Here is a 56,461-nt window from a genome sequence, read left to right on the forward strand (position 1 = left end):
GCGGGCGTCGGCGTGCCGGACGACCCGATGTCGACCCCGGCGGCGCCGGCGGCGTGGGCGGGGCCCGCTGTCGCGGCGGCGGCGAGGACGGCGGTGAGCGCGGCGGCGCGGAGGGTGAGGGCGATGGACATGGTGATCGGGGCTCCGGGGTTCGGGGTGCTGGACGACCACGACGGTGCCGGAGCATCCATGAAGCCCACGTGAAGCACCGAGCCCGGTCACGCCCCGGTCCCTCCGTCGACCGGTCGATCCGCCATCCTCGTGGCGTGCCCGGACCATCCGCCCTCTCGCTGCGCGGCGTGCGCAAGGCGTTCGGCGCCGTACAGGCCGTCGACGGCCTCGACCTCGAGGTGCCCGAGGGCACGTGCGTCGGGCTGCTCGGCCCCAACGGCGCCGGCAAGTCGACGACGATGCGGCTGCTGACCGCGCAATCGATCGCCGACGACGGGACGATCGACGTCCTCGGCCACGCGCTGCCCGGCGAGTCGAAGCAGGCGCGTGCCGCGATGGGGGTCGTGCCGCAGCAGGACAACCTCGACACGACGCTCACCGTCCGCGACAACCTCCGCGTGTTCGTGCGGCTCTACCGCGTACCGCGGGACCAGCGTGCCGCGGCGATCGACCGGGCGCTGCAGATCGCGACCCTCACCGAGCGGGCGGACACCAAGGTCGACGCCCTCAGCGGCGGCATGCGGCGCCGGCTGCTGATCGCCCGCGCCCTGGTGCACCGGCCGCGGCTGCTGCTGCTCGACGAGCCGACCGTCGGCCTGGACCCGCAGGTCCGCCAGGAGCTCTGGGCGCTGATCGACCGGCTGCGCTCCGAGGGCGTCTCGATCCTCATGAGCACGCACTACATCGAGGAGGCCGAGCGACTCGCCGACACCGTCACGGTGATGGCCGCCGGGAAGGCCGTCGCGACCGGGCCGCCGAAGGACCTGATCCTCGAGCACGCCGGCAGGACGGTCCTCGAGGTCTACGGGCCGCCGGACCACCTGGCCGTCGTCGAGGAGGCCGCGCGGGTCGCCGGCCACGACCACCGCCGGACCGGCACGAGCGTCGCCGTCCTGCGCGCCGAGGGGCTCGGCGGGAGCATCGGCGGCCACGACGGCCACGAGCGGGTCGCGAACCTCGAGGACGTCTTCGTGATGCTGACCGGGCAGGAGGTGGCGTGATGGCCACGAGCGAGACCGCACCGCCGACCACGCCCGCCGCCGGGCCCCGCCGGCGCCTGGGCCGCCTGGAGCGCCTGGCGATCGAGGGCGTGATGACCCGCGAGGTCATCAACTGGCTGTCGTTCTGGAAGAGCTCGACGTTCTCGTCGACCGTCGAGCCGACGATCTACCTCGTCGCGTTCGGCTTCGGCTTCGGGTCGATCGTCTCCGAGGTCGGCGGGTACGACTACGTGGACTTCGTCGGCACCGGCACCGTCGCGACGTCGGTCCTCTTCGGCAGCGCGTTCTCCGCGATGTTCGGCTCGTACGTCAAGCGCGAGTTCCAGCGCACCTACGACGCGATCCTCGCCGCACCCGTCGACGTCGAGGAGCTCGTGACCGCCGAGGCGCTCTGGATGGCGACGCGCGCCTCGATCTACGGCTGCTTCCCGCTGCTCGTCGCCATGATCTTCGGGCTCGACCCGTCGTGGGGGATGCTGCTCGTGCCGTTCCTCTGCTTCCCGTGCGCGTTCGGGTTCGCGTCGTTCGGCCTGCTGATCAGCGCCCTGGTGAAGTCGATCGACTCGTTCTCGTACTACCAGTCGCTGATCCTCACGCCGCTGTTCCTCGTCGCCGGGACGTTCTTCCCGCTCGACCGGCTGCCCGAGGGCGTGCAGATCCTCGGCGAGTTCAACCCGCTGCACCACCTCGTCGAGCTCGTCCGCGGCGCCGCGTTCGGCTTCGACGGCTGGGAGGCGCTCGCCCGGGTCGCCGCGCTCGTGGTCTTCGCCGTCGTCATGTGGCGCCTGGCGATCTGGCGCAGCACGAAGCGCCTGATCACCTGAGCGGGGCCGCACGAAGCCGTGCAGCGCTCGGCTTCGCGTGCGTGCGGGGCTAGCTTCGGAGATCGCGTCCGGCTGCCGCCCCGACGCGACCGCACCCATGTTCGTACCCTCCGCCCTCCGGGGCCGCACCGGCGTGATCGCCGGCGGCCTGCTCATCGCCCTGCTGCTGTTCGCGGTCGTGCCGCGCGTGGCGCCCGGCGCCCAGAGCAGCTCCCAGCTGCAGGGCACGATCGACGCGCAGAAGGGCCGCGAGCGCTCGCTGCGCTCCACCGCCCAGCGGCTCGGAGCCCTCGAGGCGTCGGCGTCGAAGGCCGTCGCCGCGGCGCAGAACCGGCTCGCACAGGTGCAGCAGGAGTACGACGTGGCGCAGGGGAAGCTCGCGACCACGTCGTCGAACCTCCGCGCCACCCGCGCGAAGCTCGTCCAGCTGCGCCGCAAGCTCGAGCAGGGCCGCGACCAGCTCGCCGCCGTGCTGCGCTCGCACTACACCGCGGACCGCCCCGGCCTCGTCGACGTCGTCGTCAGCTCGAAGGGCTTCGCCGAGGTCCTCGAGCGGATCAACTTCCTCAAGCGCGTGCAGGCCAGCGACACGAAGATCGTCGACCTCGTCCGCGACTCCCGCGACGCGGCGAAGACCGACGAGGGTCGCTACGCGAAGCTCCGCGTCGAGCAGGCGAAGGAGGCCCAGGAGGCCACCAGCCGCCGCAACGCCATGGCCTCGATGACCGCCGGGCTCGAGCAGCGCCGTGCGTCACTCGCCCAGGCCCGCGCCGCGAAGGTCGCCGCCCTGTCGTCCGCGCGCTCCAAGCGCAAGGGCGCGGAGAAGACGCTCGCGAAGCTCGAGGCCGCCCAGGCGAAGGCCGCGCGCCAGTACACCGCCCCGTCGTCGAGCCCCCGCGCGGCCGGCGGCAGCCAGGGCGCCGGGTCGAACTGGGCCATCCCGTGGGCGATCGTCCAGTGCGAGTCCGGCGGCCAGAACTTCACGCCGAACTCCCTCGGCGCCTCCGGCTACTACCAGTTCATGCCGCAGACCTGGAAGGCCCTCGGCGGCAGCACGCCCAACGCCTACCAGGCGTCCAAGGCCGAGCAGGACCGCCTCGCCGCGAAGCTCTGGAACGGCGGCGCCGGCGCCCGGAACTGGGACTGCGCCGCGATCGTGGGCATCACCGGGTAGCGCCGACCCGCTCGAGGTACGCCTCCAGCGCGCCCGCGAAGACGTCGTTGTCGTCTCCCGCGACCATGTGCCCGGCCTCCGCGACGTCGACGACCTCGGCGCCGGCGATGCGCTCCCGGAGGTCCGCCACGCCCTCGTCGTCGACGACGTCGGACTGCACGCCGCGCACGAGGAGCGTCGGGACGGCGATGCGGCGGGCGGCGTCGTCGAGGCGCCCCTCGTCGTCGATCCGGCCGGGCACCTCGGTCAGCCGGATGAAGGCCGGGTCCCAGTGCCACCGCCACCGGCCGTCGGGACCCTGCCGCACGTTCTTGCGCAGGCCGTCGACGTTGCGCGGCCGCTCGCGCGTGGGGTTGTGGGCGGCGACCGCGTCGGCGACCTCGTCGAGCGTGGCGAAGCCGTCCGGGTGCGCGGCCATGAAGTCGATGATGCGGTCGACGCCGTCCTGCCGCAGCCGGATGACGACGTCGACGAGGACGAGCCCGGCGACGAGCTCCGGATGCTCGCCGGCGACCACAAGCGACGTGAGGCCGCCCATCGACGCGCCGACGAGCACCGCCGGGCCGGGCAGCTCCTCGAGCACGGCGATCAGGTCGCCCGCGAAGCCGTCCATCGAGTAGTCCCCGTCGGCGTCCCACTCGCTGTCGCCGTGGCCCCGGGCGTCGAGGGCGACCGTCGCCCAGCCGTCCGCGGCGAGGCGCTCCGTCGTCCGCGACCAGGAGTGCCGGGTCTGCCCGCCGCCGTGGAGGAACACGACCGTCGGCCGGTCCGCGGACGGTGCGCCGCGGCGCTCGCCCGAGACCCGCAGCTTCCCGGTGTCGAAGGTGACCGGGTGGGACGGGGCGGGCATCGCCTTCCACGCTATCGCCCGGGGTGCCGGGCTCGACGGCGCGGCGCGTCGGCGCTCCCGGTCCGGCGCGTCAGGTGCCCCCGCCGCTCACGACCGGGCGAAGCGGCTCATCGTCTTGTCCGGCCGCACACCGCCGAGGTGCTTCGCGTAGATCCGGTGGTACGCGAGCTCCTCGCGGGTGCGCAGCGGCGGGTCGACGATCGTGCGCTCGCGCTCGAACTCCTCCTGGGTGATCGTCGTCTCCAGCGTCTCCTGCAGGACCTCGGCGGCGCCGGAGCCGTCGCCGAACTGCTCCTTCGGACGCCAGAGGATGTCCTCCGGGATCCACCCGTCGAACGCGTGACGCAGGACGCGCTTCTCGAGCTGCTGCGGCTTCGTGGTGTCCGACGCCTTCCAGCCCGGTGCGAGCGACAGCGCCTGGGCGATGACCTCGCGGTCGAGGAACGGCACGCGGGCCTCGAGGCCGTGGGCCATCGTCACGCGGTCGGCGCGCTGGAGGTTGAGGTCGTGCAGGCCGCGGACGGTGCGGACGAGCTCGCCGTGCAGGGCGGCGGGCTCCGCGAAGTCGTCGTGGTAGTAGTCGTAGCCGGCGTAGAGCTCGTCGGCGCCCTCGCCGGTCAGGACGACCTTCACGTGCTCCGCGGCCAGGCGGGCGAGGAACCAGTTCGGCACCGACGAGCGCACGAGCGACGGGTCGAACGACTCGATCGAGCGGATCACGGCGTCCAGTGCGGCCGCGGCGTCCTCCGCGGTGTAGAGCGCCTCGTGGTGCTCGGTCCCGAGGAACTCCGCGACGACCCGTGCGGCGAGGATGTCGGACGACCCCTCGGTCCCGACGGCGAACGTCTTCAGCGTGCGGCCGCGGGCCTTCAGGAAGTCCTGCGCGAGCGCGGCGATCAGGCTCGAGTCCAGGCCGCCGGAGAGGAAGACGCCGACGTCGACGTCGGCCATCATGTGCCGGTCGACGGAGTCCGCGAGGACCTCGCGGGTCGAGCGCAGGATGTCCTCGGGGATCGGGGCACCGGGCTCCTTCGGCCCGGGCAGCTTCGGCACGTCGATCGCCTCGGGCGGCACGGCGTCGGCGAAGCGGACGAGCCCGTGCTCCGGGGTCCAGGCGCAGCCCGGGGGGAACGTCTCGACGGCCCAGCGCCAGTCCTCGTCGAACGCCCGGATCTCCGACGCGAAGCGGACCTGCCCGTCGCGGCGGGCCCAGTAGAGCGGCTTGATGCCGATCGGGTCGCGCGCGGCGAGGAACGTGATCCAGTCCGGCTTGCCCTCCGGATCCGGGTTCTCGGGGCCGGCGAGGCAGATCGCCCACATGCCGCGGAGCTCGGCGAGCGCCTCGATGCCGCGGTCGACGACGAGGTGGAGCGCGACCTCGTTGTCCGACGCCGTGTCGAACAGCGCGCCGTCGAGGGTCTGGCGGACGTCGTCGTGGTTGTAGACCTCGCCGTTGCCGACGAGCCACAGGGTGCGGTCGCCGAGCGGCTGCCGGCCCCCGGCGAGGTCGACGATCGAGAGGCGGGTGTGGCCGAGCCAGCTCGTCTCGCCGACGGCCACTTGGCCGATGTCGTCGGGCCCGCGGTGCGTCAGCCGGGAGAGCATCCGGATGCCGGCCTCTGCGTCGACCCGGGAGTCCGTCGGGGCGTAGACGGCGGCGATTCCACACATACGACGACGCTAGAGCACCGGGACCGTGTGCCGTTTGGACACGCGGCGAACGCCGGACGCGACGCAGGGTCCCGGAACGACCGAGGCCCGCGTGGAACGCGGGCCTCGGGGCGGCAGGGGGACGGCGGTGCGGGCTGGGGCCCGCGGACGTCAGTCGGCCGCGACCGCGGAGCGCGTGTCGGCCTTCACGGCGCCCGGGAGCATCGTCGCCTGCTTCTCGCGGCTGATGTAGACCGGCTTGCTCATCAGGCCCGCCTTGACGAAGCCGCGGATGACGAGCGCGGAGAGGTCGACCTCGTACCAGCGGAAGCCGTGCGACGCGGCGCGCGGGAAGGCGTGGTGGTTGTGGTGCCAGGACTCGCCGAGCGAGAGGACCGCGAGCACCGGGTTGTTGCGCGAGTGGTCGTCGATGTCGAAGCGGCGGTAGCCCGAGAAGTGGCAGATCGAGTTGATCGACCACGTCACGTGGTGGATGAAGAAGACCTTCACGAGCCCGGCCCAGACGAACGTCTGCAGGCCGCCGGCGAGATCGCCGTGGTAGGCCCACCCGGCGAAGAACGGGATCGCCAGGGCGCCGAGGGCGATGTACGGGAACCAGTTCGAGATGCGGACGAGGCCCTTGTCGCGGAGCAGGTCCGGCGTGTGCTTCTTGGGCCACCCGCGCTCGATCTCGGTGGACCAGAGCCAGCCGATGTGCGCGTGCCAGAGGCCGCGGAGCCCCTCGCCGCCGCCGATGTGCGGGGAGTGCGGATCGCCCTCGACGTCGGTGTGCGCGTGGTGCTTGCGGTGGTCGGCGGCCCAGATCAGCGCCGGGCCCTCGATCGCCGTCGAGCCCGCGACGACGAACATGTAGCGGACCCACGGCTTGGCCTGGACCGCGCCGTGCGTGAGGAGCCGGTGGTAGCCGATCGTGATGCCGAACGCGGAGATCAGGTAGAGCCCGACCGTCATCGCGATGTCGAACCCGGTCACCGCCGAGTTCCACAGCAGCACGATCGCGATCAGGACCCCGATGAACGGGATCGTGACGGCCACGATGTTGATCCACCGCGTGGTGCGGGACATCGTCTTGTGCTCGCGCACCACGTTGTTGTTCGCATCGCGGACTTCTGCCATGGAGTCAGCGTATGCGTACGTGCGCCGGGATTCTGTCCCCTGCGGCGAGAACGGGCGGGCCGGTTTTCATCACTTCGTGCGCAAAGCGAGCGTCGGCGTGCCGGGCGGCCCGCGCCCCGCGCCCGCGAAAACGCGCACCGCGCGTCGCCGGTCGGGGGGTCGGCCGGCCTGCGCAGCGCGTCGCCCGGCCCGGGCGGCCCGGACCCGACCGTCTCCCCGCGCCCGGGGCCTAGCCCTTCGTCGCCCACGACGCGCCCGGGCGCGTCGCGACGCGGTGCGCGGTCACCGCGACCGCCACGCCGACCGCGAGCGCGAGGGCCAGCGCGGCGGCGGGCGCGACGTGCACGACGAGGAGGCCCCCTGCGAGCGCGCCCGCGCCCATCGCCGCGACGGCGGCGACGCGCCGCAGGCCGGAGCCCTGCGGCCCGCCGAAGCCGCCCGGTCCACCGAGCAGGCGCGAGTCGGCCGCGAGTCCGGTCAGCGTCATCGTCAGCACCGCGGTCGTCAGGTCCGGCACGCCGATCCGCCGGGCCACCGCGGCCTGGGCGCCCATCGGGACGGCGAGGACGGCGATCAGCACGTACCGCGGACCGTCGGCGACGGGATCGCCCGCGACGAGGGCGACGACGAGCGCGACGACCAGGACGGCCGCGACGAACGCGGTGCTCGTCCGCAGCAGGACGCCGCGGTGATCGCCGAACCGTCGCGCGAGCACGCCGCCGAGCGCCGCGCCGACGAGGAACAGCCCGATCGCCGTCAGGGACGCCGGGATCGACAGCGACGGCGCCCCGGCGAGGGCGAACCCGAGCAGCACCACGTTGCCGGTCATGTTCGCGACGAAGACGTGCCCGAGCGCGATGTAGCTGACCGCGTCGACGATCCCCGTGAGGACGGTCAGCCCGAGCAGGAGGTGGGGGAGCGGGCCGTGGACGTCCCACGAGGCGAGTCGTCCCCGTCGGGGCCCGTGGGTCGTCGGCGGTGCGGCGGTCACCGACGCAGTGTCGCGCGACACGGTCGCGGGCCCCGTGGCGGGGTATGAATGAGGGGTGTCCGCTCCCGCGCTCCTCTTCTACGACCGCGAGTGCCGGTTCTGCGTGTGGGGCGTCGTGCACCTCGCGCGCCTCGGCCGGCCGGGCGCGTTCCGCCTCGCCGCGATCCAAGGCCCGCTCGGCGAGGAGCACCTGGGCCACATCGAGCACACGGCGCGCCTGTCGTCGTGGCACCTCTGGGACGGCACGCGGCTGCGGAGCCAGGCCGACGTCCTCGACGGGCTCGGGCCGATGCTGGCGTCGCCCGTCGCCCGTGCCGCGATCCTGGCCGTCCGGTCGGTCCCCCGGCCGCTGACGACCGCCGCCTACCGCCTGATGGCCGGCAACCGCGTCGCGATCTCGAAGCTGATCCCGCCGGGCGCGAAGCAGCGGTCGGCCGACGCGCTCCCCGGGTTCGCGGCGGACACCGGGGCGCCGGGGTCGGGCGTGCGGGACGCCTGAGGCGGCGGGCGACGGTCGCTCAGAACAGGACGAACTCGCGCGCGAGCGGGCTGAGGCCCGTCTCGAACAGCAGGGCGATCAGGCCGCGCTCGAACTCCTGGGCGAGCCGGCGGACGTCGCGGAAGACGGCGTCGTCGGCCGCCGCCTCGCGCGTCAGGCCCGTCAGGTGCGCGCGCGACTCCGGATCGTCGAGCATGCCGAGCCAGCGGTCGTAGGCGCCGAGCGCACGGACGCCCTCGTCGATCGCGTCGTGGCGCAGGAACGCATGGGCGAGCCGGTCGGTCGGCGGCGCCTGCAGCGCATCGAGGAGGAACGCCCGCTGCTCGTCGCGGAGGTGGAGGTGGCAGTGCAGCACCGGGATCAGGCCGCCGGCGAACAGGAGCTTGCGGTTCAGGCGGAGCTTCGCGTTGCGCATGCCCCATTTCTGGTCGTCGGCGCGCGCCTTGCCGGCGAAGTCGACGCAGATCGTCCGCCAATAGCGGATCAGGTCGTTCAGGAGGAACCGCGGCGGGCGGTAGTCCTTCGCCTCGCCCGCGAGGTACCCGTCGACGACCTGCTCGAGCGACCGCCGGTAGGCCTCGCGGCCGACGACGGGCACCGACTCGAGCAGCAGGAGCATCCGCTGGGTGAGGTTCGCGTTGCCGTCCTCCTCCAGCCCGATGTGGCGGACCATCGGTCCGACGAACACCTGCTGGCCGAAGATGCCCTGCGTCCCCGGCTTGGCCTCACCGCGGCCGAGCAGGGTCTCGAGGCGGGGGACCTGCGGCTCGACCGGGGGCGCGCCCTCGCCGGGCCGCTCGCCGTCGACGAGCACGAGGTAGTCGTCGTCGGAGCCGTTCGTGCGCTCCCGGCGGCCCCACGAGCCCATCATCACGACCGAGGACCCCGGGTCGCATGGCCCGTCGCGCAGCCGGCGGCGGAGGTCGTCGAGGTCGCGCTCCGTCCGGTCGCGGGCGGCGAGCAGCTGCGGGAAGCCGCGGCGCGCATGCGTCGCGAGCTCGTCCAGCGCGCCCTGCGGGGTGTCCGTCACGCCGGGGACGCTACCGGCGGGCGCGGGACGGGCCCCGTGCTGCAACGGGGGCGTCGCCCGGACGGCGGCGCCCTCAGCGCCGCGGCAGGTCCGCCTCGAGGATCCACGGCACGTCGCGACAGCGCGAGAGCACCGGCCCGAAGGCCTCCTCGTCGCCGGGCGTCAGCGGCACGTGGTGGCAGTCGCCGTCGACGGAGGAGAGGTGGACGTGGCGCAGGCGGTCGCCGAACGCGTCGAGCAGGTCGTGCGCGACCCCCATCGTCGGGTCGATCGATCCGGCGTGCGGGACGTCGAGGCAGAAGCCGGCGTCGGGCAGGGCGTCGAAGTACGGCTCGAGCTCCGCCGCCGTGCGGCCGTCGCCCTTGCGGAAATCCATGTTCTCGAGCACGACCAAGCGGCCCAGCGGCCGGAACCGCGCCGGGTCCTGCAGGACGTCGGGGTGGACGACGACGGCGTCGATCGCGGCGGGGAGTGCCGCGAGCCGGCCGACGAGCTCGTCCTCGGGCATCGCCAGCTGCTTCGTCGGCGCGTGCACCGAGACGAAGCGGAAGGGCAGCCCGCGGCCGGCGTCGCCGAGCCAGTCGCAGAGCGTCACGAACTCGGGCTCCGACAGCGCGGCGATCTCGACGGCGAGCGTCGAGACGTCCAGCGCGCGCCGCACCAGGAGGTCCCACTGGCCGCGCAGCTCGACGAGGTGCCCGGTCGACGTGCCCAGCGGGTGGTGGGCGGTGAACGGCACGCCCGTGCGGGCGTCCCTGGTCGCGGCGGAGACCATGGGAGCCACGCTAGGGGCCCCGCCGGACGCGACGGGCGGGCGCCCGGCAACCCCCTGCAAACGGACGGGTCGGGTCCGGGATCCGGGCCTGCGGGCGGTCGTTTCGTGGGCGTCGGTGCTCGTCACGGGGCGCGTCGGCGCGGTCGTCCGTCGACCGCGGGTCGCTGAGGGTGCCACACCGCGGAGCCGCGCGGGGGAGGGTGTCCCGCACGTTGCGGGAAACGGTGCGGTCCGTCGCGCGCGTCGCCGCCCCGGCCGCGCTCACTAGGATCGGCCCCGTGCCGACGTCCTCCCAGCAGGTCGCGGACGCGGTCGCCCGCCCGGCCTCCGCGCCCGACCGCTCCGCCGGTCCCGCCGCGTGCCCGTGGTGCGGTGCCTCGACGGTCGACGCCGTCCCGACCGGGACCCGCCGCGTGCGCTGCACCTCGTGCGGGGTGCAGCTGACCTGGCCGTGGCCGGACGCCGCCGAGCTCGACCACGCCTACGCCGACTGGTACCGGCCCGAGGGCGGTCGGTTCTCGGGGCCCGGCGACGCGATCCTGCGGATCACCCGCGGCAGCACGGCGTGGACGGTCGACCGCATCGCCCCGGACGGCGTCGTGATCGATGTCGGCGCCGGCGACGGGCACCTGCTCGACGCCCTGCACCGCCGCGGGCGCGACGCGATCGGCCTGGAGCGCGACGCCGACACGACCGCCCGGCCCGACCTCCGCGACGACGCGCTCGACGAGCTCGAGCGGCCCGACGGCGGCGCGGCGGCCGTGGTCCTCTGGCACGTGATCGAGCACCTGCCCGAGCCGCGGATCGCGATCCGCGAGGCCGTGCGCCTGCTGAAGCCGGGCGGCGTCCTCGTCCTCGCGTGCCCGAACGCCGACAGCCGCCAGGCCCGGTCCTTCGGCGACCGCTGGCTCGCGTGGGACCAGCCCCGCCACCTCGTGCACTTCACGCCCGCCGCGCTCGAGGAGGGCCTGCGCGCCGAGGGCTTCGCGGTCCGCACCCGCGGGCACCTCCGCGCCGGGCAGTCGGTCTTCTGCGCGCTGCACGGCCTGGTGGGCCGCGTCCCCGGCGCGGGCGACCTCTACGATGCGATCCGTCAGCCGGACGCGCGGCAGGCGCCGCTCTCGGGCGCCCGGCGCGCGTGGACGGCGGCGGTCGCCGCGGCGGTCCTGCCGGTCGCCGCGCTGGCGGCCGCGGGCGAGGCCCTGGAGGGCCGCGGCGCGAGCATCTACCTCGAGGCCGTCCGCACCGACACCCCGACCAGCGAGCCGCACGGACGATGAGCAAGGCCCACCCGAACCACCGGACGATCGTCGTCATGCCGGCGCACAACGCGGCGCTGACGCTCGAGGCGACCGTCGGCGGGATCGCCCGGGACTACGTCGACGAGCTGCTGCTGGTCGACGACTCCTCGACCGACGACACGCTCGCCGTCGCCGAGCGCCTGAACATCACGACCGTCTGGCACCCGCACAACGCGGGGTACGGTGCGAACCAGAAGACGTGCTACCTCCACGCCCTGCAGCGCGGCGCGGACATCGTCGTGATGCTCCACCCCGACGGCCAGTACACGCCGGACCTGATCCCCGACATGGTCGCGCCGATCGTCGCCGGTGAGGCGGATCTGGTCCTCGGCTCGCGGATGCTGCCCAACCGGCGGAGCGCGTTGCAGGGCGGGATGCCCTGGTACAAGTGGGTCGCCAACATCGGCCTGACGCGGATCCAGAACACCCTGATGGGCGCGTCGATCACCGACGGCCACACCGGCTACCGCGCCTACAGCCGCCGGCTGCTGCTCGAGCTGCCGTGGCTGCGCAACTCGCTGGGCTTCAGCTTCGACAGCGAGGTCCTGTACCAGGCGGCGCACCTCGACTTCCGGATCGCCGAGGCCGCCTGCACGACGAAGTACTTCGACGACGCGTCGTCGATCCGGCTGAAGCCCGCGACGATCTACGCCCTCTGGACCCTCTGGACCGGCGTGCGCCTCGTGCTGCACCGCGCCGGGATCAAGAAGGACCGCCGGTTCCTGCCCGCCCCGCGCGTGGTCGACCCGCCCGACGGCTGGTAGCGGGGGCCACCGGTGTGGGTGCTCCACAGCGTCGCCGGCCTGGCGGTCGTGGCGCTGGTCGCCGTCGCCGGGTGGCGGCTCGCGACGCGGCTGCGCACGGACGACGTCGTCGTCCGGCTGCTGGCGACCGTCGTCTGGGGCTGGCTCGGGGTGCAGCTCTCGGGCCTGGCGACGAGCGTGCCGATCGGCCTGGGGCCTGCCCCGGTAGGCGCCGCCGTCGCCGTCGTCCTGGCCGGCCTGGTCCTCTGGCGCGTGCCCGCCGGCACGCCGACCGCCGCCCCCGACGGTCCGACGCGGACGCTCCTGGTCGGCGTGGGGGTGGGGGTGCTCGCACTCGCGGTGATCTCGCTGAACAGCCCGGTGATCGGCTTCGACGGGCTGCTCTACCACCTCGCGATCCCCGCGGCGTGGATCGGCGACGGCCACCTGGCGAGCCTGCCGCGGGTCGTCGACGGCCTGCCGGTCGAGGCGTACCCCGTCGGGACGGAGCTGACGATCGGGTGGCTGATGAGCGTCACCGGGTCCACCGCGGCGGCGCTGCTCGTGACGCCCGCGGCGCTCGGGATCGCGGCCCTGGCGGTCTGGACGATGGTCCGGCGACTCGGCGGGACGCCCGCCGCCGGCTGGGGCGCGATCGCCTCCACGGCGCTGGCGCTCCCGTTCCTCGCGCAGGCCAGCCAGGTCTCGACCGACCTCGCCGGCGCGGCGGTCATGGCCTGCGGCGCGGCGATCGTCCTGGACGCCGCGTGGGGACCGGACGGTCGGCTCCCCGGTCCCGAGCGCGACGTCGCCGGCCTCCTGACCGGGCTCGTCGGCCTGCTCCTCGCGCTCGGGGTCAAGACGACCGCGGCGTGCGGCGGGCTCCTGTTCCTCCTGCTCGCCTGGCCGGCCCGGCGCGAGATCCTCCGTCGCCTCCGGGCGGTGCCGTGGTGGGGCGTCGGCGTGGTCGTCGCGGGCGGCTGCGGCGTCCTGTGGCTGACGCGGAACCAGATCCTCCACGGCAACCCCGCGTGGCCGCTGTTGTCGAGCCCCGGCGGCGATCCCGTCCCCGCGATCCTGCAGCCCACCGTCACGAAGTTCGTCGACCACCCCGGCGACGTCCTGCGCGTCGGGGGCACGACGTACCTCGACCTGGCCTGGGTGATCCTGCCGCTGTTCGCGCTGGGGCTCGTCGCGATCGTCCGCGGCGGCCTCGTCCGGCTGGTCGCGATCTGCGGCGTGCTCGGGATGCTCGCGTGGTTCGTGGCTCCGGGGACGGGGACGACGGCCGCACCGGAGCTCGCCGCCGGCGCGACCCGCTACCTGATGCCCTGCTGGATCCTGCTGGCGGCCGCCGGGTGGACGGTGCTGTCGGACCTCGCGGCCGGGCGACGCGGCGCGGACGGTGCGGCACCGCGCGCGTGGCGGTCCGCCGCCGTCCCGGTGCTCGCCGGGATCGTTCTCGTCGTCCAGCTCGTCGTGGCGTGGCGGTACGGGGAGGACCTCCCCGAGAGCCCGAACGTGGACCTCGACCGGATCCCGATCGAGCACGGCGTCCTCGCCACGCTGATCGGCGCGGCCGTCCTCGTGGTGCTCCTCGCGCGCCCGGCGATCCCGGCGGCGCTGTCCCGGGTGCGGATCGCTGCGGGCGCGGCGGTCGTCGCGGCGGTCCTGCTGCTCGTCGCGACCCCCGGGCTGTGGTCGCGCCACGCCTCGACGGTCGACACGGGCGTCCCGCCCGATCCGGACGACGTCGTCCTCGCGCTCGGCGCCACCCCCGCTTGGGCGCTCGGGGCGCATGGCGGGCCGGGGAGCCGGCTCGTCGCGGATTGCGCCGAGCTGCGCGGGGGCCTCGCGGCCGGCCGGACCGTCACGATCGGTCCGGGCTTCGGGGACGCGACCCGCTGCGGTCTGCCACCGAACCCGTCGGACGTCGACGCGTTCCTCGTCTGGACCCCGCCCGGGCGCTGAGGGACGCGCCGGCGCGACCCGGCAGCGCGAGCCCGTGGCCGACACGGTCGCGCGTGCTCGCCGTGGGGCCGGCCGTCGCCGGCGTCGACCGGTGGGCGATGAGTCCGGGCCGCGGCGACGGTCCCTGTCCCCATGAGCACCCTCAGCGACCAGCCCGCGGCGGAGGCCGCCCCGGGACCCAGCACCGACGGGACGCCCGTCCTCTACGTCTGCCACGGCGACGACGGCGGACCGGGGATCCACCCGTGCAAGCGCGTGCACGAGGCGCTCCGGGCGGCCGGGATCCCCTACACCTCCGTGGTCGCCGCGCACGGCAGCCCGATTCCGTTCCTGCGCAAGGGTTCCCGCGACGACCTCGAGGCGGCGACCGGGACCCGCAAGCTCCCGACGCTGGTGCTCGCCGACGGCACCGTCCTCGTCCACCAGAAGGCGATCCTCGCCTGGGTGGCGGCGCAGGGCTGAGCGGGGCCCGCGGCGGTCAGTCCTCGCGGGTCGTCCCGTCCTCGTCGTCCGCATCCTCGAGCAGCCCGAGCTCGGCGAACGCGTCGGCGAAGGCCCCGTCGACGCGGATGCTGCGCTCGTCGCCCTCGCCCGTGGTGATCTGCTCGCGCCGCCCGTCGGGGGCGAGGAAGAAGACCTCCGGGCTGAGCGGCCCGGGCACGTCCTGCGACTCGGCGTCGTCGGCCTGGAGCACCTGGTGGTGCGGGAGCGGCATGCGGCGGAGGTTCTCCCGCGCGGCCGGCTCCACGATCTCCCAGCCGCCGTAGGGCTCCAGGTGCTCGTCCTCCAAGAACTGGTGCACCTTCGTGGGCAGGTCCAGCGCCGCGATCGCCGTGATGCCCGGCAGGACCTCGGGGGCTCCGGGCGGCGGCCCGTCGGGGATGGCCTCGGTCGGCCAGAGCTGGACGACGAGCGCCTCGAACGCGGCGCTCCCGGTGGGGAGCGGCGAGTCGTCGAGGAGCGCGGAGACGTGGTCGCGGACCACGACGTCGCGCTCGGCCGCCCCGAGGCCGGCGACGAGCAGCGACAGGTTGTGGAGTCCGTAGCGGGCACCGTCCTCGGCGTGGACGATTCCCGCGGCGTAGGTCGCGGGGACCCCCTCCTCGGCGAAGACCGCGACGACCCGGTCGCCCAGCGCGGCGGCCTCGGCCCGGTTGAGGACCGGGAGGTCGGGGTCGGGATCGGTCGGCGGCAGGCGTTCGCCGGCGTCAGCCGCCGCCCGGCCTGCGTCCTTCGTCTTCTTGCGTCGTCCGAACATCCTGGGCCTCCGGTGGAGGATCCACCGTAGCCGGGGTCGGGTCGTCGGCACCACCGCCGGTCGGCCCGGCGCGGTCGGCCGCCAGCTCGCCGCGCCACGCCTGCGTGACCTCCGGCGTCGGTGCCACGGACAGCGGACCCGGTGGCCTGCGGCCGGTGAGCCTGGAGGCCAGCAGCATGCCCGGCATCTCGACGAACTTGAACGACACGACGGTCAGCGCGAGCGAGAGCGCGAATGCGCAGACGCCCAGGGCGAGCAGGCCGGGGTAGCCCGTGTTGCCCGGCGCGACGTGGGGGAGGAGCAGCCCGAGGACCGCGAAGTGGACGAGGTAGAAGCTGTAGGACCGCTCCCCGAACCAGCGCGGGATCTTCCGGTCCAGGCCGAGCGGCGGCCGGCCGCCCTGCCACTCCAGGGCGATGAAGCAGAGCAGCATCCCGGTCGCCCCGACGAACTGCATCGGGATCGCGAGCACGGCGCCCCACCGCAGCGGGCCGATGACCTCCTGCCCGCGGGCCGCGATCTCCGCCGGCGTGGCGTTGGCGGCCAGCGGCACGAGGCCCTTGGCGTCGACGAGGTGCGTGATCAGGCTGGCCGACGCCGGCTCCGAGCCGCAGAGCAGCAGGAACGAGGCGAGCAGCGCCCAGAGCGTCGCCCCCCGGCCCCGTTCGGAGATCCAGCGCCGCAGGGGGTCGTAGGACTCGACGACCGCGACGGTCAGGCCCGGCAGGAACAACCACTGCAGGAGACCCGGACCAGCGTGCCCGGGGTTGCTGTAGAGGCGGATCCCGAGCGTGATCACGAGCAGGAGCCCGACCCCGCCGACGAGCCCGCGGAACCCCCACCGTCGCGTCGCGGCGAACCAGCCCCAGGCGACGAGCGGCAGCATCAGGTAGCCGAGGACCTCGACGCGGACGGTCCAGGCCGTCTCGATCGGGATCGCCCAGCTGTCGTGGAAGCCGGCGTCGGTGAACCCGCCGTCGAGCAGCAGCAGCGTCTTGCCGATGTCCCGGAGCCGCGCGGGGTGGTCGTCGCTCAGGACGACGAGCCAGAGGACGACGAGCCCGACGACCACGACGTACAGCGGCATGATCCGGAGCACCCGGCGGACGTAGAACTTCGCGGTCCCCGGGCGTTTGGCGCGCCCGAGCGCCCACGCGATGAACGGGCGGGCCAGCAGGTACGCGGAGAACGCGAAGAAGAGGTTGACGAGGCGCGCGGGCGCGAAGAACGTCCGCCAGCCGACCTCGCCGCCGAAGAGGTCGTAGAGATCGCGGCCCGGGAGGTGTTGGAAGCCGGCGGTCTTGTACGTCATCTCCGCGGTGGCGATGTGCGAGACGAACACCAGGAGCGCGCCGAGCCCGCGGGCGCCGTCGCCACCGAGCCACGGCCGGCGCCACGCGGGACGCTCGGGCGTCGAGCGGAAGCGCTCGGGCTTCGGACCCGGGCGATCACGAGTCGCCGGCGGGTCCGCGACCGCGCGACTCGTGGACGGCCCCGGGTCAGCCGCACCGCCGTCCTCGGAGGTGGTGCCTCCGGTCGTCGGGGGTGGAGCGTCGCCGGCCGTGGCGGTGGCGCCTCCTCCGCCCGGCGGTGACGCGGCCACGCCGGGGCTCGGGGCGGGTGGCGCAGCACCCATCCCGGTGAGCGGCACCGCCGTCGCCATCGCCGCGGTCGGCGTCGTGCCGACGGTCGGGGCGGCCTTGTCGAGCCTTCGGACCGGGCCGTCACCGAACAGCGGGCGCTCGCCGCGGGCCAGGCGCGTCGCGGGCTGCTCGACGAGGGCGTAGAGGATCGCGCCGAAGAAGATGCAGCACGGGATCGCCGCGGCGACGAGCAGCAGGAAGTACCGGCCGACGGTCGGCTGGGTCTCGCCGACCGAGTGGAGCTCGAAGAGGACGAGCCCGTGCATCAGGTAGATCGAGAACGAGCGCTCGCCGACCCAGCGCGGGAACTTCCACATCATGAACGGCCAGGTCTTCCTGCCCGTCAGCTGCCAGAGGACGAATCCGCCGAGCATCGCGCCGGCGGCGAGCGTGATGATGTTGCGCTCGCCGACGCTGCCGCCCGCGACGAGGCTCGACTGCTTGATCGCGAGGCCGATGCCGACCAGGACGAGCAGGATCGCGGCGGGCGGCGCCCACTTCCACCGACCGATCCGCTCACCCCAGCGCACCTCGGCCACGGCGATCAGGACGCCCGGGACGAACGTGAGCAGGCCGCCGATCGGCGACTGCGACGGCACCGTCCCGCCGGGGCCGGTGGGCAGCCACGTGTTGGAGAACACCCAGGCGAAGATGCCGACGGCGACCATCGGGAGGAGCGCCCTCCACCCCGCGAACCGCCCGCCGCGCAGGTAGATCCACGCCGACGCCGCCGCCACGATCGGCAGCGCGATGTAGAACAGCATCTCGACGTTCATCGTCCACGCCTGGCTGATGTGCTCCCGGAACGGCGCGTTCGTCCACGACTGCCCGAACGCGAACATCGCGAGCATGTCGGAGAGCTTCTCCCTGCTCGCGTCCTCGTGGAAGTAGACGACGTAGATCAGGAGCGCGGCCCAGAACAGCGGGATCACGCGACCGGCGCGGTGCTTGACGTACGTCTTCAGTCGCGGTGGGCGCTTCGCCTCGCCGAACATCGCGGCGATGAACGGGCGGGCCAGCAGGTAGGCCGACAGCGCGAAGAAGAGGAAGACGACCAGCTGCGTCGCGAGGATCGCCGCGCCGACCTGCCGGCTGTCGAAGAGGCGCTGGAAGCCGAGGTCCTGGGTGTCCTTCGCGGCCTGGATGGTCGCTGGGTCCATCTTCAGGAGCGTGTACAGCAGGACGGTCGTCCCGCTGTGCCCGATCACGACCAGGAGCACGCCCCAGCCGCGAATGGCGTCCCCCGCCTCCAGATACCGCATGCGCCGCATCGGCGAAGCATGCCCGTTCGGGTGCCTGCGGCGTGCCGTCGCCCGTTCGGGGGGTGTGGCCCGGGCGGCCCCCTCCGGGTGCCCCGGGCCTCGTCGCGGTGCGGTCGGGCCCGCGACGCTCGGGTCGCGGCCCGGCGTCTCGCTCAGCCCACCGCCACGAGCCGCCAGGGGTCTTCGGCGTCGTCGGTCAGGGCGAACGTCCACGCGTCGGTGCGGACGCGCTCGTCGTCCTTCGAGCCCTCGAGCACGGCGGCGGTGTCGCGGTCCTCGCGGTACCAGCGGGCGCGGTAGCGGAGGTCGACCGACATCGTGCCGCGCTCGCCCTCGTCGGTCACGCGGGTGATCGTCGCCTGCTCGAGGCGCGGCCCGCGGACGACCGTGCGGGTCTTCCCGCTCGTGTCGGATCCGTGGAGGAGGCGCTGCACGGCCGCGGGCTCGGCGAGGCGCTCGAGGTCCTCGTCGGGACCGTCGACGGCGGTCGCCCACGCGGCGATCGCACGGTCGACCGCGATCTCGAGGACGTCGGGGCTCCAGCGGTCGTCGACGAGCGAGAGGTCCAGGGCGGCCGCGCGGGCGTCGTCGGCGAAGCCCGTCGCGACGAGGCCGGCCACGGAACCCGCGGCGGCGTCGCCGGTCGCGAGCTCGGTGCGGGTCGCCGCCGCCAGGTCGGGGTCGTCGGAGGGTTCGAGGATCATCTTCGACGTCAGGTGGTGGCCGCCCTCCTCCTCGCCCTCGATCGAGATCAGCTGCCAGGTGCCGTCGTGCTTGGCGAGCGTCCAGTACTCGGACAGCGTGATGCGGGGGCCGTCCTTCCCGTCCGGGTACTTCTTGCCCTGCGGGGTGTTCACCCAGCTGTCCATCGGGACCTCCAGGTGGACGACGACGCGGTCGTCGGCGTCGTCGCGGCGGTTCTCGATCGTGATCAGCCGGACCTCCGGATCCCCCTTGACCTGCACGCGGTTGTGCCACTTCTTCTCGTCGAAGTCGTCGAGCCGGCGGATCCACTCGGTCAGGAGGTCGCCGCCGATGAACGTGCGCAGGGCGGTGCGATCACGGCGGTCCCACGCGCGCTGGACCTCACGGACGAGCTGCTTGGCGTGGACGACGAGGGCGTCGGCGTCGAAGGCCGCGTCGTCCTCGACGGCCTGGGCGGCGCCCGTCCGGACCTCGGCGTCGCGGCGGTCGCGGGCCTCGCGGCGCTGCTTCGCCTTCCACGCGCCCCAGGCCGCGCCACCGCCGATGACGAGCACGACGAGCACGATGACCAGCACGCCACCGAACCCGAGGCTGCCGGAGCCCGATCCGGACGAGCCGCCGCCCGAGAAGCCGCCTCCGCCGCCGCCCCCGCCACCCCCGGAGAAGCCGGACGAGCCGGACCCGGCCTGGGCGAGGACCGGATGGGTGAGCACGGCGGCGAGGACGGACACGCCGGGCATTCTGCTCGGTCGGGCGGCGGCCGTGGGTGCCGGGCGGACGACGGTTCCACCGGCGTCGTACGCTGGGTGCATGGTCGACTTGGGACACGCGGCGCTCGGCGCCTGGAGCGGTGGCCGGTTCATGCACTACGGGCAGGAGCTCTCCGAGGACGAGCTCGTCGAGCTGCTGCGCCCGGAGGGCCGGCTGCGCACGATCGTGACGGCCGACGTCTACGGGACGGGAGAGGGCGACCGGCTCGTCGCCCGCGCGATCGAGGGCGAGCGGCGCTCCGACGTCCGGATCGTCGGCGCCGTCGGGCACGACTTCGTCGACGGCGAGCGTCGCGGGGCCAAGGGCTTTCCCCGGTTCACCGACCCGGCGCTCCGCGGCGAGGACGGCTACGCCGACTACCTGCGCCGCGCGACCGAGGCCAGCCTGGAGCGCTGCGGCACCGACCGCTTCGACCTCCTGATGCTCCACAACCCCGACCGCATCGGCTACACGTCGGAGGTCGTCTGGGACGCGATGCAGGTCCTGAAGGACGACGGTCTCGCGGACGCGATCGGCATCGCGCCCGGCCCCGCCAACGGCTTCACGCTGGACATCCTGAACTGCCTCGAGCGCTTCGGCGACCGCATCGACTGGGCGATGGTGATCCTCGGGCCGCTCGAGCCGTGGCCCGGCCGGCTGGTGCTCGAGGCGTGCGAGCAGCACGAGGTGCAGGTGCTCACGCGCGTCGTCGACTACGGCGGCATCTTCTGGGGCGACCTGCGCGCCGACACCCCGATGGGCGACCAGGACCACCGGCGCTACCGGCCCGACGGCTGGGTGCAGCGCGGCCTGAAGATCGTCGACCAGGTCGCGGCGATCGGCAAGGCCCGAGGCCTCACGCCGATGCAGACCGCCGCCCAGTGGGCGCTCGCGCAGCCGGCCGTCTCGTGCGTCGTGCCGACGCTGATCCAGGAGCTGCCGGGCAGCCTCGACGTCGCGCCGAAGCCGATCGGCGGCAAGAAGCTCGAGCTCGCCGCGCTGCCCGCCGAGATCCGCCTGGCCCCGACCGAGATCGAGCGGATCACGCACCTGGGGGACAACTCCGGGTCGATGGCGCTGAAGGGCGCCTCGCCGGTCTTCGAGGGCGACGAGCAGCCCGACGCCTGGGCGATCGGGACGCCGGAGCTGCAGGCCGCGCGGCGCTGGGGCATCGACCCCGACCAGCAGCTCGTCAAGACGACGGCCTGAGCCGATGGACGACGCGCCGGTCGCCCCCGGCCGCTACCGCCACTACAAGGGCCCCGAGTACGAGGTCCTGTTCGAGGCGCGCCACAGCGAGACCGAGGAGGTCCTCGTCGTCTACCGCCAGCTCTACGGCGAGCACGGCCTCTGGGTCCGCCCGAAGGCCATGTTCGTGGAGACGGTGACGGTCGACGGCGAGGTGCTGCCGCGGTTCGCGCGGGTCGGGGACGCCTGACCCGGCGGTCGAGCCGGCGGCCCGGCGGTCGACGCTCGCGGTGGCCGTCGATTGAGTGGTGCAACTTCCGGGCGTGCCGCCGGTTCCTATCGGCATGTCCCCCACCAGCAGCACCCCGTCACCTCGTCCCACGCGTCGCCGCGTCATCCCGGCCGCCGTCGCGAGCACCACCCTCCTCGCGCTCGCCGGCGCCGCGTCGGCCGGCGCCGCGGCCGCGCCGCCCACGGTGCAGCAGCCGCTGCAGACCATCATCGGCACCACGAACGTCCTGGCGTCCGTCGGCAACCGCCAGACCGTCTGGGTCACCCAGCAGCCCGGCGCCACCGACGGCTCGGTCGTGCTGTCGACGCTCAGGGTGGGCGCCGCGGTCCCCGTCGCGACGCTCCCCGGCCCGCCCGAGTCCGGCGTGGTCCAGCTCGAGGTCGGCACCGCGAAGGACGGGACGCCCGTCGCCGCCGTCGTCGCGGTCCCGCGCGAAGGGAGCCCCACGATCCGCCTCGTGCGGCTCGACACCGGCGCGGTCCGCACGATCTCGAGCACCCGCCAGGGCCTGCCGGTCGGCGGCGTCGCCCTCGACAACGGCCGCTGGTACTACACCGTGCACCCGAAGAGGACGACGTCGCGGAGCACCGCGAGCCTCTGGAGCGCCACGCTCACGGGCACCTCGATCGGGCCCGCGAAGAAGGTCCGCACGTCGCGCCGCGGCGAGTCGTGGGAGGCCGTGGTGGCCGACCGCAACCGCGTCGCGGTGCAGACGGTGCGTCCGGTGCACGACGGCTCCGGCGTGTTCGCGCGCGACGAGTGGGCGTTCGGCACCCCGCGCGGCACCTGGAAGCGCGCCGGTCTGACGTACGCGTCGGACGGCGGCTACTCGCCGACCTACGGCGCCGGTTTCACGCAGGACCGCAGCGCGTTCGTCACCTACCAGGGCGGCTTCCCGACCGGCCCGCGCGCGACCCGCACGCCGATCGCGGGCGGCAAGGCGCGGGTCGTCACCGCAGGCGCGGACGCCGACGACGACGGCTTCCTCCTCGCACCGGCCTACGACCCGGCGACCGGGCGCCTCCTGACCCGCGGCAAGGACGCCACCGGCGCCAACACCCTGGGCTGGACCGCGCCGCTCTACCCGTAGGACCGCGCGGTCGGCCGTCCGTCCGCCCGCCGGCGCCCGGCCGTGGGCGGTCAGCGCGGCCCGGTGCCGTGCGCCAGCCGATCGGCGATCTCCGAGATCTCCTCCAGCTCGCCCGTGGCCACCGCGACGATCAGGTCGTAGGCCTCGTCGTTGCTCAGCGTCAGGCGCCGGCCGTTGACGCCGAGGAACGCGAAGGTGCCGGCGAGCGCCAGCCGCTCGTTCCCGTCGACGAGCGCGCGCGGATCGCCTGACGCGCGACCTCCTGCATCGAACGCGACTCGCGCTCGGCGCGCCGGCGCAGGGCCTCCGTCTCGTCGTCCGTGAGGCGCAGGGTCACGGCCATGAGGACGATGGTATCGCCGGTGGTGTCACCGGGCCAGTCGCCCGTCAGTCGAGGTCCCAGCCGAAGTAGACCTCGATGCGGTCGACCTGCTCGCCGACCACGTGGTGGATCTCGGTGTTGCGGAACCGGGTGCCGTCGGCGCGGGTGGCCTCGTAGGTCGTGACGACCTCGCCGCCGCCGATCTCGGCCTGCCGGACGTACGAGAACGTCGACACCCCGCCGGCGCCCGGCCAGCAACGCTCGAAGTACCCGGCGCGGTCGATGCCGACGTCCGGCGGGGCGGAGAAGACGAGGTCGTCGGCGAGGCGGCGCTCGACGAGGTCGCGGTCGGCGGTCGAGAACGCGGTGAAGCAGTCGCGGACGACCTGGAGGGGATCGGGCGTGGTCATGGTGCTCCCGGGTCGGGGGTCTGTGGTCTCCGACCCCGCGGGGCGCCCGGACTCATCGGTCCGGCCCGGCGCGGCCTTCGCGGACGCTCGTCCGCGGGCGTTCCACCGGGCCTCGCGCCGCGCCGTTCAGCGCCGCACGGCCCACCGCGGCCCGGCGACGAGCCGGACCTCGACGCGCGCCGGACGGACCGGGGCGGCCATCGAGAGGAAGTCGCGGATGCGCCCGGCGTGGTCGCACACGGGGCACGCCAGCGCGTCGGAGGGCGAGCGTGGGCCGGGACCGGGGGAGACCGGGGCGTCGCAGGAGGGGCACGCGAGCGTCCCGTACCCCATCGCCCCGACGTGGCTGTCCCGCCGGTCCGCGCGCGCCCGGGCCTGGCGGCCGACAGGCTCGGAATCGGAGAATCCGCGCTTAATGCTCACGTGGCGAGTGTAGGCAGACGCCCGCCCCGGCCCGCCAGGGAGGGGCTCCGGGGCCGCGTCGCGGCTCAGTCCTCGGCCAGCACCACGACGCGGTCGGCCTGGTCCGGGGTCAGGACGGTCGCCTTCGGCGGGTTGACCCGGACGCCATAGGCCGCGACGGGGTTGCGGACCTCGCTCGCGTCGCGGTAGCCGATCGCGGTCTCGCCGCGCCTGCGGGCCGCGTCGACGACGGTCGCGTAGGTCACCTCGCGACCGATCGCCACGTACTCGGCGGCGGGGCGCAGGTAGATCTCGGAGCCGTCGGCGTCCAGGAGGTCGGTGAAGACCGCGTCGAGGCGGACCTCCTCGGAGATCTGGGCGAGGATCAGGCTGAGGATCTCGTCCGACACGATGACGTCGTCGACCTCCGCCACCTGCGCGAGCGCGCGGTTGCGGTCGTCGAGCATCTCGCTGACGATCGCCGGCTTGCGCCCCTGCGGGTCCAGCGCCGCGATCTCCCGCAGGTGGAGCAGCGTCACCAGGGTGCGCGAGTCCGCGCGCTGGATCTCGAGGTCGTCGGAGTAGCAGAGCACGATCACCTGGTCGTGCTCCTGGACCTCGAGGCCGTCGAGCGTCGCGCGGTCGGTCGTGCGGCCGTGCGCCACGTCGACCGCGAGGTTCCTGACGGCGGGGATCGCGGGCTCGCCGAACTCGGACACGACCGACAGCCGCGAACCGGGGGAGGCGTACTCGTCGAGCTCGGTGATGACGCTCGCCGCGCGCTCGTTCCACCCGAGCACGAGGATGCGCGACGGCGGCTCGGGCCGCGGCGGGATGGCGACGACCGCCTGCTCGTCGACGACGCCGACGGCTCCGCGGGCCCCGACCAGCGCCGAGTCGTCCTCCGCGATGACGACGAGCTCGCGGCCGTCCAGCGGCGTGTCCATCGGCGGATTCAGGCGCACCGCACCGTCGGCGTCGGCGTACCCGATCACCGAGCAGTCCTCGTACCCCATGAGCGCGTCGCCGTAGGTGCCCTGCGACAGCCGTGGCTCGTCGTGGAAGTAGATCTCGTCGCCGTCGAAGTCGAAGAGCTCGGTGTAGACCATCGCGGCGCCGGACTGGCGGGACGTCTGCACGATCAGGCGCGCGACCGTCTCGCGCTTGTTGACGATGACGACGCCCTGGCCGGCCACCATCCGCGCGGCCTCGAGGTAGGCCGGGTCCTCGATCTCGACGACGACGTGCAGCGGGCGGTCGCCGGTGCGCGGGACGTGCGTGAGCGCCAGCAGGGTCTTGATCGCCTCGCTGTCGGGCTCGTCGCCGTCGGGGGCCAGGACGATGATCGAGCGCGCCTGCTCGTGGCTGCCGATCTTCAGGTCGGTGACGTCGATCGGCGAGCCGGTGCGGCAGATCACGCGGGTGCCGCGCAGGTCGCCCGCGCGCTCGCGGATCTCCTCCTCCATCTCGACCTTGTCGCGGGGGGCGAGGATCACGACGCACGGCTTCTTCCGGCTCTCGTTCGCGATCGACAGCTCGCGCAGGATCGTCATCACCGCGTCGGACCAGCCGAGGATCAGCGTGTGGTCCTCCTCGAGCACCCGTGAGCGGCCGCGGCGCAGCTCCATCAGGCGGGTGTCGATGGCGGTCGCGATGACGCCGATCAGGGCCGACACGACGAACAGCCCGGCGATCGTCAGCGCGAGCATCGTCAGGAGGAACCGCCACGAGCCCGAGTCGCCGGCGACCGTGCCGGGATCGAGCGCGTGCATCAGGCTGTTGAAGAGCTGCTGCCGGACGCCGGGGCGCTCGCCGTCGTCGGTCGACGGCGCGACCTGCGTCAGCAGGACGAGCAGGCTGAAGACGACGATCAGGACGAGCGTCGCGACCGCCAGCCAGCCGACGAGCGCCGACGGCCCCCGGGACATGCTGTTGTCGAACCGGTACCGCAGGCGCTCCTTCAGGGACGCGGCGCCCTGTGGTTGTGGTCGGCGCCGCGCCGCTGAGCGGGCGTCCGCCGCAGGCGGTCCCGGGTCCTTGGCGGAGCGCGTCGTGAGGCGCTCCCGTGTCTGACGGCCGGTGCGCGACATCGGCGCACCCTACTCGCGGTCGGGGACGGTGGTCGGCCGGAGGCGCCCGCGATGGACGGAGGGTCGATCGGGCCGGTTCGGGGCGGACGCGGGGCGTGGCGGGCGGGGCGGACGCGGTGTGGCGGCGGGGCGCGGGCACGTCGCGCCGGAGGTCTTGCACGTGTGCCACCTCTGCGGTGGCAGACGTGCCGGACCGCGGTCGGGACGGCGCCTCGGACGTGCATCCCGGCCGTCCGATCTGCGACCGTCCCGAGGATGGAGGTCCGGCGCACCACGGTCGGGGCGTTCCCGGCGCTTCGCACGGGGGCGGGGCGACCGCTGGTCGTCCTCGCCGGCCTGTCCCCGGACGTCGGCGTCGACGGCCGCGCCATGCGCTCGACCCACCGGGCCGCGATGCGACCGTTCGCGGCGGGGGCCGACGTCCACTACGTCAACCGCCGCCGCGGTCTCCCGCGCGGCAGCACCATGGCCGACCTCGCCGCCGAGCACGCCGACGCGATCCGGTCCGCGTTCGAGGAGCCGGTCGACCTCGCGGGCCTGTCGACCGGCGGGAGCCTCGCGCAGCAGCTCGCCGCGGACCACCCCGACGTGGTGCGGCGCCTCGTCCTCCTGTGCACCGCGTGCCGGCTCAGCCCGCGGGCCCGCGCCGAACAGGCCCGCGCCGCCGCGGCCGTCCGGGCGGGCCGGCCCCGGCGGGCGTTCGCCGAGCTGGGACGCGACCTCGCCCCGGGACCGGTCGGTCGGCTGACCGCCGCGGCGGCCTGGCTCGCCGGCCCGCGGCTCTTCCCGGACCCGTCGGACCTCGCCGACATGGCGACGACGATCGAGGCGGAGGACGCGTTCGACCTGGCGCCGCTCGCGACGATCACCGCGCCGACCCTGCTGGTCGCCGGCGGCCGCGACGTCTTCTACCCGCGTCCCCTGGTCGACGAGACGCTGGCGTTGATCCCGGACAGCCGGCTGGACCTCCACCCGCGCCGGGGACACGTGGGCGTCCTCTCGGCGCCGTCGCTGCCGGCGACGGTCGCGACCTTCCTCGCCTGAGGGCGCGCCGCCGCTGCCGCCGCCTGGTCCGCCCCGTGCGGCCCGGTGCCGGTCGCGTCGTGCGTCCCCGGTGTCGTCCGCGCCGCGTCCGCGTGTGCGAGGGTCCCGCGGATGCGGGTGCAGCGCACGACCCTCGGAGCGTTCCCGGCCCTGACCGCGGGGGACGGCCCGCCGCTGGTGCTGCTCGGCGGGCTCTCCACGCAGGTCGGCGTCGACGGCCCGACCCGGCGTGGGCACCTGCCGCCGATCGCGCGGTTCGCCACGGTCGGCACCGTCCACTTCGTCAACCGCAGGCCGGGCCTGCCGCGCGGGATGACGATGGCCGACCTCGCCGCCGAGCTGGCCGCCGCAATGGACGACGCGTTCGGCGGCCCCGTCGACCTCGCGGGGTTCTCGACCGGCGGCACCATCGCGCAGCAGGTCGCCGCCGAGCACCCCGACGTCGTGCGGCGGCTGGTGCTCGTCTCCACGGGCTGTCGACTCAGCCCGTACACGCGGGAGACCCAGGCGCGGACCGCCCGCGTGGTGCGGGCCGGCGGGCCGGCGCGGTCCTACGGCGACGTCGCCGCCGGCCTCGTCCCGCGGGGCGGTCGCCGGCTCACGGCCGCCGCCGCCGCGCTGCTCGGGCCCGGGCGCTTCCCCCGCCACGCGGCCCTCGAGGACCTCGCGACCACGATCGAGGCCGAGGACGCGTTCGACCTGGCCGCGCTGCCGACGATCACCGCGCCGACGCTCCTGGTCGCCGGGGGCCGGGACGAGCACTACCCGGTGCCCCTCCTCGAGGAGACCGCGGCGCTGATCCCGAACTGCCGGTTCGTGCTGCTCCCCGAGAACGACCACGGCTCGGTGGCCGTGGCCCCCGCGCTCGGCGAGGCCCTGCGTTCGTTCCTGGACTGACCTGAGGTCCGCGCGACCCCGGGGCTCGAACCGGACGCCCGATCCGCAGGGCCGCTCGACCCGCGAACCGGCGGCAGGGCGCGCGGTAGCCTCGGCCGCGCGTGCTGCTGACCCTGACGACCACCCACCGCCCGGCGACCGACCTCGGGTTCCTCCTCCACAAGCACCCCGACCGCCATCAGCGGTTCTCGGTGCCGTTCGGCGAGGTCCACGTCGCCTACCCCGAGGCGACCGAGGAGCGCTGCACCGCCGCGCTGGTCCTCGACGTCGACCCCGTCGGTCTGGTCCGGCGCGGACAGGGCGGGTTCGCGCTGGCGGAGTACGTCAACGACCGGCCGTACGTCGCGTCGTCGTTCCTCGCGGTCGCGCTCGTGACCGTGTTCAAGAGCGCGATGGCGGGGACCTGCCGCGGCCACGAGGAGCTCGCCGCCACCGCGATCCCGCTCGTCGCGGAGCTGCCCGCCGTGCCCGCCCGCGGCGGCGAGCGCCTGGTCCGCCGGCTCTTCGAGCCCCTTGGCTACGCGGTCGAGGTGACGCCGGTCCCGCTCGACGACGCGCACCCGGAGTGGGGTGCAGCGCCGCACGTCGGCCTGCGGCTGACTGCGACGACGCGGCTGTCGCAGCTCCTCACGCACCTCTACGTCCTGCTGCCGGTGCTCGACGGCGAGAAGCACTACTGGGTCGACGACACCGAGATCGAGAAGCTCCTGCGCCGCGGCGAGGGCTGGCTGGGCGACCACCCCGAGCGCGACCTGATCGTCCGCCGCTCGCTGAAGCACCAGGCGCGGCTCGTCCACCCGGCGCTGGCCACGCTGGCGGAGGACGACCCGGACCCGGAGGCTGGCGCGACTGGTGACGAGGCCATCCCAACGCAGGCGCGCAGGACGGCGCTGCGCGAGCACCGCCTCGAGGCCGTCCAGGGGGCGCTGAAGGCGTCGGGTGCCCGACGCGTCCTGGACCTCGGCTGCGGGCCCGGCGCGCTGCTCCGACGCCTGCTGAAGGACGACTACGACCTCGTGGTCGGCGCCGATGTCTCGCACCGCACGCTGGAGATCGCGCACCGCAGGCTCCGCCTCGACGAGCTCCACGAGGCCCAGCGGGCGCGGATCGCGCTCTGGCAGACCGCGCTGACCTACCGCGACCGGCGCCTGCAGGGCTTCGACGCCGCCGCGCTCGTCGAGGTGATCGAGCACCTCGACGCCGACCGCCTGGGCGCGCTGACGGCGAACGTCTTCGGCGTCGCGCGGCCGGGCACGGTCGTCGTAACGACGCCGAACGCCGAGTACAACGTCCGGTGGGAGTCCCTGCCCGCCGGCGCGATGCGGCACCCCGACCACCGCTTCGAGTGGACCCGCGCCGAGTTCGCGACGTGGACGACGGCCGTCTGCGCCGAGCACGGATACGCCGTCGTCCACCACCCCGTGGGAGAGGTCGACGACGAGGTCGGCGCGCCGACGCAGATGGCGGTGTTCACGCGGGCCGGCCGCTCCGGCGCCGCGGGCGTCGGCGGGGCGACGGGGGCGACCCGATGAGGATCGAGCTGCCCGACCCCTCCCTCGTCGTCCTGATCGGCGCCTCCGGCTCCGGCAAGAGCACGTTCGCGCGCCGCCACTTCCTGCCGACGGAGACGGTCTCCTCCGACGTCTGCCGCGGGCTCGTCGCCGACGACGAGAACGACCAGGCCGCGTCGGAGGACGCGTTCGCCGTCCTGCGGTACATCGCCGAACGACGCCTCGCGCAGCCGCGCCTGACCGTCGTCGACGCCACGAACGTCCAACGGGAGTCGCGGAAGCCGCTGCTCGAGCTGGCCCGCCGGCACGACCTGTTCGCCGTCGCGGTCGTCCTGGACCCGCCCGCGTCGGTCTGCCACGAGCGCAACGCCCTGCGGCCCGATCGCGACTTCGGGCGCCACGTCGTCGGCCGACAGCGCGCGCAGCTCGAGCGGTCGATGAAGCGCCTGCGCAAGGAGGGCTTCCACCGGGTCTTCACGCTGCGGACGCCGGAGGAGGTCGACGCCTGCGAGATCGTCCGCACGCCGCTGTGGACGGACCGCCGCACCGAGACCGGGCCGTTCGACGTCGTCGGCGACGTGCACGGCTGCTTCGACGAGCTCGTCCTGCTGCTGCGCGAGCTCGGCTACGCCGTCGATCCCGGGGCGCGGACCGCGGTGCCGCCGGAGGGGCGCCGCGCGATCTTCGTCGGCGACCTCGTCGATCGCGGCCCCGCGTCGCCGGCGGTGCTCGCCCTCGCGATGTCGATGACGGAGGCCGGGCACGCGCTGTGCGTGCCGGGCAACCACGACGAGAAGCTCGCCCGCAAGCTCGGGGGCCGCAACGTCCGGATCGCCCACGGCCTGGCGGAGACGCTGGAGCAGCTCGCGGGGGAGTCCGCGGCGTTCCGCGAGCGCGCCCGGGAGTTCCTCGCCGGGCTCGTCAGCCACGTCGTCCTCGACGGCGGCGAGCTCGTCGTCGCCCACGCCGGGATGAAGCAGGCGTACCAGGGCCGCTCGTCCTCCCGCGTCCGCGACTTCGCGCTCTACGGCGAGACGACGGGCGGCACCGACGAGCTCGGGCTGCCGATCCGCCTGGACTGGGCCGCCGACTACCGCGGATCCGCCACGGTGGTCTACGGCCACACCCCGGTGGCCGACCCGGTCTGGGTCAACCGCACGATCAACATCGACACCGGCTGCGTCTTCGGCGGCCGGCTGACCGCGCTGCGCTGGCCGGAGCGCGAGCTCGTGAGCGTCCCTGCGGCACGGACGTGGGCGGAGCCGGCGCGGCCGCTGGGGGAGACGTACGCGCCGTCCGGCCACGGCACGGACGGCGAAGCCGCGTCCGCCGGCGCGGCGGCGACCGGGACCACGCAGGACGGCGCGGCGCCGTCCCCGGCCTCGGCCTCGGCCGGCGCCTTCGCCACGGCCGCCGTGCCCCGGTCGGCGTTCGCGCTCGACATGGCCGACGTCGCCGGGCGGCGGATCGTCGAGACCCGCCTGGCGCGGAACGTCACGGTCCGCGAGGAGCAGGCCGCGGCCGCGCTCGAGGTCATGGGCCGTTTCGCGATCGATCCGCGGTGGCTGATCCACCTGCCGCCGACGATGGCCCCGCCCGCGACCTCGCGGCGCCCGGACCTGCTCGAGCACCCCGACCAGGCGTTCGACGAGTACCGGGCCGCCGGCGTCGCCGAGGTCGTCTGCGAGGAGAAGCACATGGGCTCCCGCGCGATCGTGGTCGTCTGCCGCGACGCCGACGTCGCGCGCGAGCGGTTCGGGATCACGGACGGCAGCACGGGCACGATCCACACCCGCACCGGCCGGGCGTTCCTCGAGGACGCCGCGGCCACCGAGGAGGCCCTCGCGCGCGTCCGGGCCGCCGTCGGCGCGGCGGGTCTGTGGGACGAGCTCGACACCGGCTGGCTGCTGCTGGACGCCGAGATCCTCCCGTGGTCGGCGAAGGCCGGGGACCTGATCCGCCGCCAGTACGCGGCGGTCGGGTCGGCCGGGCGCGCCGGGCTCGGCGCAACGATCGCGACCCTGGAGCGGGTCGCCGCCCGCGGGATCGACGTGGGCGACCTCCTGGCCGCCGAGCGGACGCGCCTCGACCACGTCGAGCGGTACGTCGCCGCCTACTCGCGTTACGTCGGCGACGTGGCGGGCGTCGAGGACCTGCGGCTCGCGCCGTTCCACCTGCTCGCCGCCGAGTCGGGCGTCTTCGTCGACCGGCCGCACGACTGGCACCTCGAGCGCTGCGACCGGCTCGCCGCGGCCGATCCGGACTGGATCGCGCCGACGGGTCGGCGGATCGTGGACGTCGCCGACGACGAGAGCCGCGGGGTCGCGATCGCCTGGTGGGAGGAGCTGACCGCGTCCGGGGGCGAGGGGATGGTCGTCAAACCGCGTGGCTTCCTGTCCCCGACGGCGAAGGGCTTCGCCCAGGTCGGCATCAAGTGTCGCGGCCGCGAGTACCTGCGGATCGTCTACGGGCCCGAGTACGCCGACCCAGGCCAGATCGACCGGCTGCGCTCGCGCGGCCTGGGACGCAAACGGTCGCTGGCCTCCCGCGAGTTCGCCCTGGGCGTCGAGGCTCTGGAGCGGTTCGTCCGCCGCGAGCCGCTGCACCGCGTCCACGAGTGCGTGTTCGCGGTCCTCGCCCTCGAGAGCGACCCGGTCGACCCGCGGCTGTAGGGGACCTTGCTCGAGGCGACGGGTTCTCGCTGAACGAACGCCTCCCGACCCGTCGGTGAGCCACCCGACCCGCCGGTGAGCGTCGGCGCCCGTCCCCGTGACGTGACCGCAGGAACGCACGCCACCAGGTCCGGACGTGAGGGCCGGCGTCCGTTCCTGCGCTGGGAGCGCAGGAATGCACGCCACCCCGGCCGCCGGTCGGTGTGCGCCGGCGCCCGTTCCTGCGCTGTGACCGCAGGAATGCACGCCACCCGCGCCGCCGCGGTGAGCCCGGCGCGCATTTCAGCACCCCGCGCGCCGGCCCCTACGCGCGTCCCGGCAGAACGACGAACCCCCGGAACGACGAACCCCGGAACGACGAACGCCCGGCACGAGGTGCCGGGCGTCGGGTCCTGCGTGGCCGCCGGAGCGGCCGAAGGGCGTCGGACTAGCGGTCGTCGCGACGGCCGCGGCCGCCACGCTCGGGCTTGTCCTCGCCGCGGTCCTCGCGGCCCGGCATGGAGATCATGCGGGGGTGCGGGTAGGGCAGCAGCGCGAGCTCGCGGGCCTGCTTGACGGCGCGAGCGGCGTGGGCCTGGTCGCGGGCATTCAGACCGGTCGCGCGACGCGAGCGGATCTTGCCCTTCTCCGTGACGAGCGCGCGGAGCGCGTCGACGTGCAGGTGATCGATCTGCGCGACCTGCTCCTTGGTGAGCTTGGGGGTCCGACGGGGACCGCCCTTCGGGGAGCGCCGGCCACGGGCCGGCTTCGTGGAGGGTCGAGCCATAGACGCGGCATTGTGGCACAGGCCCCGCGGGCGGTGCCCTGCGGTCCGGCGGGTGCCTCGCGCGCCCGCGGGCGCCCCGGACCGGCGAGGGCCTAGGCCAGGGTGGGCACGTCCGGCCAGCCGGCGGGCATCGGGAAGACCTCGTCGCCGATCCCGAGGACGATCGGCTCGCCGGCGTCCTTGGCGCGCGCGGTCACGGAGAACTGGACCCCCGGGCGGGTCGTGTCCCACGCGAGCTGCAGGACGGTGCCGTCCGGGAGCTGGGCGGCGGTCTCGGCGACACCGATCGCGCGGTGCTCGACCCCGCCGAGCGGCGCGGCGATGTCCCCGGTCTCGGGGTCGGCGTCGAACATCGGCAGGTCCTTGAACGCGAACAGCGGCGGGACCTCCGCGTCCATCGGGCCGGAGTGCGGCAGGTGGACGACGTGCTCGCCCCGCGCGACCTCGATCGGCGAGAGGCGCGCGACGTCGACGACGGCCGGCTCCTCGTCGCCCTCCGGCGGGACGACGGCGGTCGCGCGCACGGCGGACGCGACGTGCAGCAGCTCGCGGAGGATCACCACGACCGCGTCGAGCGGGCCGACGGTGGTGACGAGCGCGATGCGGTCGTCGGTCTCGGGGTCGTCGGGCGGCGTGCTCATGCGCGGGGTCCGGTCTGCGGTGGGATGGAGGCGGGTCGGCCGGTGCGGTAGGTCTCTGCGACGGCCCGTGCCCAGCCGGCGTCGCCCCAGCGGGCGGCCTGTTCGGCGACGGTCCGCTCGACGTCGTAGTCGACCCGGCGCAGGTGCACCGCGCCGTCGTCGCCGACGAGGCCGTAGGCGGCGCGCGGGTCGCCGTCGAACGGGAGCCCGACGCTGCCGGGGTTCACCACGGTCGTCGTCCCGCCGTCGGGGCGGACGACGTCGCGACGCATCTGGAGGTGGGTGTGCCCGACGACGAGGAGCCCGGGCGTCCGGCCCTCCAGCAGCGCTGCGTCGTCGCCGGCGGGCTCGAGCCCGAACCCGTCGACGTCGGAGCGCGGGGAGGCGTGCCACGCCTCGCCGCCCGGGATCCGCTGCCAGCGCGGCAGGGCGTAGAGCTCGGCGACCACGGCGGGCCCGAGCGCGTCGCGTCCCGCGGCCACGCCGCCGCGGGCGAGGGGGACGTCGGGGACGTCGGCGGTCTCGACCGCCCACCGCTCGTGGTTGCCCCGGATCCAGCGCGCGTCGTCGAGGGCGCGCAGCCGCCGCAGGGCGTCGACGGGCCACGGGCCGAACGCGCTCACGTCGCCGCCGACCAGCCAGGACGTCGCCCCGGCCTCGGTGGCGTCCTGGAGCACGGCCTCGAGCGCGGCGAGGTTGCCGTGCACGTCGTAGAGGAGGGCGAGCACCGGGCCACCGTACCGACGCGCCGGAGGAAGGGCGGTGGGGCGGCGGTCGTGGCGGCCGGGCGGGCGGGGCCCGGAGCCGGAGGACGCGCGTGCGGAGCCGTCGGGGCGGCGCCGTCGAGGGCCCGACGGCGACAGCCGCCGCGATCCGCGGTGCGACGGGGTTCGTCGAGACGACCGACTAGGATGGACGGGTGACCACCGAGGCTCCCGAGTCCGGCGTCCGGCCCATGCGGGCCGACGCGCTCCGCAACCGCGAGCGCGTGCTCTGCGCGGCGCGCGAGGCGTTCGCCGAGGGCGGCCCCGAGGTCGCGGTGGCCGAGATCGCGCGCCGCGCGGGCGTCGGTGCGGGCACGCTGTTCCGGCACTTCCCGACCAAGCGCGACCTGCTGGTCGCGGTCCTCGACGTGACGTTCGAGAGCATGGCCGGCATGGTCGAGGAGGCCACGGCCCTCGACGACCCGTGGGAGAGCGTCGTCCGCGTGCTGACGGTGACGGCCGAGATCCAGGCCCGCGACCGGACGTTCCTGCAGTCGGTCGGCCCCGAGCTCTACGGCGACGAGCACTTCGTCCGGCGCAACGAGGCGATGATGAACGCGATCGCCGCCCTCATCGCCCGCGCCCAGGCGGCCGGGGTCGTCCGGGCGGACCTGGCGCCCGAGGACGTGCCGTTCCTCGTCTCGGCGGTCGGCGGGACGACGGAGCACTGCGGCGGCGGCGTCATCGGCGGGGTCTCCCCGGAGCTCTGGCGGCGGTACCTCGGGTTGATCCTCGACGGCCTGCGCCCCGAGGGCGCCCACGAGCTCGCCGAGTCCGCCCCGACGCGCGAGCAGCTGCTGGCGCTGAAGGCCGCGGCGCACACGCCCTGCGCCAACGGCTGAGGGTAGGTCGACCGAACTCCCGACGGGCCCGACGGCCCGCGGGGGTACAGTCGTGCCGTGCCGGAACCGGTCCACGGCGTCGCCGTCCGCAACCCGTGGGTCGAGGGGCTCTGGGCCGTCCTCGGCGTCGTCCTGGCGACCGTCGTCGTGGGGATCCTCAAGGGGGAGGCCCCGGTCGTCTCGCTCGGCGTCCTCTACGTCGTGCCGGTCCTGCTCGTCGCGACGCGGGCGGGGGTCGGGCTGGGGATCGCCACCGCGGTGCTGTCGATGGCCGCCTTCAACTGGTGGGAGCTGCCGCCGGTCCACCGGTTCACGCTGAACGACAACCGCCACTGGGCCGCGATGGCGGTGCTGCTCGTGGTCGCGGTCGTCTCCGCTCGGATCGCGGAGGCCGGCCGCCGCGAGGCGCTGCGGGCCGACCGCGCGCGTCGCGAGGCCGACCTCGTCGCGGACCTCACGACGCTCGTGCTCTCGCCGCGGGCGGTCGCCGACGCGCTCCCCGACGTCGGCGCGCGGATCGCCGAGCACGTCGGGCGGCCCGTCGTGGTCGTCCCGTGGGACCCGCAGCACGAGGCCGTCGTCACGGCCGACGGCGGTGCGGTCGCCCTCGACGGTCCGGGCGGCCCGGTCGGGCTGCTGCGCTGGACCGGCGCGCTGTCCGCGCCGGCGCAGGACGCGCTGACCTCCCGGGTGGCGCCGTCGCTCGGGGCGGTCGTGGCGGCGGGGCTCGAGCGCGAGCGCCTCGCGGGGGAGGCCGTGGAGGCCGCGGCGCTCCGCCGCTCCAACGAGGTCGCCACGACGCTCCTGCGCACCGTCGGGCACGACCTCCGGACCCCGATCACCCAGATCGCGGTCGCGGCCGAGGCGCTCGGGTCGGCCTCGGCGTCCGACGAGGAGCGCGCGGAGCTCGCCGCGGGCGTCCTCGAGGGCAGCGACCGGCTCGCGGGCCTGATCGACAAGCTGCTCGACCTCTCGCGCCTGGAGGCCGGCGCGTCGGCACCCCGTCCGGACGACGTGCCGCTCGACGACCTCGTGCGCGACGCCCTGCAGGAGATGGAGGCCACACACCCGGAGGCCGGTCGCGTGCGGATCGAGAGCGAGGACCCGCCGCCCCGCGCGCGCGTCGATCCGGTACAGATCGGCCGCATCGTGGTGAACCTCGTCGAGAACGCCCTGCTCCACGGCCGGGACCGGGAGACCGGCCGCGCCGACGTCCTCGTCCGCGTGGCGAGCCGCCGCGGGCGCTCCGTCGTCCGGGTCGTCGACGGCGGTCCGGGCCTGGCGCCGTCCGGGCGCGACGAGCTGTTCCTGCCGTTCCGCCGCGGCGGGGCGGCCGCGGGGCCGGGCAGCGGCCTGGGGCTGGCGATCGCGCGGGGGTTCGCAGAGGCCAACGGCGGCACGCTCCGCGCCGAGAGCTACCCGGGCAAGGGCACCGCGTTCGTGCTCGAGCTGCCTCCCGCGGCCGGCGACGACGCGTCCGCCGGCCCGCCGGCGATCGCGCCGTTGCCGCCGGCCGATCCCCGGGACGACGCGTGAGCGCCGGTGGCCGCACCGTCCTCGTCGTCGACGACGAGCGGCAGATCGTCCGTGCGCTGAAGGTGCTGCTGCGCGACGCCGGCTTCGAGGCCCTGCCCGCCGGGGGCGTCGAGGAGGCGCTGGACCTCGCAGCCCTCCACGGTCCGGAGGCCGCGATCGTCGACCTGATGCTGCCCGACGGCAGCGGCGTCGACGTCTGCCGCGGCCTGCGCGAATGGACGCAGATCCCGATCCTCGTGCTCTCCGCCGTCGACGAGGAGGCCGAGAAGGTCCGCGCCCTGGAGGCCGGCGCGGACGACTACGTGACGAAGCCGTTCGGGCCCGGCGAGCTGCTGGCCCGCCTGCGCGCTGCGCTGCGACGTGCGGCGCCCGTCGCGGAGGAGGCCGTCGTCCGCGTCGGCGACCTGGAGATCGACCTCGCCGACCACCGGGTCCTGCGCGGGGGCGAGGAGCTCCACCTGACCCCGATCGAGTTCGGCCTGCTCCGCACCCTCGTCCGCCACCGGGGCCGACTGCTGACCCACGCGGCGCTCCTGCTCGAGGTCTGGGGCGCGGCCTACGCCGACGACACCGCGACCCTGCGCACCCACATCGCGAACCTGCGCCGCAAGCTCGAGGCCCCGGGCGAGGACGGCGCCCGGGGCGAGCGGCTGATCCGCACCGAGACGGGCGTCGGGTACCGGCTCGTGGGATGAGGCGGACGGACCCGGGGCACCCGCGCCCCGGCCCGCCCGCCGCCCTCAGGTCTGCGTGCGGCGCGTCTCGTCGCGGATCTCGCCGACGAGCTCCTCGAGCACGTCCTCGAGCGCGACGACGCCGAGCACGGCCCCGTCGTCGTCGCGGACCCGCGCCAGGTGGGCGCGGGAGCGCTGCATCGTCTGCAGCACCGTCCGCAGGCGGTCACCCGAGTCGACCGTCGGCAGCATCCGGCGGTCGCGGGCCGGGACGGGGCGGTCGCGGTCGGCGTCGTCCTCGCCGAGCAGGTCCTTCAGGTGCAGGTAGCCCGACAGCGAGCCGTCGGGGTGCTGGACGGGGAACCGCGAGTAGCCGGTGGTGCCCGCGAGGAGCTCGACCTCGGCCGGCGTCGCCTGCGGGCCCACGGTCTCGAGCTCCGCGGTCGGGAGCAGCACGGCCAGGGCGGTGCGGTCCTCGAACTGCAGGGCGTCGAGCAGCAGGCGCCCCTCGTCGTCGTCGAGCAGGCCCTCGCGGTGGGACTCCTCGACGAGGTCCGCGACCTCGTCGCGGGTGAACGCGCTGGTGACCTCGTCCTTCGGCTCGACGCCGACGGTGCGGAGCGTGACGTTCGCCACCCAGTTCAGGGCCGCGATGAACGGGCGCAGGCCTCGGACGATGAGGACCAGCAGCGGCGCGAGCACGAGCGCGGAGCGGTCCGGGCCCGCCAGCGCGATGTTCTTCGGCACCATCTCGCCGATCACGACGTGCAGGAACACGACGAGCAGCAGCGCGATGGCGAACGCGATCGGGTGCAGCAGCGACTCGCCGATCCCGACGTCGTGGAGCAGCGGCTCGATCAGGTGCGCGACCGCGGGCTCGCCGATGTAGCCGAGACCGAGCGAGCAGATCGTGATGCCGAGCTGCGCGCCCGCCATCATCAGGGAGACGTTCTCCATCGCGCCCAGCGTGATCTTCGCGACGCGCGAACCGCCCTCCGCGCGCGGCTCGATCTCGGTGCGGCGGGCGGAGATCAGCGCGAACTCCGCGCCGACGAAGAAGGCGTTCAGGCCGAGCAGGACGACCGCGAGGAGGATGCCGACGCCGTCGCTCATCGCCGGTCCTCGTCCTCGTCGTCGGGACGCTCGAGGTGCTCGACGACCACCCGCAGCTCGTCGACCCGCAGGCCGTCCATCGTGTTCACGGTGAAGGTCACGCGGTGGTGGGGGTCGTCCTCGTCGGGCCCGTCGATGACGACCGCGTCGCCGACGTCCGGTATCCGCTCGAGGTGCAGCGCGACGAGGCCGCCGAGGGTCTCGTAGTCCTCGTCCTCGGGCACCGGGGCGCCGATGATGTCCTCGGCCTCGTCGGGGCGCAGGAGCGCCGGCATCAGCCAGGAGCCGTCGGCCTGGCGGCGGGCGACGGACGTGCGGTCGTCGTGCTCGTCGAGCACCTCGCCGACGATCTCCTCGATCAGGTCCTCGAGCGTGACGATGCCGTCGACACCGCCGAACTCGTCGACGACGACCGCGATCTGCAGGCCGCCCTGGCGCAGGACGGCGAGCAGCGGATCGAGCTCCAGCGACGACGGGACGACGACGGGCTCGACCATCACGTCGCGGACGAGGACCTCGCCGCGGCGCTCGAACGGCACCTTCACGGCGTGGCGGATGTGGACGATGCCGGCGATCTCCTCGGAGTCCTCGACCTCGACGGGGAAGCGCGAGTGCCCGGTCTGCCGGGCGAGCTCGAGGACGGCCTCGACCGTCTCGTCCTCGTCGATCGCCTTCATCCGCGTGCGCGGGGTCATCACGTCGTCGGCGCGCCGCTCGGCGAACGCGATCGAGCGCTGCAGCAGCGTGGCGGTGTTCGTCTCCAGCGTGCCCTGCTCGGCGGAGCGCTGCACCAGCGACGAGAGCTCCTGGGCGGAGCGCGCGGACGCGAGCTCCTCCTGCGGCTCGATGCCCATGCGCCGGAGCAGCCCGTTGGCGGAGCCGTTGAGCACCTTCAGCGGCCACGCGGTCGCGTGGGTGAAGCCGCGCTGGAAGCCGGCGACGGCACGCGCGGTGGCGACCGGCTTGGAGATCGCGAGGTTCTTCGGCACGAGCTCGCCGAAGACCATCGTCACGGCGGTCGCGAGGACGAGCGCGATAATCACCGCGACGCCCTTGGCGGCCGTGTCGCTCAGGCCCAGCGACTCGAGGGGCCCGTCGACGAGCCGGGCGATCGAGGGCTCCGCGAGGAAGCCGATCGCGAGGTTCGTGACGGTGATCCCGAGCTGGGCGCCCGAGAGCTGCGTCGAGAGGGTGCGCAGCGCGCGGGAGACGCCGGTCGCGCGGCGGTCACCCTCGTCGGCGAGCCGGTCGATCGCGTTGCGGTCGACCGTGATCAGCGAGAACTCGGCCGCCACGAACGCGCCGCAGGCGGCGACGAGCGAGAGCGCCACGAGGATCAGGAGCACCTCGATCATCGGATGCGCCCCCGGGCGGAGAGGTCCTCAGCTGACGTGCGTGCGCGTGCCAGGACGCGCTCGACACCTCGAGGAGGATCGTCGTCGGCGTGCGCTGACGCACGCTCGGGACTGGAGGACTCGTCGTCCAGCGGGGTCGTCATTCACGACCATGGTACGGACGTGGCCGACGGATGCGAGCCGGGTGGGCGGTCCTCGGGGTCAGGCGCGATCGGACCCGCGCGCCTCGAGGGCCCGGAGATCGAGCTCGCTCGCCGAGCGCAGGTACCGCGAGACCGCCTCCGAGCGGTTCGCCGCCCCGAGCTTGCGCAGGATGTGCTTGACGTGCGCCTTGACCGTCCCGACCGTGACGACGAGCTCGTCCGCGATCGCCTTGTTCGTCCCGCCGGTCGCCATCAGGCGGATCACCTCGACCTCGCGCCGGGTCAGCAGCGCCTCGATCGGCGCGGCGGGCGTGAGCAGGCGTCCGGCCGCCGCACGGGACTCCGCGTCGCTGAGGGCCTCGGCGTGCGTGAGCCGCAGGTCGTCCTCGGCGGCGTCGTCGAGGAGCTCCACGGTCTCGAGCAGCGCGGCGCGCGTCCGGTCGCGCTGCCGGCGCAGGCGCTCGGCCATCACGGTGCGCTCGAACGCGTAGCCGAAGCCCTCGGCGAACGCCCAGACGAGGTCGCGGTCGAGCTCGTCGCAGACCCGCCCGGAGTAGAGGCAGTCGGCGTGGACGAAGCCGATCACCTTGCCCGACGGCATGATCGGGGCGGCGACGTACGAGCGGGTGCGGGCGAAGTCGGCGAGCCCCCGCGGGACGCGCGGGTCCGACGGGGCGTCGACGACGAGGCACGGCGCACGCCGGCGGATCATCTCGGTCTCCAGCAGCATGTGGTCCAGGCGCGGCGCGGCCGACCGCGCGTACGCGAGCATCTCCTCCGCGCCGCGCGGGTCGCCCTCCCAGTACGCGGCCTCCATCACCATCCGGCCGTCGTGGACCCGGAAGAGGTTCGCCCGGTCGACGTCGCAGGCGCGCACGAGCTCCTTCGGCGCGACCTCCAGGATCGACGAGGACGAGGTCGCGCGGCGCAGTCCGCCGAGTGCGTCCTGGAGCCCGACGAGCGCCGCCAGGCGGCGGCGCATCGCGTGGGACGCGCGCTCCTCCGCGAGGACCTTCGCCTCGAGCGCCTCCTCCAGCTGCGCGACGACGTCGAGGTCGCCGTGACGCTCCAGCGCGTCCTGGACCGCGCGCATCCGGGTCTCGAAGACGTCCGCGAGCTCGTCGGCGCCGGGCTCCGCGGACGTCGCACCGGCCGGCCGTCGGGAGCCCCAGCCCGGCAGGTCGGCGGACGGTGCGGCCGGCACGTCGCCGACCACGTCCTGGCTGCTCGTGCCCATGGGCGCAGGATGACGCGCGGTCCCGCGCCGCGGGGCGAACGTTCTCCGTAGGGGGCGCAGGTTCGCTCCTTTCGACCACTGGTCGCCGCTCCGGGACGACGGCAGGCTGGCCCCCCATGCCGACGTCCAGCAGCACCACCGTGACGATCGACCGGCTGGCCACCGCCGCGGTCATCGCCGATCCGTACCCCGTCTACGAGCGGTTCCGCCGGGACTCCCCGGTGGCGGGCTACCGCGACTGGCCGCCCGGCACGATCCCGGGGGCCGACGAGCCCGTCGAGGCGTGGGCGCTCCTCAGCCACGCGGACGTCCTCGCGGCGTCGAAGGACGCGGCCGCGTTCTCGTCCCGCGACCCCGTCCAGGAGGCCTCGTCCGCGCCGAGCCTGATGCTCGTCAACCACGACGCGCCGGACCACACGGGCCTCCGGCGCCTCGTCGGCCTGGCGTTCTCGCCGCGGCGCATCAAGGGGCTGGAGACCTGGCTGGCCGGCCTGATGCCGTCGCTCCTCGACGACCTGGGCGACGGCGAGGTCGACGTCATGCGGATGGCGCCGGAGGTCCCGGCCCGCGCGATGGTGCGGCTGCTCGGGCTGCCGGACGGCGACCACGTCCGGTTCCAGCGCTGGGCCAACGCGTTCATGCTCTCGTCGGACATGACGCCGGAGGAGCGGATGGCGTCCAACGCGGAGCTGTTCCAGGCGTTCGGGGCGCGGGTCGCCGAGCACGCGCGGCGGGAGACGGCGGGCGACGACGTCGAGGCCGCGGACGACCTGATCGCCGCCCTGCTCCGGGCCGAGGTCGACGGCGAGCGGCTCACGACCGAGGAGATCGTCCGCTTCTGCGTGACGCTCGTCGTCGCCGGGACGGAGACCACGACCTACCTCATCGGCAACGTCCTCGACGCGCTGGCGCGCCACCCGGAGGCGACGGCCGAGATCCGCGCCGACCGCGGCCTGGTCCCGGCGTTCATCGAGGAGACGATGCGGCTCTACGGGCCGCCGCAGCGGCTGTTCCGGATCGCCACGCGGGACGTCGAGGTCGGGGGCACGACGATCCCGGCGGGCGACTGGGTCGCGCTCTTCTTCGCCGCCGCCAACCGGGACCCCGCCGTCTTCCCGGAGCCGGCGAGCTTCGACCTCCACCGTCCGAACGTCCGCAAGCAGCTGTCGCTCGGGCACGGCCTGCACTTCTGCCTCGGCGCGGCGCTGGCGCGGCTGGAGGTCGTCTGCGTGCTGGACGCCGTCCTCGACCGGTACCCGGTCGTCCGGCACGGGGTCCGTCCGCCGGTCAAGCAGACCGCCACCCTCCTGCAGCACGGCTTCGTCGAGCTGCCCCTGGTCCTCGGGCGATGAGCACCGGGCGCAACATCGAGCACACGAAGCGGATCTACGACGCCGTCCCCGCGGGCGACGTCGAGACCGTCTTCGCGCTCCTCGACCCCGACGTGGTGATCCGCTACTACGGGGTCGAGGGGATCCCGTACTCCGGCGTCTTCACCGGGACGGCGGGTGCCACGGAGTTCTTCACCCGCGTGGCCGCGCACATCGAGATCGTCGCGATGGAGGCCTGGACCTTCATCGCCGACGGCGACGAGCTCGCCGTCTGGGGCCACCAGAACTTCCGCCGCCTGAGCACGGGGCAGGAGTTCGAGTCCGACTTTGCCCACATCATCACCATGCGCGACGGCCGGTGGCTGCACTTCCGGGATTTCATGAACTCCGCGGTCACCGCCCGCGTGTTCGGCGTCTGACCGACCGGGGCGCCGGCCGGGCGCCCCGGCGGCCCCTCAGGCGGCGCCCTCGGCCGCCGGGGTCTGCTGCACCGGCTGCTGCTGCGGCGTGATCCGCCGGGGGAGGACGACCGCCGCGATGACGAAGCCGATCGCGAAGAGCACCGTCGCGAACGTGAAGGCGACGGTGTAGCCGTGGATGGCCGCGTCGCCCGCGACGGTCGCGGTCCGGGCGTGGGATTCCAGGTACGAGTCCGACGCCTGGGTGAAGACCGTCGAGAGGATGGCGGTGCCGACCGCGCCGCCGACCTGCTGGGAGGTGTTGACCATCGCCGAGGCGACGCCGGCGTCCTGCCGGTCGACGCCGAGGGTCGCCGTCGCGAACGACGGGGCGAACACGCAGGGCATGCCGATGCCGAGCAGCACGAGGCCCGGCAGCACGTCCCCGGCGTACGTCGACGAGGGGTCCAGCTGGGTGAAGAAGAGCATCGACAGGAACCCGAGCGTCATGCCCGTCATCACGATCGGGCGGACGCCGAGGCGCGGCAGGATCTTCGTCTGGATCGTCGGCGCCATGATGAAGATCGCGGCCGTCATCGGGAGGAACGCGATGCCGGTCTTCAGCGGCGAGAACTCGAGGTTCTTCTGCATGAAGTACGTGAGGAACAGGAAGACCGCGAACATCCCGGACGCCGCGACGACGATCGACAGGTACGCGCCGCCGCGCGCCCGGTGCAGCACGATGTGGAGCGGCAGGAGCGGCCCCTTCACCCGGCGCTGCGTGAGCACGAAGGCGGTGAGGATCACGACCGCGGCGACCAGGAAGGCGATCGTCGACGTCGCGTCCCACGACTTGCGCTCCGCCTCGGAGAACCCGAACACGAGGCAGAACAGGCCGAGGCAGGCCAGCGCCGTGCCGATCCAGTCGATCCGCGGACGGTGCGACGGGCGCTCGGCCGAGATCAGCCGCAGCGCGACGACCGCCGCCGGGATGGCGATCACGAGGTTCACGTAGAGGCACCAGCGCCACGAGAGCGCGTCGGTCAGGACCCCGCCGAGGATCAGGCCGACCGACGCCCCGGCGGTCGCGACCGCCGCGAAGATGCCGAACGCCTTGGGGCGGTCGGGCGAGTCCGCGAAGGTCACCGTCAGGAGTCCGAGCGCCGCCGGGGCGAGCAGCGCGCCGAAGACGCCCTGCAGCGCCCGGGCGGCCACCAGCACGCCGAACGACGGCGCGAGCCCGCCGATGAAGGACGCGATCGAGAAGCCGATCAGCCCGCCGACGAAGGTCCACTTGCGGCCGAAGAGGTCGCCGAGGCGCCCGCCGATCAGGAGGAGGCTGCCGAAGGCCAGGGCGTAGGCGGTCACGACCCACTGGCGGTTCTCGGGCGAGAAGCCCAGGTCGGTCTGCGCGGAGGGCAGCGCGATGTTCACGATCGTCGCGTCGAGGACGACCATCAGCTGTGCGACGCCGATCAGCGCGAGGACGGCCCAGCGGTTCGACTCGCCCGCCGGGGAGGATGCGCCCGTGGGCGCCGGAGGTGTTCCCATGGTGGCAGCCTACAAACGGAGCGCGGACTCCCCTTCGCGACGGGGGTTTCGCGGTCGCGCCGTCGGGTTCGAGCCTGTGGCGCGGCGTCACCGGCGCTCGGCGGCCACCTCGATCGTGAAGCTCGACGACGTCGTCGCACCCGGCGCCACGAACTCCAGGCCGTCGCCGGTGACGAGCGCGTTGGTCGGTGCCGTCATCGGCTCCCACGCCACGAACGACTCGCCCTGAGGCGCCCACGCGTGACCGACCGGGTACTCGGGCGAGCCGAAGCGCACCGTCAGCCGGCGCCCGCCCCCGCGCAGGACGAACGCGCCGTCGATCACCGGGTACTCGGCGTCGACCGTCCGGTCCCCGAGCGGCCCGTCGGTCCAGTGCGGCACGTGCACCCGCCCGGTCGGGAGCCCGCGGTCGTCGAGCGTGCTCTCGCGCTGCACGGGCAGCGTCACGTCGAGGTCCTCGCGCGCGACGCCCGGGAGCGTGAACAGCGGGTGCCAGCCGAAGCAGCGGGGCACGGCGACGTCGCCGGTGGCGGTCAGGGACGTCGTGACCTCCATCCCGTCGGGCGCGAGCCGGACGGAGACCCGCAGGGTGTGCGGGAAGGGGAAGACGGCGAGGACCGGCTCGTCGGCGTCGAACGACGCGACGACCCAGTCCCGCGACTCGTGCTCGACGACCCATTCGCGTCCGGCCATCGCGCCGTCCTTCGGGAGGCCGTTCCCGTCGAGCTTCACCCGCGCCGGGTCGATCGACACCTGGCCGTGCGAGCTCGGGTACGTCAGGCCCGAGAGCCGGTTGGCCCACGGCGCCAGCAGCGGGATGCCGAACGCCGAGCCGCGCTCCCGGTAGGCGTCGAGGCCGCCGCGCTGGCCGAGCAGCTCCTCGCCCTCGTGCGTGAGCGAGGCACCGACCATGCCGACGTCGGGGCGCCAGACGGCGGTGAGGGGTCCGGCGCGCAGCTCGGTCATGCCCCACAGGATGACGGGCCACGGCCCGGGCAGGATGCGGGGCGGGCCCGGATCACCCCGGCGGTGCGGACGGCGTGCGCTACCTTCCCGTCGCGATGGCGCCATCCCTCCCGGCAGGCGAGGACCTGATCGAGCGCGCCGACGCCCTGGCCGACGTCGACGCGGCGCTCGATGCCGCGTCGGCGGGTCGCGGGAGCGTGCTGGTCGTCGAGGGCGAGGCGGGCGTCGGGAAGACGCGCGTCCTGCACGCCCTCCGCGACCGGGCCGGCGGCCGTGGGCTGCGGGTCCTCGGAGCGCGGGGGACGGAGCTCGAGCAGGCGTTCGCGTTCGGGACCGTCGCGATGCTGCTCGGCGCCGCACTCCGCGGTGACCCGCGTCTGGAGGCCGCGACGCCGGTCGCCGTCCGGGCGCTGCTCGCCCGGGGTGGAGGCGTCGCGGCCCCGGGTGACCAGTCGCAGCAGCTGCTCGACGGCGTCTTCCGCGTCGTCGAGCTCCTGGGGGAGTCCCCGCTCGTGCTCGTCGTCGACGACGCGCACTGGGCGGACGGAGTCTCGCGGCGCGCCCTCGCCTACGTCGCCAACCGGCTGGACGACCTCCCGGTGGTGCTCGCCATCGGACGCCGGACGGCCTCCGCCGACCCGGCCGTCGAGGCGGTGCTCGGGCTCCCGCACACCACGCGGATCGGGCTGGCGGCACTGACCCCCGCCGGGACGGCGCGGCTCGCGCACCGGCAGGGCGCGGAGGACCTGAGCCCCGCCGACCTCGCGGCCGTCCACACGCTGACGCGGGGCATCCCGCTGCTCGTGGGCGCGATCGCCGACGACGTCGTCCGCGAGGGCACCGGCGGCCTCGGCGCGCCCCGGGCGCTCACGCCGTCGGCCGTGGACGGCCTCGTCCTCAGCCGCCTGCTGACGACCTCCGCGGACGCGGGCGCGGTCGCCAAGGCCGTCGCGGTCCTCGGCGACGGTGCGCCGGTCACGCAGATCGCGGCGATGGCGTCGCTCGCACCGGCCGCGGTGCTGCGCGCGGCGACGGAGCTCGAGGACGTCGGGCTGTTCGGGGCCGCCGAGCCGCTGAGCTTCGCCCATCCGCTGCTGGCCGCCGCGGTCCGCGAGGACGACGGCGCCAACGCCCGCGCCCTCGCGCACCTCCGGGCCGCGGAGGTCCTGCGGGAGGCCGGTGCGCCCGCGACCCAGATCGCGGGGCACCTCGTGCTCGGGCCGGGTGTCGGCGACCCCGCCGCGGTGGCCGACCTCCGCACCGCCGCGGCGCTGGAGCGCTCGCGTGCCGCACCCGGGACGGCGGTCCCGTTCCTGGAGCGCGCCCTCGCCGAGCCGCCCGACGCCGACCGGCTCGCGGCGGTCCGCACCGAGCTCGGGCTCGCCCACCACGCCCTGGGCGACGTCGAGCGCGCGTGGGAGCACCTGGGGGCGAGCATCACCGACCCGGCCGCGGACGTCGACGTCGTCGTCGCCGCGTGCCAGGCCCGGGTCCTGACCGCCGGGATCGCCGCGGGCATCGACGCCGCGGTGCAGGCGGCGGACGTCCGGGCCGCGGACTCCGACGACGCGCTGCGCCTGCGCGCCGTCGCGTCGTACTACGACTGGTGGCTCCCCGAGCTCGAGCGCCGGAGGCCGGAGCTGCCCGCCGGGCCACCGGGGCCGGACACGACGCCGGGTGCGCGGCTGGCGTGCGTCGGCGGGGCGATCCGGCTCGGCCTCGGTCCGGGGACCCACCACGCCGACCGCGTCGCGCTGGCGCTGGCGGCGCTCGGCGGCGGCGCGCTGGCCCGCGACTCGCCGATGACCCTCGTCTACGTCAACAGCCCGATCCTGCTGCTGCTCTACGCGGAGCGGCTCGACGAGGCAGAGCGCGAGCTGCGGGAGGTGCAGGCCGTCGAGCACCTCGAGGGCTGGCCCGGGTCCCGGTTGACGGCGGCCTTCCCGCTGATCCACCTGCTGCTGCTCCGCGGCGAGGTCGCCGCGTCGGTGGCCGAGGGTCGGCGGCTGCTCGAGCTCGCGACCACCGTCTCGGGGCCCCTGCGGGCGACGCTCGAGGGGATGACGACGGGCATGGTGCTCTCGGCGCTGCTGGAGCACGACGGGCCGGCGGCGGCCGACGCGCTGCTCGCCGAGCAGGGGCTCGACGGTGCGCTCGGTCCGGAGTGGTTCCTGCTCCTCGGGCACCGGTCCCTCGTGCACCTCGCGGCGGGCCGGACGGACGCCGCGCTCGCCGACGCGGCCGCGTGGAGGTCGGCGATGGCGGGCGTCGGCGACCCCGTCCAGCCGGTCGAGCTGCACGCGGCGGAGGCCCTGGCGCTCGCGGCCGCCGGCCGGACCGCGGAGGCCCTGGACCGCGCCGACGCCGAGCTCCGGCGCGCACGGGACTGGGGCGTCCCGGGCCGGATCGCGGCCCAGCTGCGGCTGCGCGCCCGCCTGCGGCCGGACGTCGCGGAGACCGCCCTGACCGAGGCGCTCGCGCTCGTCGAGCCCACGCCGCTGCGTCTCGAGCGGGCCCGGGTCCTGCTCGACCTCGGCCGGGTCCAGCGCCGCTCGGGGCAGCGGACCGTGGCCCGCGAGACCCTCCAGCGCGCGGTGCAGCTCGGCAGCGAGTGTCAGGCGCACCTGCTCGCCGAGGCAGGGCTGGCCGAGCTCCACGTCCTGGGCGCGCGACCCCGGCGCCGGGCCTTCAGCGGCGTCGACGCCCTCACCGCCAGCGAGCGCCGCGTCGCCGACCTCGCCGTCGAGGGTCGCACGACCCGCGAGATCGCCGAGCACCTCTTCGTCACGAAGAAGACCGTCGAGAGCCACCTGACGACGACGTACCGCAAGCTCGGGATCAGCTCCCGGACGGCGCTCCGGGACGCGCTGGCCGGGCCCGACGACGCGCGCTGACGGTGCCCGGGCCGTGCGCCGTGGGGCTGTCCGCGTGGTTCCCACCCGGGCGGACAATGATCAGTACCCCGACCCCGATGACCCCCGGGCGGCGACGCGCCAGCCTGGGGTCGTGCTCGCGAACGTGCAGGTCCGGATCGAGGACACCACGCCCCCGCGAGGGCAGGTCGTCACGTCCGACGGGGTCACGCGGCCGTTCGTCGGCTGGCTCGCGCTGATCCGCCTGCTGGACGCGGAGGCGGCGGGGGAGGCGACGGCACCCCCGGCGATGGACGGCTGAACGGCCGCGGCGAGCACCACCCGGGACGTGCCCGCCGCGGCTCCGGCGTGGGGTGGGCCCCGTCCGAAGATCAGGGTGGCCGCACCGATGCCGGAACGGGGCGCGCCGACGAGCATCGCCGCCATGCCCAGCATCCGACCAGGACGCCTCGTGCGCCCCGCGCTCGCCACCACCATCGGCACCGGGGCGCTCCTCCTCGCCGCGCCCGTCGCCGGAGCGACGACGTTCGACGTCTCCCGCACCGACGACCCGGCGGGCGCCTGCGCGACGCCCCCGACCGGCTGCTCGCTGCGTCAGGCGCTCGCGATCGTCAACGCGACCCCGAGCGCCCCGGACGTGATCAACCTCGCCGCGGGGACGTACCAGAACGACCAGGCCGCGCAGTTCCCGATCGCCAAGAGCGTGTCGATCGTGGGTGCGGGGTCGAGGTCGACCACCGTCCTCGGGTCGGCCGGGTCGCGCGTGTTCAACGTGACGAGCGGGACGGTGCGGTTCACGGGCATCACGATCACGGGGGGCCACGCGGGCACCGGCTTCGGCGGGGGGATCGACGCCGAGAACGGCAACATCCTCCTGACCCTCGACCGCGTCGCCCTGATCGGCAACTCCGCCGCCGGCGGGGGTGGGCTGAACACGGCCGGGACGTCGGGCACCCCCACCACGGTGATCGACAGCCTGATCACCGGCAACACGGCCGGCAAGTACGGCGGCGCCGGCGTCCTCTTCTACTTCAACCAGGGGGTCGGCACCTTCCGGAACGTCACGGTCACCGGCAACACCGCGACGAACGTCGTCAACGGGGGGCTGATCGGCGCCGGGGGCATCGCGGGCGCCAACGGCACGGTGACGCTGGTCGGCTCGACGGTGACCGGCAACGGCGCGACCGGTGCCGACGGCGCCGGCAACCTCTCCGGGGTCTTCGCGCTGCGCGACTCGATCGTCTCCGGCGGCACGTCGACCGTCGCCGGCCGAGAGAACTGCACGGGGACCTCCGGCGGCGCGACCATCAACGTCAGCCAGGGGTACAACCTCGACAGTCGCGACCAGTGCTTCCCCACCAAGGGCCCCGGCGACCTCGTCGGCACCGACCCGAAGCTCGGCACGCTCGCCGCCGCCCCGGACGCGACGAGCACCCTCGCCCTGCTCCCGGGGAGCCCGGCGATCAACGCCGGCAACCCCGGACTGTGCAACGACACCGGACTGCTGCACGACCAGCGCCTGCTCCCACGCCCGCAGGGCCGGTGCGACATCGGGGCCTTCGAGTTCCAGCTCCCGACGCTGGACGGGAGCCCGACGGCGTCGGGCACTCCGGCGGTCGGCAGCACGCTGAGCTGCGCGTCTCCCGGGGCCACGAGCCCGGACGGCCCGGCGACCTCCGTCGCCACCTGGCTGCGCGACGGCGGGACCGTCGCGACCGGGGACACCTACGTCGTGACGACGGCGGACGTCGGGCACGCGGTCGCCTGCCGGACGACGGCGACGAACGCCGCGGGTGCCGTCGACGCGACGAGCGCGGCCCTCACGGGTGTCGCGGCGAGCATCGTGCCGACGCCGACGCCGGGGCCCGGCCCCGGGCCGGGCCCCGGCCCCGGCACGCCGAAGCCCCCGGTGGCGGCCAGGGCGCCGAAGCTCGTCCTGTCGCCCCGGAATCGCACCCTGCGCACGATCCTCGGGTCGGGCGGGCTCCTGGTCTCCACGAAGTGCGACCTCGCCTGCGGCGTCCGGATCACCGTGAAGTACGGGAGGAGGACCGTCGCCACGGGCACGCGCAGCGTCGCGGCCGGGAAGGCCACGCTCGTCCGGGTGAAGGTCACGAAGGCGGGGAAGAAGGTGCTGCGCGGGAAGAAGCGCGTGCGGCTGAAGGTCACGGTCGTCGCCACGGCGGGGAAGAAGGCGACGACGCGGACGGTCTCGTTCACGACCGCGAAGTCGTCCTGACGGACGCCGCCGCGCGCCGGGCCCGGAGCCCGGCGCGCAGGTCGGTCGTGCGCCGCGTGACGCGCGGTGGTCAGTCGCGGATGTCGAAGTACCCGTCGCCGTCCAGCACGATGCCGGCGCTGGGGTTCGCGGGGTACGCGTCGGCCTTGTCCGGGAAGACCCCGAGCGTCTCGACGCGCTCCTTGCCGTCCGCGAACGCGAGCCGCAGGGTGCCGTCGGCGCGGACCTCGTAGGTGCCCTTCTGGTCGGCGGGCACGACGGCGTAGTCGGCGGCCGGTCCGCTGCCCGACGCCACGGCGCTGCGGATGAACGTGCCGTCGGGACGGAACGTCAGGTACTCCGTGAAGGAGGAGCAGTAGAGCGGGCAGACGCCGCTGCTGTTCGAGTACGTGAGGACCGTGTCCCACCTGGCCCCGGCGGTGGCGGTGCCGAGGGCGAAGTACGCCTGACCGTCGAGCTCGAGCTTCGTCCCGGTGATCGTGGCCGGCTTGCCGTCGATCGTGAGCGCCTTGGTCCTCGGGTCGTACGTGTACGGCCGGCAGTCCTCGGTGACCGCGGTGCAGACCGGGAACGTGCCCTCGGCGTCGCCGGTGAAGACGAGGCCCGGGCTCGAGAACAGCAGCGTGTACTGCTGGATGCCGTTCAGCGTGTACTTCGATCCCCAGTAGTACCGCCCGACCACCGTGTCCTCGACGGGCGTCGCCTTCGGGCCGAACGCGATGCGGCCGGACGCGACGACCTTGCCCTTCTGCCGTACCCGCAGGCCGTAGGCGCCGGACGTCGGGCCGCCCTTCGTGCGTCGCAGGGTCACCGACACGCGGACCTTCGCGCCGGCCTTCAGCGGCTTCAGCGCCCGGACGCCGCGCTTCGCCCCGGCGATCGTGCCCTGGACGCCCTTGGCGCCGGCGGCGCGGAGCGTCAGCCCTGAGAGCTTCGCCCTGCCGGTGTTGGCGACGGTCACGGTCGTCTTCGTGCGCTTGGAGGAGAGGGCCTTCGTGATCGCGGTGGCGGTGAGCGTCACCGACGGCGACGTGGTCGCGGGAGCCGATGACGCGGCGGGGGCCGCCGGGGCGGCGACGAGGAGCGCGGAGGTCGCGAGGACGGCCGGGCCGTGGGGGATCTTGGGCATGCGGGGGAGGTGGATCGGGGGATCTGACCCTCCGGCCGACGCCCGGGCCGGAGTCCGGGGCGACCGTCGGTCGGCCGAGCATATCCGCGGGATCGGCCCCGTCCGCAGCCGGATAGGCTCGGCGCCCGATGCCCTTCGCGCTGCACGGCCCGACCCTGTCCCTGCGGATCCCGACCGAGGACGACGCCGAGGAGCTGCTGCGCCTGGCCTCCGACCCGGAGGTCACGCGCTGGTTCTCCTGGGGCCCGTACACCGACGTCGCCCAGCCGCGCCGGTTCCTCGCGGGGCTCCCCGAGGAGCGTCTCCTGGGCTTCAAGCTCGACCTCCTCGCCGTCCACCACGAGCACGGGCCCGCCGGCATCACGGGCCTCTACGAGTTCTCCGTCCGCGACCGCCGCTGCGTCTGCGGCACGTGGTTCGGCCGGGACTTCTGGGGGACGGGCGCCAACCGCGAGTCCAAGGCGCTGCTCCAGCACCTGGCCTTCGAGCTCCTCGGCATGCAGCGCTTCGGGTCGTACTCGAACCCCGTCAACGAGCGCTCGACGAAGGCGCTCCTGGGCGTCGGGCTCCGCCACGAGGGGATCCTCCGCGGCTACCACCGCCACGGCGACGACTTCCTCGACGTCAACATCTTCGGCCTGCTCCGCGAGCAGTGGGAGCGGTCGCCGCTCCGGGCCGAGTTCGCGGGCGCCATCACCGTCGACGGCTCGCCGCCGCCGACGTTCGTGGCGGATCAGTGACCCGCTGCACACGCCGCCGGATGAGGGATCCCTCACCCGCGGGCGGCCGTCGCCGGACCCGGGCGATCGGGCATCATGGTCGGGTTGCGCCTGACCCACGCCCGAGCCCTGGAAGCTGACGCCGACGTGGCCGTGACGCCCGCGCCGGTCGCCGCACGCCCCGCCGCCGAGCCCGCCCTCGTGATCGACGGGCTCGTGAAGCGCTACGGCGACCGCACCGCGGTCGACGGCGTGTCGCTGCGCGTGGAGCGCGCCCGGGTCCTGGCGCTGCTCGGCCCGAACGGCGCCGGGAAGACCACGACGATCGAGACCTGCATCGGCTTCCGCCGGGCGGACCGCGGCACCGTCCGCGTCCTCGGGCTCGACCCGCGGGCCGACAACGACGAGCTGCGCCCCCGGATCGGCGTGATGCTCCAGCAGGGCGGCGTCTACCAGTCCGCCCGCTGCGGCGAGATGCTGCGCCTCGTCGCGTCGTACGCCGCCGACCCGATGGACCCCGACGCGCTGCTCGAGCGCCTCGGCCTCGCGACGGTCCAGAACACCCCGTACCGCCGGCTCTCGGGCGGCCAGCAGCAGCGCCTGTCGCTCGCGATGGCGCTCGTCGGCCGGCCCGAGATGGTCTTCCTCGACGAGCCGACGACCGGGCTGGATCCGCAGGCCCGTCACGAGACCTGGCGGATCGTCGAGGCCCTGCGCCGCGACGGCGTCTCGATCGTGCTGACGACGCACGACATGGAGGAGGCCGAGCGCCTCGCCGACGACGTCGTGATCGTCGACCACGGCAAGGTCATCGCGACCGGTACCTGCGACGAGCTGATCCGCGGCCAGGCCGAGCGGGAGGTCCGCTTCCAGGCCGTCCCCGGGCTCGACGTCGCCGCGCTGCAGCGCGATCTCGGCGGCGAGCAGCTCGTCCACGAGCCCGCCCCGGGCACCTACCTCGTCGTCGGCCCCGTCACGCCGCAGCTCGTGGCGGGCGTCGCCGCCTGGTGCGCGAAGCACGAGGTCCTCCTCGGCGGGCTGCAGGTCAAGCAGCGCACCCTCGAGGACGTCTTCCTCGAGCTCACCGGGCGGGAGCTCCGCGCGTGAGCGCCGTCACCCCGACCTCCGACTCCGACGTCGGCGAGTTCACGCCGCGGCCGGGACGCGCGTCGCTGGGCCGCATGGCGCGCGCGCAGGTCTGGATGGAGCTGAAGCTGATGCTTCGCAACGGCGAGCAGCTCCTGCTCTCGCTGATCGTGCCGATCGGTCTCCTGGTCGTCTGCACGAAGCTCACCTTCATCCAGGTCGACGGCCGCCGCGCCGACTTCTTCGTGCCCGGCGTCCTGGCGCTCGCGATCATGTCCGCGGCCTTCGCGGGCCAGGCGATCGCGACGGGCTTCGACCGCCAGTACGGGGTCCTGAAGCGCCTGGGCGCGACCGCGCTCCCGCGCACGGTGCTGCTGCTCGGCAAGACCGGAGCGGTCCTCGTCGTCGAGCTGCTGCAGCTCGTGCTCCTGATCGGTGTCGGGCTGCTGCTCGGCTGGCGCCCGGACGGCGACCCGATCTCGGTGCTCCTCCTGCTCGCGTTCGGCACCGCCGCCTTCTGCGGGCTCGCCTTCCTGCTGGCCGGCGCGCTGCGGGCGATGACGACGCTGGCCCTGGCGAACATCCTCTGGTTCGTCCTGCTCGTCTTCGGCGGCATCATGTACCCGCTCTCGGAGCTCGGCGGCGCGCAGGGCGTCATCGAGGTCCTCCCCAGCGCGGCGCTCTCCAGCGGCCTGCGCGAGGTCCTGCAGGACGGCCACCACGTGCCGTTCGAGCACCTCACCGTGCTCGGGCTGTGGGCGGTCGTCTCCATGACGGCGGCCGCCGCCACGTTCCGCTGGGAGTAGAGGGGGCCGGGCCCCGCCCCGTGCGTTCCGGGTCGATGACGTGCCGGACGGCGACGTGGCACGGGGCACCCGGAGGGGGTCCGCACGTTCACCGGACGGTCGCATCCCCCCGCGTGCGCCGGATACGCTCCCTCTGTGGTCAAGGCCCTGCCGATCCCCGGCCTCCGGGCCGACCTGCCCTACGGCCTCGCCGCCGCCGAGACCGTCCGCGTCCGCGCCGACGAGCTCGTCGCCCAGGCCGAGGGCGTCCTCGACACCGGGCGCATCGAGCGCGTCCACGGCATGCGGGTCGCCACGCGCCGGCTGCGCGCCGTGCTCGAGATCTACGCCCCGTGCTTCCCTCCGCAGGAGCTGAAGGCGACGCTGCGCGAGGTCAAGGCCCTGGCCGACGCCCTCGGGGCCCGGCGCGACCCCGACGTCCAGCTCGAGGGCCTCGACCGCTTCGCCGCGACGCTGCCGGAAGCCGACCGGCCGGGCATCGAGGGCTTCGCCGCGGTCGTGCGGGAGGACCAGGAGGCCGGCAACCGGGTCCTGGCCGAGGCCCTGGACCGGCTCGACCCCGCGACGCTCCGGGAGCGGATCGAGCTCCTCGTCCGCGCCGCCGAGGACGCCGTGCCGGCGGAGCTGCGGTCCGCTGCCCGCGCCGACGGGCGGTCCGGCGTCGGGAGCGACGCCGCCGGCGACGAGATCGACGACGACGGCTCGGTGGACCACCCCGGCGGCCTCCCGCGGGCGGTCGACGTCGACGCGGTCGCCGGCGCCGCCGACGAGGACGCGGCGATCGGCGGGCACCCTCCGGCCGACGATGCCGGCAGGACCGCGGCGGAGGACGGCGACCGGTCCGACGCCTCCCGCGAGGAGGCCGCGTGAAGGCCGGGCGCGTCAAGGGCCTCGACGCCGCGGCCCCGCTGGCCGACAACGCGGAGCGGATCGTCCGCCTGCGCCTCGAGGAGCTCTGCGCGTTCATCCCCGACGCCCTGGACGAGCGCGAGGTCGAGGCGCTGCACGACATGCGGATCGCCGCCAAGCGCCTCCGGTACGTCCTCGAGGTCACCTCCGCCTCGTGCTTCGGGCCGTACGCCCGCACCGCCGCCAAACGGGCGCGCGACCTCCAGGGCCTGATCGGCGAGATCCACGACTGCGACGTCGCGCTGCCCCGGGTCCAGGAGGTCGCGCGCGAGCGGCGCGAGGCCGACGTCGCGGCGCTGCTCTCCCGTGCGGACGCCGCGGCGGTCGACCTGATGCCCGACCTCGCCCCGGACCTCCCGCACGCGGACGAGCACCGCGGGCTGGCGACGCTCGCCACGTACCTCGAGTCGCGCCGGCGGCTGCTCTACGGTCGCTTCCTCGTCCTCTGGCAGGAGCTCGAGCGCGAGGGGTTCCGGCCGCGCCTGGAGTACGCCCTCGCCGAGCGGCCGGGGGAGGGCCCCGGGGACGGCATCCCGGACGGCGTCGCGCCGTTCACGCCGCGTTCACCGGACGTTGACGACGGCGCCCCGGTGCCGTCGTAGTCTGCGAGGCCCTCCATGCTCGACGACGACGCCATCTCCGACCACCCCGACGCCGCACCCACCGACGCCGGCGGCGTGGCGGTCCTCCCGGCGGTCGATCCGACCGCCCCGGAGCACTTCGTCAACCGCGAGCTCTCCTGGGTCGACTTCGACCGCCGGGTCCTCGAGCTCGCGCAGGACCCGCACACGCGCCTGCTGGAGCGCGCGAAGTTCGCGGCGATCTTCGCCTCGAACCTCGACGAGTTCTTCATGATCCGCGTCGCCGGACTGCACGCGAAGGTGTGGGCCGAGAACCGCCGTCGCGGCCCCGACGGCCGCACCGCCGACCAGGTCCTCGACGAGCTGCGCGAGAAGCTCGAGCCGCTCGTCCAGGAGCACGCGGCGACGGTCGACCACGACATCCTCCCGGCGCTGCGCGAGCACGGCATCCGCCTGGCGCGCCACGACGAGCTCGACCCCGAGCAGCAGGCGGTGCTCAAGGAGCGCTTCCAGAACCGGATCTACCCGGTCCTGACGCCGCTGGCCGTCGGCCTCGGCCGCCCGTTCCCCTACATCTCGAACCTCTCGCTGAACCTCGGCGTGCTGGTCCGCGACCCGGACACCCGCCAGACGGTGTTCGCGCGCATCAAGCTCCCGACGGAGGTCGTCGACCGGCTCGAGGAGGTCGTCGTCGAGGGCACCCAGACCGCCGAGCCCGGGGCGACCCGCGAGCACGTCTTCGTCCCGCTGGAGGAGATCGTCGAGGCCCACCTCGACCAGCTCTTCCCCGGCATGGAGATCCTCGACCGCGGCATGTTCCGGGTCACCCGCGACGCCGACTTCGAGATCTCCGACGACGCCGACGACGTCAAGCGCGCGCTCGAGGCCGAGCTCCGCAACCGCCGCTTCGGCGAGATCGTCCGCGTCGAGATCGACGGCAGCGTCTCGGGTGCCCTGCGCACCGAGATCGTCGAGCAGCTCGGCGTCGAGGAGCGCCAGGTCTACGACCTCCCGGGACTCCTCGACCTCACCGCGCTCTGGCAGGTCGTCAAGGTGCCGGGCCACAACGAGCTCCTCGAGGCACCGTGGCGCGCGGTCACCCACCCGCGGCTGCGGGAGGGCGACGACCAGCAGGCCGACGTCTTCGCC

At 74.7% G+C, this 56,461-nt stretch carries 51 protein-coding genes (1 of these 51 cut by a window edge); 29 read left to right on the plus strand and 22 right to left on the minus strand.

What is annotated here, in order from left to right; translation table 11 throughout:
• The first annotated feature begins 266 nt into the window (after positions 1-266).
• From PATMI_RS0115100 to PATMI_RS0115110, 3 genes are all read left to right on the plus strand, one after another.
• Complete coding sequence (locus PATMI_RS0115100) at positions 267-1,172, plus strand: ABC transporter ATP-binding protein (protein ID WP_245604179.1); 906 nt, start codon at positions 267-269, stop codon at positions 1,170-1,172.
• Positions 1,172-1,996, plus strand: a complete 825-nt coding sequence (locus tag PATMI_RS0115105) for an ABC transporter permease (protein WP_026911490.1) — start codon at positions 1,172-1,174, stop codon at positions 1,994-1,996. The genes PATMI_RS0115100 and PATMI_RS0115105 overlap by 1 nt, the downstream gene beginning before the upstream one ends.
• Before the next feature lie 97 nt (positions 1,997-2,093).
• Positions 2,094-3,170, plus strand: coding sequence for a transglycosylase family protein (locus PATMI_RS0115110; protein WP_026911491.1), 1,077 nt, complete (start codon positions 2,094-2,096; stop codon positions 3,168-3,170).
• On the opposite strand, the gene PATMI_RS0115115 is transcribed toward PATMI_RS0115110, so the two are convergent.
• The 4 genes from PATMI_RS0115115 to PATMI_RS30475 all read right to left on the minus strand — a co-directional run bounded on the left by PATMI_RS0115115 (position 3,160) and on the right by PATMI_RS30475 (position 7,798).
• Positions 3,160-4,020, minus strand: a complete 861-nt coding sequence (locus tag PATMI_RS0115115) for an alpha/beta fold hydrolase (RefSeq protein ID WP_026911492.1) — start codon at positions 4,018-4,020, stop codon at positions 3,160-3,162. The two genes, PATMI_RS0115110 and PATMI_RS0115115, sit on opposite strands and share 11 nt — an antisense overlap.
• An 87-nt stretch (positions 4,021-4,107) precedes the next feature.
• On the minus strand, positions 4,108-5,691 hold the full coding sequence (gene asnB, locus PATMI_RS0115120; protein ID WP_084269976.1) for an asparagine synthase (glutamine-hydrolyzing): 1,584 nt from the start codon (positions 5,689-5,691) through the stop codon (positions 4,108-4,110).
• 150 nt (positions 5,692-5,841) lie between these two features.
• Complete coding sequence (locus tag PATMI_RS30470; RefSeq protein WP_245604180.1) at positions 5,842-6,807, minus strand: acyl-CoA desaturase; 966 nt, start codon at positions 6,805-6,807, stop codon at positions 5,842-5,844.
• Positions 6,808-7,036: 229 nt separating this feature from the next.
• Positions 7,037-7,798, minus strand: a complete 762-nt coding sequence (locus PATMI_RS30475) for a YoaK family protein (RefSeq protein ID WP_036725937.1) — start codon at positions 7,796-7,798, stop codon at positions 7,037-7,039.
• A 55-nt stretch (positions 7,799-7,853) separates the two neighbouring features.
• Between PATMI_RS30475 and PATMI_RS0115135 the strand changes: the two genes are divergently transcribed.
• Entirely contained in the window at positions 7,854-8,297 is a 444-nt protein-coding gene (locus PATMI_RS0115135) for a DCC1-like thiol-disulfide oxidoreductase family protein (RefSeq protein WP_026911494.1), read from the plus strand.
• 19 nt (positions 8,298-8,316) lie between these two features.
• Here PATMI_RS0115135 and PATMI_RS0115140 read toward each other — a convergent pair whose 3' ends face one another.
• On the minus strand, positions 8,317-9,327 hold the full coding sequence (locus PATMI_RS0115140; RefSeq protein ID WP_026911495.1) for a hypothetical protein: 1,011 nt from the start codon (positions 9,325-9,327) through the stop codon (positions 8,317-8,319).
• A 73-nt stretch (positions 9,328-9,400) separates the two neighbouring features.
• Entirely contained in the window at positions 9,401-10,102 is a 702-nt protein-coding gene (locus PATMI_RS30480) for a sugar phosphate isomerase/epimerase family protein (protein WP_051471728.1), read from the minus strand.
• 278 nt (positions 10,103-10,380) lie between these two features.
• Between PATMI_RS30480 and PATMI_RS0115150 the strand changes: the two genes are divergently transcribed.
• From PATMI_RS0115150 to PATMI_RS0115165, 4 genes are all read left to right on the plus strand, one after another.
• The gene (locus tag PATMI_RS0115150) at positions 10,381-11,382 is read left to right on the plus strand and encodes a class I SAM-dependent methyltransferase (protein ID WP_026911496.1); all 1,002 of its coding nucleotides are present in this window, start codon (positions 10,381-10,383) and stop codon (positions 11,380-11,382) included.
• Entirely contained in the window at positions 11,379-12,167 is a 789-nt protein-coding gene (locus tag PATMI_RS30485; RefSeq protein WP_036725940.1) for a glycosyltransferase family 2 protein, read from the plus strand. Before PATMI_RS0115150 ends, PATMI_RS30485 begins: the two co-directional genes overlap by 4 nt.
• Positions 12,168-12,179: 12 nt before the next feature.
• The gene (locus tag PATMI_RS0115160; RefSeq protein WP_026911497.1) at positions 12,180-14,117 is read left to right on the plus strand and encodes a hypothetical protein; all 1,938 of its coding nucleotides are present in this window, start codon (positions 12,180-12,182) and stop codon (positions 14,115-14,117) included.
• A 132-nt stretch (positions 14,118-14,249) separates the two neighbouring features.
• Positions 14,250-14,579: a glutathione S-transferase N-terminal domain-containing protein gene (locus PATMI_RS0115165; protein ID WP_026911498.1), complete on the plus strand. Its 330-nt coding sequence runs from the start codon at positions 14,250-14,252 to the stop codon at positions 14,577-14,579.
• A 16-nt stretch (positions 14,580-14,595) separates the two neighbouring features.
• Here PATMI_RS0115165 and PATMI_RS0115170 read toward each other — a convergent pair whose 3' ends face one another.
• The 3 genes from PATMI_RS0115170 to PATMI_RS0115180 form a co-directional block, all read right to left on the minus strand.
• Positions 14,596-15,375, minus strand: a complete 780-nt coding sequence (locus tag PATMI_RS0115170; RefSeq protein WP_026911499.1) for a hypothetical protein — start codon at positions 15,373-15,375, stop codon at positions 14,596-14,598.
• Positions 15,326-18,280 (minus strand): acyltransferase family protein, encoded by a 2,955-nt coding sequence (locus PATMI_RS0115175; protein ID WP_169738379.1) that lies wholly within the window; start codon positions 18,278-18,280, stop codon positions 15,326-15,328. Before PATMI_RS0115175 ends, PATMI_RS0115170 begins: the two co-directional genes overlap by 50 nt.
• Before the next feature lie 152 nt (positions 18,281-18,432).
• On the minus strand, positions 18,433-19,716 hold the full coding sequence (locus PATMI_RS0115180; protein ID WP_036725944.1) for a TIM44-like domain-containing protein: 1,284 nt from the start codon (positions 19,714-19,716) through the stop codon (positions 18,433-18,435).
• A 79-nt stretch (positions 19,717-19,795) separates the two neighbouring features.
• On the opposite strand from PATMI_RS0115180, the gene PATMI_RS0115185 reads away from it, so the two are divergent.
• From PATMI_RS0115185 to PATMI_RS0115195, 3 genes are all read left to right on the plus strand, one after another.
• On the plus strand, positions 19,796-20,944 hold the full coding sequence (locus PATMI_RS0115185; protein ID WP_026911502.1) for an aldo/keto reductase: 1,149 nt from the start codon (positions 19,796-19,798) through the stop codon (positions 20,942-20,944).
• A gap of 4 nt (positions 20,945-20,948) precedes the next feature.
• A complete protein-coding gene (locus PATMI_RS0115190; protein ID WP_026911503.1) occupies positions 20,949-21,173 on the plus strand; it encodes a DUF1653 domain-containing protein in 225 nt (74 codons plus the stop codon).
• A gap of 94 nt (positions 21,174-21,267) precedes the next feature.
• The gene (locus PATMI_RS0115195) at positions 21,268-22,305 is read left to right on the plus strand and encodes a hypothetical protein (RefSeq protein WP_026911504.1); all 1,038 of its coding nucleotides are present in this window, start codon (positions 21,268-21,270) and stop codon (positions 22,303-22,305) included.
• Between the two features lie 160 nt (positions 22,306-22,465).
• On the opposite strand, the gene PATMI_RS30490 is transcribed toward PATMI_RS0115195, so the two are convergent.
• From PATMI_RS30490 to PATMI_RS0115215, 4 genes are all read right to left on the minus strand, one after another.
• Positions 22,466-22,648: a ribbon-helix-helix protein, CopG family gene (locus PATMI_RS30490; protein WP_036725947.1), complete on the minus strand. Its 183-nt coding sequence runs from the start codon at positions 22,646-22,648 to the stop codon at positions 22,466-22,468.
• 44 nt (positions 22,649-22,692) lie between these two features.
• Positions 22,693-23,037: a nuclear transport factor 2-like protein gene (locus PATMI_RS0115205; protein WP_026911505.1), complete on the minus strand. Its 345-nt coding sequence runs from the start codon at positions 23,035-23,037 to the stop codon at positions 22,693-22,695.
• Positions 23,038-23,163: 126 nt separating this feature from the next.
• Positions 23,164-23,460 (minus strand): hypothetical protein, encoded by a 297-nt coding sequence (locus PATMI_RS0115210; RefSeq protein WP_026911506.1) that lies wholly within the window; start codon positions 23,458-23,460, stop codon positions 23,164-23,166.
• Positions 23,461-23,525: 65 nt separating this feature from the next.
• On the minus strand, positions 23,526-25,529 hold the full coding sequence (locus PATMI_RS0115215) for a CASTOR/POLLUX-related putative ion channel (RefSeq protein WP_051471730.1): 2,004 nt from the start codon (positions 25,527-25,529) through the stop codon (positions 23,526-23,528).
• A 255-nt stretch (positions 25,530-25,784) separates the two neighbouring features.
• Between PATMI_RS0115215 and PATMI_RS0115220 the strand changes: the two genes are divergently transcribed.
• The 4 genes from PATMI_RS0115220 (at position 25,785) to PATMI_RS0115235 (ending at position 31,653) form a co-directional block, all read left to right on the plus strand.
• Positions 25,785-26,573 carry an alpha/beta fold hydrolase gene (locus tag PATMI_RS0115220; RefSeq protein WP_026911508.1) on the plus strand — a complete coding sequence of 263 codons (789 nt, stop codon included), beginning with the start codon at positions 25,785-25,787 and terminating at the stop codon, positions 26,571-26,573.
• Between the two features lie 111 nt (positions 26,574-26,684).
• Positions 26,685-27,470 (plus strand): alpha/beta fold hydrolase, encoded by a 786-nt coding sequence (locus PATMI_RS0115225; RefSeq protein ID WP_026911509.1) that lies wholly within the window; start codon positions 26,685-26,687, stop codon positions 27,468-27,470.
• A gap of 101 nt (positions 27,471-27,571) precedes the next feature.
• Positions 27,572-29,002 carry a 3' terminal RNA ribose 2'-O-methyltransferase Hen1 gene (locus PATMI_RS30495; RefSeq protein WP_051471732.1) on the plus strand — a complete coding sequence of 477 codons (1,431 nt, stop codon included), beginning with the start codon at positions 27,572-27,574 and terminating at the stop codon, positions 29,000-29,002.
• Positions 28,999-31,653, plus strand: a complete 2,655-nt coding sequence (locus tag PATMI_RS0115235; protein WP_026911510.1) for a polynucleotide kinase-phosphatase — start codon at positions 28,999-29,001, stop codon at positions 31,651-31,653. The genes PATMI_RS30495 and PATMI_RS0115235 overlap by 4 nt, the downstream gene beginning before the upstream one ends.
• A gap of 427 nt (positions 31,654-32,080) precedes the next feature.
• Here the strand turns inward: PATMI_RS0115235 and rpsR are convergent, their stop codons facing one another.
• From rpsR to PATMI_RS30505, 3 genes are all read right to left on the minus strand, one after another.
• Positions 32,081-32,419, minus strand: coding sequence for a 30S ribosomal protein S18 (gene rpsR / locus PATMI_RS30500; RefSeq protein ID WP_022929269.1), 339 nt, complete (start codon positions 32,417-32,419; stop codon positions 32,081-32,083).
• A 92-nt stretch (positions 32,420-32,511) separates the two neighbouring features.
• On the minus strand, positions 32,512-33,060 hold the full coding sequence (locus tag PATMI_RS0115245) for a hypothetical protein (RefSeq protein ID WP_026911511.1): 549 nt from the start codon (positions 33,058-33,060) through the stop codon (positions 32,512-32,514).
• Positions 33,057-33,788: a metallophosphoesterase family protein gene (locus PATMI_RS30505; protein WP_051471734.1), complete on the minus strand. Its 732-nt coding sequence runs from the start codon at positions 33,786-33,788 to the stop codon at positions 33,057-33,059. Before PATMI_RS30505 ends, PATMI_RS0115245 begins: the two co-directional genes overlap by 4 nt.
• Before the next feature lie 191 nt (positions 33,789-33,979).
• Here PATMI_RS30505 and PATMI_RS30510 point away from each other — a divergent pair, with 191 nt between their 5' ends.
• Genes PATMI_RS30510 through PATMI_RS0115270 form a run of 3 tightly spaced genes read left to right on the plus strand, consistent with a single transcriptional unit; the run spans position 33,980 to position 36,897 of the window.
• Complete coding sequence (locus tag PATMI_RS30510; RefSeq protein WP_051471736.1) at positions 33,980-34,666, plus strand: TetR/AcrR family transcriptional regulator; 687 nt, start codon at positions 33,980-33,982, stop codon at positions 34,664-34,666.
• Positions 34,667-34,723: 57 nt separating this feature from the next.
• The gene (locus PATMI_RS0115265) at positions 34,724-36,202 is read left to right on the plus strand and encodes an ATP-binding protein (protein WP_026911512.1); all 1,479 of its coding nucleotides are present in this window, start codon (positions 34,724-34,726) and stop codon (positions 36,200-36,202) included.
• Entirely contained in the window at positions 36,199-36,897 is a 699-nt protein-coding gene (locus tag PATMI_RS0115270; RefSeq protein WP_026911513.1) for a response regulator, read from the plus strand. The genes PATMI_RS0115265 and PATMI_RS0115270 overlap by 4 nt, the downstream gene beginning before the upstream one ends.
• 45 nt (positions 36,898-36,942) lie before the next feature.
• Here PATMI_RS0115270 and PATMI_RS0115275 read toward each other — a convergent pair whose 3' ends face one another.
• The 3 genes from PATMI_RS0115275 to PATMI_RS30515 form a co-directional block, all read right to left on the minus strand.
• Complete coding sequence (locus tag PATMI_RS0115275; RefSeq protein ID WP_026911514.1) at positions 36,943-37,989, minus strand: hemolysin family protein; 1,047 nt, start codon at positions 37,987-37,989, stop codon at positions 36,943-36,945.
• Entirely contained in the window at positions 37,986-39,344 is a 1,359-nt protein-coding gene (locus PATMI_RS0115280) for a hemolysin family protein (RefSeq protein WP_026911515.1), read from the minus strand. The genes PATMI_RS0115275 and PATMI_RS0115280 overlap by 4 nt, the downstream gene beginning before the upstream one ends.
• A gap of 201 nt (positions 39,345-39,545) precedes the next feature.
• Positions 39,546-40,724 (minus strand): LuxR C-terminal-related transcriptional regulator, encoded by a 1,179-nt coding sequence (locus PATMI_RS30515; RefSeq protein WP_051471738.1) that lies wholly within the window; start codon positions 40,722-40,724, stop codon positions 39,546-39,548.
• Between the two features lie 116 nt (positions 40,725-40,840).
• Here PATMI_RS30515 and PATMI_RS0115290 point away from each other — a divergent pair, with 116 nt between their 5' ends.
• Positions 40,841-42,076: a cytochrome P450 gene (locus PATMI_RS0115290; protein ID WP_026911516.1), complete on the plus strand. Its 1,236-nt coding sequence runs from the start codon at positions 40,841-40,843 to the stop codon at positions 42,074-42,076.
• On the plus strand, positions 42,073-42,474 hold the full coding sequence (locus PATMI_RS0115295; RefSeq protein ID WP_026911517.1) for a nuclear transport factor 2 family protein: 402 nt from the start codon (positions 42,073-42,075) through the stop codon (positions 42,472-42,474). Before PATMI_RS0115290 ends, PATMI_RS0115295 begins: the two co-directional genes overlap by 4 nt.
• A gap of 36 nt (positions 42,475-42,510) precedes the next feature.
• On the opposite strand, the gene PATMI_RS30520 is transcribed toward PATMI_RS0115295, so the two are convergent.
• Positions 42,511-44,004, minus strand: coding sequence for an MFS transporter (locus PATMI_RS30520; RefSeq protein WP_036725952.1), 1,494 nt, complete (start codon positions 44,002-44,004; stop codon positions 42,511-42,513).
• Between the two features lie 87 nt (positions 44,005-44,091).
• The gene (locus PATMI_RS0115305; protein ID WP_026911518.1) at positions 44,092-44,970 is read right to left on the minus strand and encodes an aldose 1-epimerase; all 879 of its coding nucleotides are present in this window, start codon (positions 44,968-44,970) and stop codon (positions 44,092-44,094) included.
• Positions 44,971-45,065: 95 nt separating this feature from the next.
• Between PATMI_RS0115305 and PATMI_RS0115310 the strand changes: the two genes are divergently transcribed.
• From PATMI_RS0115310 to PATMI_RS0115320, 3 genes are all read left to right on the plus strand, one after another.
• On the plus strand, positions 45,066-47,864 hold the full coding sequence (locus tag PATMI_RS0115310) for a helix-turn-helix transcriptional regulator (protein WP_026911519.1): 2,799 nt from the start codon (positions 45,066-45,068) through the stop codon (positions 47,862-47,864).
• Positions 47,865-47,976: 112 nt separating this feature from the next.
• Positions 47,977-48,144 carry a hypothetical protein gene (locus PATMI_RS36775; RefSeq protein WP_157260790.1) on the plus strand — a complete coding sequence of 56 codons (168 nt, stop codon included), beginning with the start codon at positions 47,977-47,979 and terminating at the stop codon, positions 48,142-48,144.
• A gap of 123 nt (positions 48,145-48,267) precedes the next feature.
• Positions 48,268-50,082, plus strand: a complete 1,815-nt coding sequence (locus tag PATMI_RS0115320) for a choice-of-anchor Q domain-containing protein (RefSeq protein WP_157260791.1) — start codon at positions 48,268-48,270, stop codon at positions 50,080-50,082.
• A gap of 70 nt (positions 50,083-50,152) precedes the next feature.
• Here PATMI_RS0115320 and PATMI_RS0115325 read toward each other — a convergent pair whose 3' ends face one another.
• On the minus strand, positions 50,153-51,211 hold the full coding sequence (locus PATMI_RS0115325) for a hypothetical protein (protein ID WP_026911521.1): 1,059 nt from the start codon (positions 51,209-51,211) through the stop codon (positions 50,153-50,155).
• Between the two features lie 128 nt (positions 51,212-51,339).
• Here PATMI_RS0115325 and PATMI_RS0115330 point away from each other — a divergent pair, with 128 nt between their 5' ends.
• The 6 genes from PATMI_RS0115330 to ppk1 form a co-directional block, all read left to right on the plus strand.
• Positions 51,340-51,951, plus strand: coding sequence for a GNAT family N-acetyltransferase (locus tag PATMI_RS0115330; protein WP_026911522.1), 612 nt, complete (start codon positions 51,340-51,342; stop codon positions 51,949-51,951).
• A 75-nt stretch (positions 51,952-52,026) separates the two neighbouring features.
• Positions 52,027-53,037, plus strand: coding sequence for an ABC transporter ATP-binding protein (locus tag PATMI_RS0115335; RefSeq protein ID WP_084269979.1), 1,011 nt, complete (start codon positions 52,027-52,029; stop codon positions 53,035-53,037).
• A gap of 74 nt (positions 53,038-53,111) precedes the next feature.
• Complete coding sequence (locus tag PATMI_RS0115340) at positions 53,112-53,822, plus strand: ABC transporter permease (RefSeq protein WP_051472382.1); 711 nt, start codon at positions 53,112-53,114, stop codon at positions 53,820-53,822.
• Positions 53,823-53,957: 135 nt separating this feature from the next.
• The gene (locus PATMI_RS0115345) at positions 53,958-54,692 is read left to right on the plus strand and encodes a CHAD domain-containing protein (RefSeq protein ID WP_026911525.1); all 735 of its coding nucleotides are present in this window, start codon (positions 53,958-53,960) and stop codon (positions 54,690-54,692) included.
• Positions 54,689-55,333 (plus strand): CHAD domain-containing protein, encoded by a 645-nt coding sequence (locus PATMI_RS0115350; RefSeq protein ID WP_026911526.1) that lies wholly within the window; start codon positions 54,689-54,691, stop codon positions 55,331-55,333. Before PATMI_RS0115345 ends, PATMI_RS0115350 begins: the two co-directional genes overlap by 4 nt.
• Positions 55,334-55,348: 15 nt before the next feature.
• A protein-coding gene (ppk1, locus tag PATMI_RS30525) for a polyphosphate kinase 1 (protein ID WP_084269980.1) crosses the window boundary here: on the plus strand, positions 55,349-56,461 show its 5' portion. The gene runs 1,080 nt beyond the window's last position; only the first 1,113 of its 2,193 coding nucleotides appear in the window; it begins with the start codon at positions 55,349-55,351; its stop codon lies beyond the right edge, outside the window.

Source organism: Patulibacter minatonensis DSM 18081 (genome assembly GCF_000519325.1).
GTDB lineage: Bacteria > Actinomycetota > Thermoleophilia > Solirubrobacterales > Solirubrobacteraceae > Patulibacter > Patulibacter minatonensis.

Excerpts from the sequence above, each read along its gene's own strand:
- PATMI_RS0115105 (WP_026911490.1), top strand. The coding sequence starts at position 1,172 with ATGGCCACGAGCGAGACCGCACCGCCGACCACGCCCGCCGCCGGGCCC.
- PATMI_RS0115110 (WP_026911491.1), top strand. The coding sequence starts at position 2,094 with ATGTTCGTACCCTCCGCCCTCCGGGGCCGCACCGGCGTGATCGCCGGC.
- PATMI_RS0115115 (WP_026911492.1), bottom strand. The coding sequence starts at position 4,020 with ATGCCCGCCCCGTCCCACCCGGTCACCTTCGACACCGGGAAGCTGCGG.
- asnB (WP_084269976.1), bottom strand. The coding sequence starts at position 5,691 with ATGTGTGGAATCGCCGCCGTCTACGCCCCGACGGACTCCCGGGTCGAC.
- PATMI_RS30470 (WP_245604180.1), bottom strand. The coding sequence starts at position 6,807 with ATGGCAGAAGTCCGCGATGCGAACAACAACGTGGTGCGCGAGCACAAG.
- PATMI_RS30480 (WP_051471728.1), bottom strand. The coding sequence starts at position 10,102 with ATGGTCTCCGCCGCGACCAGGGACGCCCGCACGGGCGTGCCGTTCACC.
- PATMI_RS30485 (WP_036725940.1), top strand. The coding sequence starts at position 11,379 with ATGAGCAAGGCCCACCCGAACCACCGGACGATCGTCGTCATGCCGGCG.
- PATMI_RS0115165 (WP_026911498.1), top strand. The coding sequence starts at position 14,250 with ATGAGCACCCTCAGCGACCAGCCCGCGGCGGAGGCCGCCCCGGGACCC.
- PATMI_RS0115170 (WP_026911499.1), bottom strand. The coding sequence starts at position 15,375 with ATGTTCGGACGACGCAAGAAGACGAAGGACGCAGGCCGGGCGGCGGCT.
- PATMI_RS0115175 (WP_169738379.1), bottom strand. The coding sequence starts at position 18,280 with ATGCGGTATCTGGAGGCGGGGGACGCCATTCGCGGCTGGGGCGTGCTC.
- PATMI_RS0115185 (WP_026911502.1), top strand. The coding sequence starts at position 19,796 with ATGGTCGACTTGGGACACGCGGCGCTCGGCGCCTGGAGCGGTGGCCGG.
- PATMI_RS0115190 (WP_026911503.1), top strand. The coding sequence starts at position 20,949 with ATGGACGACGCGCCGGTCGCCCCCGGCCGCTACCGCCACTACAAGGGC.
- PATMI_RS0115195 (WP_026911504.1), top strand. The coding sequence starts at position 21,268 with ATGTCCCCCACCAGCAGCACCCCGTCACCTCGTCCCACGCGTCGCCGC.
- PATMI_RS30490 (WP_036725947.1), bottom strand. The coding sequence starts at position 22,648 with ATGGCCGTGACCCTGCGCCTCACGGACGACGAGACGGAGGCCCTGCGC.
- PATMI_RS0115205 (WP_026911505.1), bottom strand. The coding sequence starts at position 23,037 with ATGACCACGCCCGATCCCCTCCAGGTCGTCCGCGACTGCTTCACCGCG.
- PATMI_RS0115215 (WP_051471730.1), bottom strand. The coding sequence starts at position 25,529 with ATGTCGCGCACCGGCCGTCAGACACGGGAGCGCCTCACGACGCGCTCC.
- PATMI_RS0115220 (WP_026911508.1), top strand. The coding sequence starts at position 25,785 with ATGGAGGTCCGGCGCACCACGGTCGGGGCGTTCCCGGCGCTTCGCACG.
- PATMI_RS0115225 (WP_026911509.1), top strand. The coding sequence starts at position 26,685 with ATGCGGGTGCAGCGCACGACCCTCGGAGCGTTCCCGGCCCTGACCGCG.
- PATMI_RS0115235 (WP_026911510.1), top strand. The coding sequence starts at position 28,999 with ATGAGGATCGAGCTGCCCGACCCCTCCCTCGTCGTCCTGATCGGCGCC.
- rpsR (WP_022929269.1), bottom strand. The coding sequence starts at position 32,419 with ATGGCTCGACCCTCCACGAAGCCGGCCCGTGGCCGGCGCTCCCCGAAG.
- PATMI_RS0115245 (WP_026911511.1), bottom strand. The coding sequence starts at position 33,060 with ATGAGCACGCCGCCCGACGACCCCGAGACCGACGACCGCATCGCGCTC.
- PATMI_RS0115275 (WP_026911514.1), bottom strand. The coding sequence starts at position 37,989 with ATGAGCGACGGCGTCGGCATCCTCCTCGCGGTCGTCCTGCTCGGCCTG.
- PATMI_RS0115280 (WP_026911515.1), bottom strand. The coding sequence starts at position 39,344 with ATGATCGAGGTGCTCCTGATCCTCGTGGCGCTCTCGCTCGTCGCCGCC.
- PATMI_RS30515 (WP_051471738.1), bottom strand. The coding sequence starts at position 40,724 with ATGGGCACGAGCAGCCAGGACGTGGTCGGCGACGTGCCGGCCGCACCG.
- PATMI_RS0115290 (WP_026911516.1), top strand. The coding sequence starts at position 40,841 with ATGCCGACGTCCAGCAGCACCACCGTGACGATCGACCGGCTGGCCACC.
- PATMI_RS0115295 (WP_026911517.1), top strand. The coding sequence starts at position 42,073 with ATGAGCACCGGGCGCAACATCGAGCACACGAAGCGGATCTACGACGCC.
- PATMI_RS30520 (WP_036725952.1), bottom strand. The coding sequence starts at position 44,004 with ATGGGAACACCTCCGGCGCCCACGGGCGCATCCTCCCCGGCGGGCGAG.
- PATMI_RS0115305 (WP_026911518.1), bottom strand. The coding sequence starts at position 44,970 with ATGACCGAGCTGCGCGCCGGACCCCTCACCGCCGTCTGGCGCCCCGAC.
- PATMI_RS0115310 (WP_026911519.1), top strand. The coding sequence starts at position 45,066 with ATGGCGCCATCCCTCCCGGCAGGCGAGGACCTGATCGAGCGCGCCGAC.
- PATMI_RS0115320 (WP_157260791.1), top strand. The coding sequence starts at position 48,268 with ATGCCCAGCATCCGACCAGGACGCCTCGTGCGCCCCGCGCTCGCCACC.
- PATMI_RS0115325 (WP_026911521.1), bottom strand. The coding sequence starts at position 51,211 with ATGCCCAAGATCCCCCACGGCCCGGCCGTCCTCGCGACCTCCGCGCTC.
- PATMI_RS0115330 (WP_026911522.1), top strand. The coding sequence starts at position 51,340 with ATGCCCTTCGCGCTGCACGGCCCGACCCTGTCCCTGCGGATCCCGACC.
- PATMI_RS0115335 (WP_084269979.1), top strand. The coding sequence starts at position 52,027 with ATGGTCGGGTTGCGCCTGACCCACGCCCGAGCCCTGGAAGCTGACGCC.
- PATMI_RS0115340 (WP_051472382.1), top strand. The coding sequence starts at position 53,112 with ATGGCGCGCGCGCAGGTCTGGATGGAGCTGAAGCTGATGCTTCGCAAC.